At 67.6% G+C, this 55,081-nt stretch carries 55 protein-coding genes and 1 pseudogene (2 of these 56 cut by a window edge); 24 read left to right on the forward strand and 32 right to left on the reverse strand.

Annotated features, from left to right (window positions below):
* On the forward strand, positions 1–807 hold the 3' portion of the coding sequence (locus N5C18_RS07455) for a sodium:calcium antiporter (protein ID WP_279944165.1). 153 nt of this gene lie to the left of the window's left edge; only the last 807 of its 960 coding nucleotides appear in the window; its start codon lies beyond the left edge, outside the window; the stop codon is at positions 805–807.
* A 71-nt stretch (positions 808–878) separates the two neighbouring features.
* Here the strand turns inward: N5C18_RS07455 and N5C18_RS07460 are convergent, their stop codons facing one another.
* The 8 genes from N5C18_RS07460 to N5C18_RS07495 form a co-directional block, all read right to left on the reverse strand.
* Positions 879–1,268: a Na+/H+ antiporter subunit G gene (locus N5C18_RS07460; protein ID WP_279944166.1), complete on the reverse strand. Its 390-nt coding sequence runs from the start codon at positions 1,266–1,268 to the stop codon at positions 879–881.
* The gene (locus N5C18_RS07465; RefSeq protein WP_006399171.1) at positions 1,265–1,549 is read right to left on the reverse strand and encodes a K+/H+ antiporter subunit F; all 285 of its coding nucleotides are present in this window, start codon (positions 1,547–1,549) and stop codon (positions 1,265–1,267) included. Before N5C18_RS07465 ends, N5C18_RS07460 begins: the two co-directional genes overlap by 4 nt.
* Positions 1,546–2,052 carry a Na+/H+ antiporter subunit E gene (locus N5C18_RS07470; RefSeq protein WP_008268238.1) on the reverse strand — a complete coding sequence of 169 codons (507 nt, stop codon included), beginning with the start codon at positions 2,050–2,052 and terminating at the stop codon, positions 1,546–1,548. The genes N5C18_RS07465 and N5C18_RS07470 overlap by 4 nt, the downstream gene beginning before the upstream one ends.
* A complete protein-coding gene (locus tag N5C18_RS07475; RefSeq protein WP_053509125.1) occupies positions 2,049–3,584 on the reverse strand; it encodes a monovalent cation/H+ antiporter subunit D in 1,536 nt (511 codons plus the stop codon). Before N5C18_RS07475 ends, N5C18_RS07470 begins: the two co-directional genes overlap by 4 nt.
* Positions 3,581–3,973, reverse strand: coding sequence for a Na+/H+ antiporter subunit C (locus tag N5C18_RS07480; protein ID WP_180878902.1), 393 nt, complete (start codon positions 3,971–3,973; stop codon positions 3,581–3,583). Before N5C18_RS07480 ends, N5C18_RS07475 begins: the two co-directional genes overlap by 4 nt.
* The gene (locus N5C18_RS07485; protein ID WP_164241293.1) at positions 3,973–6,801 is read right to left on the reverse strand and encodes a monovalent cation/H+ antiporter subunit A; all 2,829 of its coding nucleotides are present in this window, start codon (positions 6,799–6,801) and stop codon (positions 3,973–3,975) included. The genes N5C18_RS07480 and N5C18_RS07485 overlap by 1 nt, the downstream gene beginning before the upstream one ends.
* Before the next feature lie 333 nt (positions 6,802–7,134).
* Entirely contained in the window at positions 7,135–7,620 is a 486-nt protein-coding gene (locus tag N5C18_RS07490) for an Mpo1-like protein (RefSeq protein ID WP_049456234.1), read from the reverse strand.
* 220 nt (positions 7,621–7,840) lie between these two features.
* On the reverse strand, positions 7,841–8,767 hold the full coding sequence (locus N5C18_RS07495) for a phosphoribosylaminoimidazolesuccinocarboxamide synthase (protein WP_164241292.1): 927 nt from the start codon (positions 8,765–8,767) through the stop codon (positions 7,841–7,843).
* Positions 8,768–8,911: 144 nt separating this feature from the next.
* On the opposite strand from N5C18_RS07495, the gene N5C18_RS07500 reads away from it, so the two are divergent.
* The 5 genes from N5C18_RS07500 (at position 8,912) to N5C18_RS07520 (ending at position 12,293) form a co-directional block, all read left to right on the forward strand.
* Positions 8,912–9,241: a DnaJ domain-containing protein gene (locus tag N5C18_RS07500; protein WP_005411327.1), complete on the forward strand. Its 330-nt coding sequence runs from the start codon at positions 8,912–8,914 to the stop codon at positions 9,239–9,241.
* Positions 9,242–9,271: 30 nt separating this feature from the next.
* The gene (gene rpe, locus N5C18_RS07505) at positions 9,272–9,946 is read left to right on the forward strand and encodes a ribulose-phosphate 3-epimerase (RefSeq protein ID WP_049456231.1); all 675 of its coding nucleotides are present in this window, start codon (positions 9,272–9,274) and stop codon (positions 9,944–9,946) included.
* A 59-nt stretch (positions 9,947–10,005) separates the two neighbouring features.
* Positions 10,006–10,488 carry a GNAT family N-acetyltransferase gene (locus tag N5C18_RS07510; protein WP_012481443.1) on the forward strand — a complete coding sequence of 161 codons (483 nt, stop codon included), beginning with the start codon at positions 10,006–10,008 and terminating at the stop codon, positions 10,486–10,488.
* A 215-nt stretch (positions 10,489–10,703) separates the two neighbouring features.
* Positions 10,704–11,906, forward strand: coding sequence for an ISL3 family transposase (locus N5C18_RS07515; RefSeq protein WP_279944506.1), 1,203 nt, complete (start codon positions 10,704–10,706; stop codon positions 11,904–11,906).
* A 165-nt stretch (positions 11,907–12,071) separates the two neighbouring features.
* Positions 12,072–12,293, forward strand: coding sequence for a CsbD family protein (locus N5C18_RS07520; RefSeq protein WP_004153772.1), 222 nt, complete (start codon positions 12,072–12,074; stop codon positions 12,291–12,293).
* 86 nt (positions 12,294–12,379) lie between these two features.
* Here N5C18_RS07520 and N5C18_RS07525 read toward each other — a convergent pair whose 3' ends face one another.
* Complete coding sequence (locus N5C18_RS07525; protein ID WP_164086493.1) at positions 12,380–13,174, reverse strand: hypothetical protein; 795 nt, start codon at positions 13,172–13,174, stop codon at positions 12,380–12,382.
* Positions 13,175–13,282: 108 nt separating this feature from the next.
* Here N5C18_RS07525 and N5C18_RS07530 point away from each other — a divergent pair, with 108 nt between their 5' ends.
* From N5C18_RS07530 to N5C18_RS07545, 4 genes are all read left to right on the forward strand, one after another.
* The gene (locus tag N5C18_RS07530) at positions 13,283–14,575 is read left to right on the forward strand and encodes a tryptophan--tRNA ligase (RefSeq protein ID WP_279944167.1); all 1,293 of its coding nucleotides are present in this window, start codon (positions 13,283–13,285) and stop codon (positions 14,573–14,575) included.
* Between the two features lie 166 nt (positions 14,576–14,741).
* Positions 14,742–15,044 carry a hypothetical protein gene (locus tag N5C18_RS07535; protein ID WP_008268518.1) on the forward strand — a complete coding sequence of 101 codons (303 nt, stop codon included), beginning with the start codon at positions 14,742–14,744 and terminating at the stop codon, positions 15,042–15,044.
* Positions 15,045–15,200: 156 nt separating this feature from the next.
* A complete protein-coding gene (locus tag N5C18_RS07540; RefSeq protein WP_279944168.1) occupies positions 15,201–16,133 on the forward strand; it encodes an MBL fold metallo-hydrolase in 933 nt (310 codons plus the stop codon).
* A gap of 105 nt (positions 16,134–16,238) precedes the next feature.
* Positions 16,239–17,891 carry a M28 family metallopeptidase gene (locus tag N5C18_RS07545; protein WP_279944517.1) on the forward strand — a complete coding sequence of 551 codons (1,653 nt, stop codon included), beginning with the start codon at positions 16,239–16,241 and terminating at the stop codon, positions 17,889–17,891.
* Between the two features lie 7 nt (positions 17,892–17,898).
* Here the strand turns inward: N5C18_RS07545 and N5C18_RS07550 are convergent.
* Positions 17,899–18,189 (reverse strand): annotated as a pseudogene (locus N5C18_RS07550) (hypothetical protein); the annotation flags it as partial.
* A gap of 67 nt (positions 18,190–18,256) precedes the next feature.
* A complete protein-coding gene (locus N5C18_RS07555) occupies positions 18,257–19,591 on the reverse strand; it encodes an MFS transporter (protein ID WP_008265793.1) in 1,335 nt (444 codons plus the stop codon).
* A 223-nt stretch (positions 19,592–19,814) separates the two neighbouring features.
* Here N5C18_RS07555 and yedA point away from each other — a divergent pair, with 223 nt between their 5' ends.
* Positions 19,815–20,720, forward strand: coding sequence for a drug/metabolite exporter YedA (gene yedA, locus N5C18_RS07560; protein WP_279944169.1), 906 nt, complete (start codon positions 19,815–19,817; stop codon positions 20,718–20,720).
* A complete protein-coding gene (gene rarD, locus N5C18_RS07565; protein ID WP_279944170.1) occupies positions 20,717–21,616 on the forward strand; it encodes an EamA family transporter RarD in 900 nt (299 codons plus the stop codon). The genes yedA and rarD overlap by 4 nt, the downstream gene beginning before the upstream one ends.
* 120 nt (positions 21,617–21,736) lie before the next feature.
* Here the strand turns inward: rarD and N5C18_RS07570 are convergent, their stop codons facing one another.
* Entirely contained in the window at positions 21,737–24,562 is a 2,826-nt protein-coding gene (locus N5C18_RS07570) for a TonB-dependent receptor (RefSeq protein WP_053509247.1), read from the reverse strand.
* Between the two features lie 358 nt (positions 24,563–24,920).
* Between N5C18_RS07570 and N5C18_RS07575 the strand changes: the two genes are divergently transcribed.
* Positions 24,921–25,220, forward strand: a complete 300-nt coding sequence (locus N5C18_RS07575; RefSeq protein ID WP_279944171.1) for a YrhB domain-containing protein — start codon at positions 24,921–24,923, stop codon at positions 25,218–25,220.
* A 77-nt stretch (positions 25,221–25,297) separates the two neighbouring features.
* Here the strand turns inward: N5C18_RS07575 and N5C18_RS07580 are convergent, their stop codons facing one another.
* From N5C18_RS07580 to N5C18_RS07595, 4 genes are all read right to left on the reverse strand, one after another.
* On the reverse strand, positions 25,298–26,620 hold the full coding sequence (locus N5C18_RS07580) for an ABC transporter permease (RefSeq protein ID WP_279944172.1): 1,323 nt from the start codon (positions 26,618–26,620) through the stop codon (positions 25,298–25,300).
* A 13-nt stretch (positions 26,621–26,633) separates the two neighbouring features.
* On the reverse strand, positions 26,634–27,791 hold the full coding sequence (locus N5C18_RS07585) for an ABC transporter permease (protein ID WP_004153798.1): 1,158 nt from the start codon (positions 27,789–27,791) through the stop codon (positions 26,634–26,636).
* 14 nt (positions 27,792–27,805) lie between these two features.
* On the reverse strand, positions 27,806–28,495 hold the full coding sequence (locus tag N5C18_RS07590) for an ABC transporter ATP-binding protein (protein ID WP_279944173.1): 690 nt from the start codon (positions 28,493–28,495) through the stop codon (positions 27,806–27,808).
* A 102-nt stretch (positions 28,496–28,597) separates the two neighbouring features.
* Positions 28,598–29,845 (reverse strand): efflux RND transporter periplasmic adaptor subunit, encoded by a 1,248-nt coding sequence (locus tag N5C18_RS07595; RefSeq protein ID WP_279944174.1) that lies wholly within the window; start codon positions 29,843–29,845, stop codon positions 28,598–28,600.
* Between the two features lie 202 nt (positions 29,846–30,047).
* Between N5C18_RS07595 and N5C18_RS07600 the strand changes: the two genes are divergently transcribed.
* From N5C18_RS07600 to N5C18_RS07615, 4 genes are read left to right on the forward strand one after another with little or no spacing between them, the layout of a single operon-like run.
* On the forward strand, positions 30,048–30,944 hold the full coding sequence (locus N5C18_RS07600) for an ABC transporter ATP-binding protein (RefSeq protein ID WP_164240748.1): 897 nt from the start codon (positions 30,048–30,050) through the stop codon (positions 30,942–30,944).
* A complete protein-coding gene (locus tag N5C18_RS07605) occupies positions 30,941–31,717 on the forward strand; it encodes an ABC transporter permease (protein ID WP_053448541.1) in 777 nt (258 codons plus the stop codon). Before N5C18_RS07600 ends, N5C18_RS07605 begins: the two co-directional genes overlap by 4 nt.
* 6 nt (positions 31,718–31,723) lie before the next feature.
* Positions 31,724–32,938, forward strand: a complete 1,215-nt coding sequence (locus N5C18_RS07610) for a sensor histidine kinase (protein WP_053448542.1) — start codon at positions 31,724–31,726, stop codon at positions 32,936–32,938.
* Positions 32,935–33,537, forward strand: a complete 603-nt coding sequence (locus N5C18_RS07615) for a response regulator (RefSeq protein WP_008268231.1) — start codon at positions 32,935–32,937, stop codon at positions 33,535–33,537. The genes N5C18_RS07610 and N5C18_RS07615 overlap by 4 nt, the downstream gene beginning before the upstream one ends.
* A gap of 675 nt (positions 33,538–34,212) precedes the next feature.
* On the opposite strand, the gene N5C18_RS07620 is transcribed toward N5C18_RS07615, so the two are convergent.
* The 9 genes from N5C18_RS07620 to N5C18_RS07660 form a co-directional block, all read right to left on the reverse strand.
* The gene (locus N5C18_RS07620; protein ID WP_164242826.1) at positions 34,213–34,749 is read right to left on the reverse strand and encodes a cytochrome b; all 537 of its coding nucleotides are present in this window, start codon (positions 34,747–34,749) and stop codon (positions 34,213–34,215) included.
* Positions 34,746–35,849, reverse strand: coding sequence for a catalase family peroxidase (locus N5C18_RS07625; RefSeq protein WP_279944175.1), 1,104 nt, complete (start codon positions 35,847–35,849; stop codon positions 34,746–34,748). The genes N5C18_RS07620 and N5C18_RS07625 overlap by 4 nt, the downstream gene beginning before the upstream one ends.
* Before the next feature lie 135 nt (positions 35,850–35,984).
* The gene (locus tag N5C18_RS07630) at positions 35,985–37,352 is read right to left on the reverse strand and encodes a M17 family metallopeptidase (protein WP_053448545.1); all 1,368 of its coding nucleotides are present in this window, start codon (positions 37,350–37,352) and stop codon (positions 35,985–35,987) included.
* 3 nt (positions 37,353–37,355) lie between these two features.
* Positions 37,356–38,075: an HAD-IA family hydrolase gene (locus N5C18_RS07635; RefSeq protein ID WP_004153832.1), complete on the reverse strand. Its 720-nt coding sequence runs from the start codon at positions 38,073–38,075 to the stop codon at positions 37,356–37,358.
* Positions 38,076–38,106: 31 nt separating this feature from the next.
* Complete coding sequence (locus tag N5C18_RS07640; RefSeq protein ID WP_040006610.1) at positions 38,107–39,216, reverse strand: AI-2E family transporter; 1,110 nt, start codon at positions 39,214–39,216, stop codon at positions 38,107–38,109.
* Between the two features lie 67 nt (positions 39,217–39,283).
* A complete protein-coding gene (locus N5C18_RS07645; RefSeq protein ID WP_053509538.1) occupies positions 39,284–39,739 on the reverse strand; it encodes a hypothetical protein in 456 nt (151 codons plus the stop codon).
* Entirely contained in the window at positions 39,736–40,206 is a 471-nt protein-coding gene (locus N5C18_RS07650) for a phage holin family protein (protein ID WP_004153834.1), read from the reverse strand. The genes N5C18_RS07645 and N5C18_RS07650 overlap by 4 nt, the downstream gene beginning before the upstream one ends.
* A gap of 8 nt (positions 40,207–40,214) precedes the next feature.
* Complete coding sequence (locus N5C18_RS07655) at positions 40,215–40,580, reverse strand: hypothetical protein (RefSeq protein WP_004153835.1); 366 nt, start codon at positions 40,578–40,580, stop codon at positions 40,215–40,217.
* A gap of 101 nt (positions 40,581–40,681) precedes the next feature.
* The gene (locus N5C18_RS07660) at positions 40,682–42,115 is read right to left on the reverse strand and encodes a Do family serine endopeptidase (protein WP_004153836.1); all 1,434 of its coding nucleotides are present in this window, start codon (positions 42,113–42,115) and stop codon (positions 40,682–40,684) included.
* A gap of 490 nt (positions 42,116–42,605) precedes the next feature.
* On the opposite strand from N5C18_RS07660, the gene N5C18_RS07665 reads away from it, so the two are divergent.
* Positions 42,606–43,433: a histone gene (locus N5C18_RS07665; RefSeq protein WP_279944176.1), complete on the forward strand. Its 828-nt coding sequence runs from the start codon at positions 42,606–42,608 to the stop codon at positions 43,431–43,433.
* Positions 43,434–43,540: 107 nt separating this feature from the next.
* Positions 43,541–44,215, forward strand: a complete 675-nt coding sequence (locus N5C18_RS07670) for a hypothetical protein (RefSeq protein ID WP_279944177.1) — start codon at positions 43,541–43,543, stop codon at positions 44,213–44,215.
* Between the two features lie 15 nt (positions 44,216–44,230).
* Here the strand turns inward: N5C18_RS07670 and N5C18_RS07675 are convergent, their stop codons facing one another.
* Both N5C18_RS07675 and N5C18_RS07680 read right to left on the reverse strand, forming a co-directional pair.
* Positions 44,231–44,590, reverse strand: coding sequence for a DUF1428 domain-containing protein (locus N5C18_RS07675; protein ID WP_049457348.1), 360 nt, complete (start codon positions 44,588–44,590; stop codon positions 44,231–44,233).
* Between the two features lie 91 nt (positions 44,591–44,681).
* Positions 44,682–47,084, reverse strand: coding sequence for a prolyl oligopeptidase family serine peptidase (locus tag N5C18_RS07680; RefSeq protein WP_279944179.1), 2,403 nt, complete (start codon positions 47,082–47,084; stop codon positions 44,682–44,684).
* A gap of 210 nt (positions 47,085–47,294) precedes the next feature.
* Between N5C18_RS07680 and N5C18_RS07685 the strand changes: the two genes are divergently transcribed.
* Both N5C18_RS07685 and N5C18_RS07690 read left to right on the forward strand, forming a co-directional pair.
* Entirely contained in the window at positions 47,295–47,867 is a 573-nt protein-coding gene (locus tag N5C18_RS07685; protein WP_008268412.1) for an Ax21 family protein, read from the forward strand.
* Between the two features lie 199 nt (positions 47,868–48,066).
* Complete coding sequence (locus N5C18_RS07690; protein WP_053509545.1) at positions 48,067–48,744, forward strand: response regulator transcription factor; 678 nt, start codon at positions 48,067–48,069, stop codon at positions 48,742–48,744.
* A gap of 6 nt (positions 48,745–48,750) precedes the next feature.
* Here N5C18_RS07690 and N5C18_RS07695 read toward each other — a convergent pair whose 3' ends face one another.
* On the reverse strand, positions 48,751–49,140 hold the full coding sequence (locus N5C18_RS07695) for a DUF6165 family protein (protein WP_271260284.1): 390 nt from the start codon (positions 49,138–49,140) through the stop codon (positions 48,751–48,753).
* Positions 49,141–49,319: 179 nt separating this feature from the next.
* On the opposite strand from N5C18_RS07695, the gene N5C18_RS07700 reads away from it, so the two are divergent.
* The gene (locus N5C18_RS07700) at positions 49,320–50,018 is read left to right on the forward strand and encodes a TorF family putative porin (protein ID WP_279944182.1); all 699 of its coding nucleotides are present in this window, start codon (positions 49,320–49,322) and stop codon (positions 50,016–50,018) included.
* On the opposite strand, the gene N5C18_RS07705 is transcribed toward N5C18_RS07700, so the two are convergent.
* Positions 50,015–51,163, reverse strand: a complete 1,149-nt coding sequence (locus tag N5C18_RS07705; RefSeq protein WP_345782062.1) for an MFS transporter — start codon at positions 51,161–51,163, stop codon at positions 50,015–50,017. The genes N5C18_RS07700 and N5C18_RS07705 overlap by 4 nt on opposite strands.
* A gap of 144 nt (positions 51,164–51,307) precedes the next feature.
* Between N5C18_RS07705 and N5C18_RS07710 the strand changes: the two genes are divergently transcribed.
* Positions 51,308–52,195: a LysR family transcriptional regulator gene (locus tag N5C18_RS07710; RefSeq protein WP_279944184.1), complete on the forward strand. Its 888-nt coding sequence runs from the start codon at positions 51,308–51,310 to the stop codon at positions 52,193–52,195.
* On the opposite strand, the gene N5C18_RS07715 is transcribed toward N5C18_RS07710, so the two are convergent.
* A complete protein-coding gene (locus tag N5C18_RS07715) occupies positions 52,164–52,631 on the reverse strand; it encodes a DUF1456 family protein (RefSeq protein WP_279944185.1) in 468 nt (155 codons plus the stop codon). The genes N5C18_RS07710 and N5C18_RS07715 overlap by 32 nt on opposite strands.
* A gap of 114 nt (positions 52,632–52,745) precedes the next feature.
* On the opposite strand from N5C18_RS07715, the gene N5C18_RS07720 reads away from it, so the two are divergent.
* Positions 52,746–53,498 carry an SDR family NAD(P)-dependent oxidoreductase gene (locus N5C18_RS07720; RefSeq protein WP_008265780.1) on the forward strand — a complete coding sequence of 251 codons (753 nt, stop codon included), beginning with the start codon at positions 52,746–52,748 and terminating at the stop codon, positions 53,496–53,498.
* Between the two features lie 129 nt (positions 53,499–53,627).
* Here the strand turns inward: N5C18_RS07720 and N5C18_RS07725 are convergent, their stop codons facing one another.
* Together N5C18_RS07725 and argS are read right to left on the reverse strand one after the other, a co-directional pair.
* Entirely contained in the window at positions 53,628–54,533 is a 906-nt protein-coding gene (locus tag N5C18_RS07725; protein WP_053509552.1) for an SPOR domain-containing protein, read from the reverse strand.
* Between the two features lie 21 nt (positions 54,534–54,554).
* Positions 54,555–55,081: the 3' end of an arginine--tRNA ligase gene (gene argS / locus N5C18_RS07730; RefSeq protein WP_053509554.1), read on the reverse strand. Its footprint extends 1,162 nt past the window's final position; 527 of the gene's 1,689 nt are visible here — the last part of the coding sequence; its start codon lies beyond the right edge, outside the window; its stop codon occupies positions 54,555–54,557.

Consider the following 55,081-nt stretch of genomic DNA (forward strand, 5'->3'; position numbering starts at 1 on the left):
TTGCCGGAACTGGCGGTCAACGTGCGGGCGTTGGCGGTCGGCCAACCCGAGTTGGCATTGGGTAATGCGGTGGGCAGCAGCATCGCCAACCTGGGCTTGACCCTGGCCCTGGCGGCGATCGCCGCACCGTTGCTGCTGCGCGCGCGCCTGCAGACGGTGCTGTGGTGGTCGCTGCTGGCGGCCGCTGCGCTGCTGATCCTGTTCGGCCTCGACGGCCGGCTGGTGCGCTGGGAAGGCGGCGTGCTGGTCGCCGGCTTCATCGTCATGCAGGTCGTGCTGCTGCGCCGTGGCCGCCGCGAGAGCGCCGAGGTGCAGGTGGCCATCGCCGAGTCCGCGCTGAGCCGCACCAGCCTGCCGTTGAACGTCCTGCGCGTGCTGATTGCCGCATTGACCCTCTACTGGGGCGCACGCCTGGTGGTCGGTGCGGCGGCTGATTTCGGAACCGCGCTGGGCTGGACGCCGTTGCTGGTCGGCCTGCTGCCGGTGGCCATCGGAACCGCGCTTCCGGAGGTGGCTGCCGCCATCGCCGCCGCGCGTCGCGGTCATGGCGACATGGTGCTGGGGCATGTGCTGGGGTCCAGCGCGGTCAACCTGCTGCTGGTGATCGGCGCGATGGCCATGCTGCAGCCGCTGGCGCTGCCGGCCTCGTTCGTGCGCCTGGAACTGCCGGCGCTGCTGGCGTTCGCCCTGGTGCTGTACCCGATGCTGCGTGGTGACCTGAAGATCAACCGCGGCGAAGGCGCGATCCTGCTGGTCGCGTTCGTGGGCTGGCTGGTGCTGGAAGTGCTGCTGGTGGGCGCACCCTGAGGTAGTGCCGGCCGCTGGCCGGCAACCTCGTTGCCTTACGGAACTTTGCGGTTGCCGGCCAGCGGCCGGCACTACCGGTTCTGCGTGGTCTCTTCTTCCCGCACCGGTTCCGGCGGCGGCAGCTGCTCCTCGGCGGCCGGTTCGTTGCCCGGCAGGCTGGGTCGCTTTTCCATCAGCAGTGAGAGCGCGGCCTTGGCCATCATGTGTGCGCTGATCGGCGCGGTGATGAACAGGAACACGGTGATCAGCAGCTCACGCGGCTGCGGGTCCTGGCCGAGGAAGATGTGGTAGCACACCGAACACACCAGCACGCAGCCCACGCCCAGCGTGCTGGCCTTGGTGGGAGCGTGCAGGCGCTTGAAGAACGTGGACAGCTTCACCAGGCCCAATGCCCCGACCAGGATGAAGAAGCAGCCGAACAGCAGCAGGATCGACAGGCCGATCTGGATCACAGTGATCATTCGACGATGTCCCGGCGCAGCACGAACTTGCTCAGCACCACTGTGCTGCCGAAGCCGAGCATGGCGATGACCAGCGCGGCTTCGAAGTAGATCGCGGAGTTCAGGTACATGCCGAACAGCATCAGCTCGGCGATGGCGGTCACCGACAGCGTGTCCAGCGCCAGGATGCGGTCGGGCACGGTCGGGCCGCGCAGCAGGCGCCAGGTGGCCAGCAGCATGGCCAGGCCGACCACGTGCATGCACACCACCAGCGTGGTCTGGATGATCTGGAATCCAGTCATGGGAAGATCTCCATCAACGGGGCTTCGTAACGTCGCTTGATCGTATCGATCAGGTCCTGCGGATCCTCCAGGTGCAGCACATGCACCATCAGGAACCTGCGGTCGTCGCTGAGCACGGCCGAGACCGTGCCCGGGGTCAGCGTGATCATGCTGGTCAGTGCGGCGATACCGTGGATGTTGGCGATGTCCAGCGGCAGCCAGATGAAGCCCGGGCGGATGTTCTTCTCCGGGCCCAGCACCTGGATGGCCACGCGGATGTTGGACATCAGGATGTCCCACAGGGTCACGCACAGCAGTTTCGGCAGCGGTCGCAACGTGCCGATGCGGGCGAACTCGCGGTCCAGGCGTGCGGCGAACAGGGGCACCACCACGCCCAGCACCAGCCCCAGTACGATCTGGCCGAGGGTGAAGCTGTCGGACATCAGCAGCCAGAACGCCACCACCATGATGCTGAGCATCGGCGAGGGAATGATACGGCGGAACAGGGAGCGCTGGGCGGTCATGGCTGGCGGATCTCCGGCGTGGTCGCACGCAGCTGCTGCACGTACTCGCTGGGGTGCAGCAGCTGTGCGGCAGTGGCGTCGGTGTAGCGCATCAGCGGTGCAGCGGCCAGGGTCATGCCGATGCCGTAGGCCAGCAGGATGCAGGCGGCATACAGCTCGACCCGGCGCAGGCGTGCCTTGCGTGGCGGCGGCGCTTGCGGATCGACCGGCGGCACGCGCCAGAACAGGCGGATGCCGCCGCGGGTCAGGCCCATGATCACCAGCAGGCTGCTGACCAGCACCGCCGTCCACACCGGGCCGGTGTACTGCGCCGGCATGCCGGCCAGCAGCGCGGCCTTGGCCAGGAAGCCGGACAGTGGCGGCAGGCCGGCCACCGACACCGCGCCAATCAGGAACAGCACCGCCGGCGTTTCCTTGCCCGGCATCGGTGCGACCACTTCCTTGCGGTCGCTGGCGCCACCGCGGCGGCGGCGGATCAGGTCGGCAATCAGGAACAGCGCGGCGGCCACGAAGCTGCTGTGCGGCAGGTAGTACAGGCCAGCGGAGAGCACCTGTGGCGTACCCACGGCGAAGGCGATGAACAGCGTGGCCGCCGAGACGATCACCAGGTACGAGATCAGCACGCGCAGGCGGGTCGCGGCCAATGCACCGAGGCCTCCGAGCACCAGCGTCGCCACGCCGGCCCACAGCAGCCAGTCGCGGCCGTAGCCGGCCATCGCACCGGCGTCGTCGCCGAACCACAGCATCTGGATGCGCAGCACCGCGTACAGGCCGACCTTGGTCATGATCGCGAACAGCGCGGCCACCGCCGCTGGTGCACGCGAATAGGCTTCCGGCAGCCACAGATAGAGCGGCATCAGCGCGGCCTTGGCGCAGAACACCAGCAGCAACAGGCCCATCGTCGCCTTGACCAGGGTCAGCTGGGCTGGCGGCACCTCGGCGATGCGCTGCGACAGCTCGGCCATGTTCAGCGAGCCCAGCGAGGCATACAGCAGGCCCAGCGCGATCAGGAACAGGGTCGAGGCGGTGACGTTGAACACCACGTAGTGCAGGCCGATGCGCATGCGCAGGCCGCGGCCGCCGCTGAGCAGCAGGCCATAGGAGGCGATCAGCATCACCTCGAAGAACACGAACAGGTTGAAGATGTCGCCGGTCAGGAAGGCGCCGTTGAGGCCGACCAGCTGGAACTGGAACAGCGCATGGAAGTGCGGCGCGCGGCGGTCCCAGCCCGAGCAGGCATGCAGCAGGCAGGGGATGGCCAGCAGCAGGGTGGTCAACAGCATCCACGCCGACAGCCGGTCGGCCACCAGCGCGATGCCCAGCCGCGACGGCCAGTCGCCCAGCAGGTAGACGTTGATCTCACCGCTGGCGGTGGTGGCGAACAGCAGCCCCACCGCCAGGGCCAGCGCCGACAGCGAGGTCCAGGCCACCGCGCGCTGCACCCTGGGGCCATAGCGGCGGTGTTCGACGAACAGCGACAACGCAGCACCCAACAGCGGAATCAGGATCGGCAGGATCACCAGATGGTTCATGCGCGGTCCTCACCCTGGCGCGGCGGCATGCTCTCGTCCTGCAGGTCGTCATCCGGCTCGTGGGCGTCCACGTGGTCGCTGTGGTTGTCGCTGCGGCTGCGCATGGCCAGCACGATGCTCACCGCGGTCATCGCAAACGCGATGACGATGGCAGTGAGCACCAGTGCCTGCGGCAGCGGGTCGGTGTAGTTGCCGAGGTGGCTGTCCACGCCCTCCTGCAGTACCGGCGCCTTGCCCAGCACCACGCGGCCACCGGCGAAGATCAGCAGGTTGGTCGCGTAGGACAGGAAGGTCATGCCGAGAATCACATCGAAGCTGCGCGCACGCAGCAGCAGGTAGATGCCGATCGCGGTCAGCACGCCGATCGCGGTAGCCAGGGCCAGTTCCATCAGTGCATCTCCCCGGTGCGTGCCGAACGGCGTTGCAGGTCGATCTCGCCCTTGCGGGCGGTACGGGTGCGCGACGGCTTGATCGTGCCCATCATCGACAGCATCAGCATGGCGCCGCCGAACACCACCAGATAGACGCCGATGTCGAAGCCGATCGCGCTGGCCAGCGGCACGTCGCCGATCAGCGGCAGGTGCAGATCGAGGTGGCCGCTGGTCAGGAACGGCACGCCGAACAGCATCGAGGCACTGCCGCTGAGCAGGGCGATCAGCAGGCCCATGCCGATGCAGCGGATGTAGTCGAAGCCAAAGCGCGATTCCACCGACGCGGTGCCCTGGATCACGTACTGGATCAGCAGCGGCACCGCCAGCACCAGGCCGGCAATGAAGCCACCGCCCGGCGCGTTGTGGCCGCGCAGGAACAGGAAGATCGACACGGTCAGGGTCAGCGGGAACATGATCTGGGCCAGGTCGGCCGGCACCGGCAGCTTGATCGGCGGGCCGGGCATGATCTGCTCCGGTGCCATCCGCGTGCGCCGCAGCAGCGCATGCACCACCAGCGCTGCGATGCCGAACACGGTGATCTCGCCGAAGGTATCGAAGCCGCGGAAGTCGACCAGGATCACGTTGACCACGTTCTGCCCATACGCCTCGGGCAGCGCCCGGCCCAGCAGTTCGCCGGCCATGGTGTTGGGCGGCAGGGTCATCGCCGAATAGGCCAGCGCGCCGAGGCCGCCACCGGCGAGGATCGCGATCACCGCATCGCGGCGCTTGCGCCAGCGCGGCCGCTCCGGCCCGGATTGCGCGGGCAGGTAGTTCATGCCCAGCAGCATCAGCACCAGGGTGACCATCTCCACCAGCAGCTGGGTCAGGGCCAGGTCGGGCGCGGACAGGAACACGAAGGTCAGCGCCACCATCAGGCCGACGCCGCCGACCAGCAGCACCGCCAGCAGGCGCTGCTTGTAGACGCGCAGGGTGGCCACTGCACAGGCCATCATCACCAGCCACAGCGCCCAGCCCAGCAGCGGGATCGGCTGCGGTGCGGTCCAGTTCGGCGAGGCCGGATTGGCCACGAACGGCGCCGCAGCGACCACGATCGCCACCAGCACCAGGCCCAGCAGCATGCGCTGCAGGCTGCCGTTGGCGATGCCGTTGGTCAGGCGCATGGCCAGCGCGGACACCGCATCCAGCTGTGCATGGAACACGTTGCGACCGGTGCTGACGTTGGTCACGCCGTGCAGGTTGATCAGCTTGCGCAGCCCGAAGTAAAGCGCCACGCCACCGACCACGCCGATCGCGCTCATCGCCAGCGGCAGGTTGAAGCCGTGCCACACGGCCAGGCTGTACTCGGGCATGGCCGGGCCGAGGATCGACGCGGCGGCGGCATGCAGCACCGGTGCCACGGTCAGCGCCGGGGCCACGCCTACCGCGATGCAGATCACCACCAGCAGTTCCACCGGCACCTTCATCCAGCGCGGCGGCTCGTGCGGCACGCGGTCCAGGTCGTGCGGGCCGGGGCCGAAGAAGGTGTCGTGCACGAAGCGCAGGCTGTAGGCCACGCCGAACACGCCGGCCAGCAGCGCGGCGATCGACACCGCCGTACGCATGATGCCCGGGCCACCCGCGGTGATCGCTTCGGCGAACAGCATTTCCTTGGACAGGAAGCCGTTGAGCAGCGGAATGCCGGCCATCGCCAGCGAGGCGATGATCGCCAGCGCACTGGTGAACGGCATCAGCCTGCGCAGTCCGCCCAGCTTGCGCATGTCACGGGTGCCGGTCTCGTGGTCGATGATGCCGGCGGCCATGAACAGCGAGGCCTTGAAGGTGGCGTGGTTGAGGATGTGGAACACGCCGGCGACCACCGCCATCGGCGTGGACAGGCCGAACAGCAGGGTGATCAGGCCCAGGTGCGAGATCGTCGAATAGGCCAGCAGGCCCTTCAGGTCGTGCTGGAAGATCGCGTTCCAGGCGCCGATCAGCAGGGTCAGTGCGCCGATGCCGCTGACCGTGTAGAAGAACAGGTCGCTGCCGGCCAGCGCCGGGTGCAGGCGCGCCAGCAGGAACACGCCGGCCTTCACCATGGTGGCCGAGTGCAGGTAGGCCGAGACCGGGGTCGGTGCCGCCATCGCGTGCGGCAGCCAGAAGTGGAACGGGAACTGCGCACTCTTGGTGAAGATGCCGGCCAGCACCAGGAACAGCGCGTACGGGTACAGCGCGCTGGCGCGGATCTGCTCGCCGGCAGCCAGTACCACGTCCAGGTCGAAGCTGCCGACGATGCGGCCGATCAGCAGCACGCCACCGAGCAGGGCCAGGCCACCGCCGCCGGTGATCACCAGCGCCATGCGCGCGCCCTCGCGGGCGTCCTGGCGGTGCGACCAGAAGCCGATCAGCAGGAACGAGCTGATGCTGGTCATTTCCCAGAAGATCATCAGCAACAGCAGGTTGCCCGACAGCACCATGCCCAGCATGGCGCCCATGAACAGCAGCAGGTAGCAGTAGAAGCGGTGCGCGCTGTCCTGCTGGCTCAGGTAGTAGCGCGCATACAGCACCACCAGCGCGCCGATGCCCAGCACCAGCCCGGCGAACATCCAGGCCAGCCCGTCCAGGCGCAGGGTGAAGTCCAGGCCGATCTGCGGCAGCCAGGGCACCATCGTGCGCACCACCTGGCCATCGAGCACGGACGGGGTCAGCCAGCCGAGGATGGCCAGCCCGCCCAACGGCGCCAGCGCCGCCAGCCAGGCAGCAGTCGAGCGCGAACTACGGGGGAAGGCCGCAACGGCCGCTGCCATCAGGAAGGGCAGGGCCAGCAGCAGGGGCAGGCTGGGGAGCATGCAGGGAATCCATGATTCACGAGCAGGTCAGGGAGGATAACAGGCTGCGAAATGTCGCCGAAACCCATCGAACAGCGATCAATTGCATGTAACGTCCGCTGATTCATCTTTTTTGCGGCGCAGCATCACGTTCCTGCATCACCTCCCCGGTTGCCCTCGGGGGACACCCTACGCCCGCGCAGGGAGACCGCAGGCCCTGTCGCACAGGGGCTGCCGTCGACGGGCGGGACGTGGGGAGCGGTTCACCGGCGCAGGCTGGCAGGGCCGCCGTCGAGTGCGGGTGACGGAACCCGCCCGTTCAGGAAACGACGGCCGCTGTCGGCCGCCGGCACCTCAGTAGCGCCAGTCGAGCTTGCGGTAAGCCTTGGCCATCACCCAGGCCGGGCCGATCAGCAGGTAGGTCAGGTCGGTCAGGAAGCTGGGCTTGCGGCCCTCGAACTTGTGGCCGATGAACTGCGCGACCCACGCCACCACGAACACGCCCACCGCCAGCCAGAACAGGTTGTGCAGGCCGATCTCGGCCTCCAGCAGGCGGCACAGGCAGCCGAACACGAAGAACTGGATGAGCATGCCGATGCCCAGCGGGCGCGACAGCTTGTTGTAGAAGCACCAGGCGCTGAACATCGCGAACGCCGACCAGATGCCGTACTGGAACCAGGTAATCAGTGGCGGCAGGCACCACAGCAGGGCCACTACCGACCAGAGGATGGCCGGCACCGCCACCACATGGATGCGCTGGTTGATCACATTGCGGTGGTCGTCGGAGTAGCTGGCGAAGTAGCGGTCGATCGGCCGCGCAAGCTGGGTGGTGGTCTGCATGCTGCGTTGCTTCCTCGGACAACGGTAGTGCCGGCCGCTGGCCGGCAATCCAGAGCATAGCCGAGTTCGCGAGGTTGCCGGCCAGCGGCCAGCACTACCCCAGGCAACCGGCAGTAGAGCCAGGCCATGCCTGGCTGCAGGCTTGCGAGGTTGCCGGCCAGCGGCCGGCACTACCGCCTTCAGAACGCCCCCAGCCAGGCCGGCCGGGGGCGCAGGGGGATCAGTCGACGCTGATCCCGGCCAGGCGCTGCAGCGCCTCGGCGTACTTGGCGCGGGTGCGCTCGATGATCCCGGCCGGGATGCTCGGGCCCGGGGCGGTCTTGCCCCAGTCCAGCGTCTCCAGGTAATCACGCACGAACTGCTTGTCGTAGCTCGGCGGGCTGGTGCCCACTTCGTACTCGTCGGCCGGCCAGTAACGCGAGGAATCCGGGGTCAGCATCTCGTCCATGATGTACAGGCGGCCATCGGCATCGGTGCCGAATTCGAACTTGGTGTCGGCCAGGATGATGCCGCGCTCGCGGGCGTAATCGGCGGCGAACTTGTAGATGCGCAGGGTGGCATCACGCACGCGCTCGGCCAGGTCCGCACCCACCTGTTTCACCATCGCATCGAAATCGATGTTCTCGTCATGGTCGCCGACGGCGGCCTTGGTCGAGGGGGTGAAGATCGGCTCGGGCAGCTGCTCGGCCTGGCGCAGGCCGTCGGGCAGGTCGATGCCGCTGACCTTGCCGGTGCGCTGGTAGTCCTTCCAGCCGCTGCCGATCAGGTAGCCGCGGGCGATGGCTTCCACCGGCACCGGCTTCAGCTTGCGGGTGACCACCGCGCGCTTGGCATACAGGGCCGGGTCCACGCCCTCGGGCAGCACGCTGGCCACGTCGATGCCGGTCAGGTGGTTGGGCATCAGGTGCGCGGTCTTGGCGAACCAGAAGTTGGAGACCTGGCAGAGCATCTCGCCCTTGCCCGGGATCGGGTCGGGCAGCACCACGTCGAACGCCGACAGGCGATCGGTGGCCACCATCAGCAGGTACTCGCCCGGCGGGGTTCCGGCTGGCAGCCGCTCGCGCGGGATATCGAACACATCACGCACCTTGCCGCGATGGCGCAAGGGCAGGCCGGGGAGATCGGATTGCAACAGCGTGGTTGGCACGGGCACTCCTGGGGCGTTGTCGATACGGCTGCTGCCCAACGGACCCGGCGGGCCCGCTGACCAGCGGGCGGCCTAGTGTAAAGCGGTCCGGGCCCGCTGTGACGTAAAATGAGCGTCCATTTCGTCGGTCGACCCCGGAGCGCCATGCGCTGGTACGGAAAACTGCTCGGATTCATCGCCGGCGCCCTGCTGTTCCGGCCCAATCCGCTGTTTGGCGCGGTGGTCGGCCTGTTGATCGGCCACGCCTTCGATTCGGACTGGTTCCGCCTGAACAAGGAGAACCCGTACCGGGAGCTGGGGCTGACCTCGGAGGCCACCGATGCAGAGGTCGAGCGCGCCTATCGCAAGCTGATCTCCCAGTACCACCCCGACAAGCTTGGCGGCGCCGCCCCCGAGCTGCAGCAGCAGGCCGAGCAGAAGTCGCGGCGGATCAATGCCGCGTACGACCGCATCAAGACCCTGCGCAAGCGCTGACCCTCTTTCCCCTCGTTGCAAGGCCCGGCCATGTCCAACTGCCTCATTGCCCCGTCCATCCTGTCCGCCAACTTCGCTCGCCTCGGCGAGGAAGTCGACAACGTCCTCGCCGCCGGCGCCGACTGGGTCCACTTCGACGTGATGGACAACCACTACGTGCCGAACCTGACCATCGGCCCGATGGTCTGCCAGGCCCTGCGCAAGCACGGCGTGACCGCGCCGATCGACGTGCACCTGATGGTCGAGCCGGTGGACCGCATCATTCCGGATTTCGCCGAGGCCGGTGCCACCTACATCAGCTTCCATCCGGAGGCCAGCCGCCACGTGCATCGCACCATCCAGCTGATCCGCTCGCTGGGCTGCAAGCCGGGCATCGTGCTCAATCCGGCCACGCCGGTGGACATCCTCGACTGGGTGCTGGATGACCTGGACCTGGTGCTGCTGATGTCGGTCAACCCGGGCTTCGGCGGCCAGGCCTTCATCCCCTCGGCGCTGGACAAGCTGCGCGTGGTGCGCAGGATGATCGATGCCAGTGGCAAGGACATCCGCCTGGAGATCGACGGCGGCGTGAAGGCCGACAACATCGGCGAGATCGCCGCCGCCGGCGCCGACACCTTCGTCGCCGGTTCGGCCATCTTCAATGCCAAGACCAGTTACCAGGATGTGATCGCGCAGATGCGCGCGAATGTCGCTGCAGCGCGCTGACAAAAAGGGGACGGAGGGGATTAAGCTCGCTTAATTCCCTCCGTCCCCTTTTTCCGCTCATGGCACTGTTGAACATCCGCCCGGCCACCGTGGCCGATGCCGGCCTGATCCTGCATTTCATCCGCGAACTGGCGATCTACGAGAAGGCCGAGCATTCGGTGCAGACCGATGAGATCGGCATCGCCGAGAGCCTGTTCGGTGCCGACGCTACGGCACGCGCGCTGATCTGCGAAGCCGACGGCGAAGCGATCGGCTACGCGGTGTATTTCTACAATTACTCCACCTGGCTGGGCCGCAAGGGCATCTACCTGGAAGACCTGTACGTCAGCCAGGAAAAGCGCGGCGTCGGCGCCGGCAAGGCGCTGCTGAAGTACATCGCGCGCCAGGCGGTGGCCGAAGGCTGCGGGCGCTTCGAATGGTCGGTGCTGGACTGGAACACCCCGGCCATCGAGTTCTATACCGCTGCCGGCGCCAAGCCACAGGACGAGTGGACCGTGTACCGGCTGCAGGGCCAGGCGCTGCACGATTTCGCCAACGGTTGAGGCTCGTGGAGGCAAACCCCAGTTGGGTGGGTGCGGACCCCAGTTGGGTGGGTGCGAACCGCAACCCGGTGGGTGCGAACCTTGGTTCGCACTCCCTGTGAACTCCCAAAAAAAAAGGTTCTTCTCCCATCTGAGGGGAGAGGCTCACGGCCGACCCGCTAGATTGTGGTTGTCGAGACTACAAACTGGGGCCGGCCGTGGCCAAGCTGGATTGTATGCCGTTGTTGGGGGCCTGGGCGGGGTATCGCCTGGATGATTGGCGACGCGAAGTCCGTGATGGAGTCTCGTGGCTGGTGCTTTCGCTGTTCCCCGATGGACGCCGTAGGCGCCGCTGCAGCGGCTGCTCCAAGTGGGTCACCTCCATCCACGACCAGGTGATCCGGCGTGTCCGTGATCTGCCTGTGTTCGATGAGCCGGTCGAGCTGGAGGTGCAGCGGCAGCGCGTGGCCTGCCCTCGTTGTGGGCCGAGGCTGGAGCATCTGGACTGGCTGGATCGGCACAGCCGGGTCACGCAACGACTGGCAAAGAGCGTTGCACGGATGTGTGCTACTACCTCGATCCATGCCACGGCAAAGTGGCATGGTCTGAACTGGAAAACCGTCAAGGCGCTTGATTTCAGGCACTTGCAGCAGACGCTGGGACCGGTGGACCTTTCCGGAGTCCGTATTCTTGCAATGGACGAATTTGCGATCCAGAAGGGCCATCGCTACGCCACGGTGATAGTAGAGCCGTCCCGCAAACGCGTGCTGTGGGTTGGGCGAGGTCGTAGCCGGGCTGATATCCGCCCCTTTTTCGAGTTGCTGGGCCAGGAGGGCTGCGAGCGCATCCAAGCGGTCGCCATGGACATGAACTCGGCATTCGATCTGGAAGTGAAGGCCCAATGCCCGAACGCCGAAGTGGTCTATGACCTGTTCCATGTGGTGGCCAAATACGGGCGGGAGGTCATTGACCGGATCCGCGTGAATGAGGCCAACAGGCTGCGCCACGACAAGCCTGCCCGGCGCGTGGTGAAGACCTCGCGCTGGCTCCTGCTACGTAACCGACAGAATGTCCCGGGCGATCAGCGCATCAAGCTCAAGGAATTGCTGGAGGCAAACAAAGCCCTGCTGACGACCTATCTGCTCAAAGACGACTTGAAGCAGCTCTGGCGCTACCGCAGCCAAGCGTGGGCAGAAAAAGCATGGAAGAGCTGGCGACAGCGCGCTCTGCGCAGTCGCCTTGAGCCCCTGAGGGCCTTTGTCCATCGCCTGCAGCCCTATCTGCCAGGCATTATGGCCCACTGCCGATGGCCGCTGGGGACGAACCTGGTCGAGGGGGTCAACAACAAGATCAAGGTCATCAAGCGCGTAGCCTACGGATACCGGGACGATGCCTACTTCTTCCTCAAGATCCGCGCAGCCTTCCCCGGAGTTGGGTGAAGAACCTTTTTTTTGTGCGTGCTTTCTGCTGCACGGCTGTGCAAGCGGAGTGAACCATTCAAGCAGGTGAGCATGTATTTCATTGCGGGTTGACCGGCATTCAACAGCCGATGCGCGAAGCTGGAGCCACGGTAAGAACGCCGTTGCAACCAAGGACTCCCAGCAATGAACAAAGACATCATTTCCGGCAAGTGGTCGCAGCTGAAGGGCAAGGCCCAGGCCAAGTGGGGCGATCTGACCAACGACGATTTCGATGTGGCCGAGGGCAATGCCGAATACCTGGCGGGCCGCCTGCAGGAACGTTATGGCTGGGCCAAGGACCGCGCTGAGAAGGAAGTCCGTGAGTTCCAGGATGCGGTGAGCAAGGACTATCCGGACTACAAGTAAGCACCACGGTTTCCCCCACACGTTTCCCCCACAACACGACGCCCGCACCGTGAGGTTGCGGGCGTTGTGCTATCTGGACGTGGCGATCAGCGTGCCGGCGGGTCCGGCACGTAGCGGTTGGGGAAGGCCTGCGGTTCACGCGGCAGGCGCGAGGGCGAATCCACCAGGATGCCGCGTGCACGCAGGTTGCGCGCGCTGTCGTAGCGCAGCTGCAGCACCTGGGCCGGGCTGCGGCTGGCGCGTTCGAAGTCGGTGTCGCGCACCGACGACTGTTCGCGTGCGCCGTGGCCGGTGCCCAGTGCCGGCGCCTGCGACTTGCTGGCATAACCCTCGATGCGGCTGGCGCTGGCATCGGCGGCGGCTTCGGCCGCCGGGGCCGGTGCGGGCAGGCTGCGGCGCAGGATCGGCTCGGGGCGCCAGCGACGCGCTTCCTCGAACACGGCCACGCCCACCACGCCGATGTTGTCCGGGCGGCCGGTGCGGCTGGCATAACTGCCGCTGGGGCTGCTGAACACGAACTGCGCCACTTCATCCTGGCTCTTGCGCCAGCCGGTGATGTCGGCGCGCTGGCCGGGGTTGAGCACGTAGCCGGTCTGCGAGGGATCGGCATCTTCGCCGGAAATGGCGTTGATGCCGTCCACCGACAGCACCACCAGCACCCGCCGCGGACTGTCGTTGTACAGGCGCACGGCGTAGCGATGGCCACGCTCGCCGGCCACCCAGCGCTGGCCTTCGGCGGGGTAGCTGCGCAGTTCGGTGCCGCGGTCGCGGTCAACCAGGGCCATGCGCACCGGGCCGCCCTGGTAGGCCGGCGGCGGGGGCGGGGCCGGGCGGAAGCCGGCCAGGGGCAGGATCAGCAGCAGGGGCAGCAGGCGTTTCATCGGGCGTCTCCAGCGGGGTTGCGTGAATGAACGCGCCGCGGGCCCTGACGGGGTTGGCGGCGTGCAAGGTAAACTGGCCCCGTTCATCGAAGATTACCCCACGCAGTCATGACGACCCGAGTCCTTACCGGCATCACCCCCTCCGGCACGCCCCATCTGGGCAACTACGTTGGCGCCATCCGTCCGGCGATCGCCGCCAGCCGTGCCCCGGGGATCGAGAGCTTCTTCTTCCTGGCCGACCTGCACAGCCTGATCAAGTCGCAGGACCCGCAGCGCACCCAGCGCGCGACCCTGGAGATCGCGGCCAGCTGGCTGGCCTGCGGCCTAGACCCGGAACACGTGTGGTTCTACCGCCAGAGCGACATCCGCGAGACCACCGAGCTGATGTGGTTCCTGACCGCCATCGCCAGCAAGGGCATCCTCAACCGCGCGCATGCCTACAAGGCGGCGGTGGACAAGAACCGCGAGGAAGGCGTGGACGAGGATGCAGGCGTCAGCGCCGGCCTGTTCATGTACCCGGTGCTGATGGCTGCCGACATCCTGATCTTCAAGGCCAACCAGGTGCCGGTGGGCCGCGACCAGATCCAGCACATCGAAATGGCGCGCGACTTCGCCCAGCGCTTCAACCACGTGTACGGCAAGGAGTACTTCCCGCTGCCGGACGTGGTGATCGACGAGCAGGTGGCAACGCTGGCCGGCCTCGACGGCCGCAAGATGAGCAAGAGCTACCACAACACCATTCCGCTGTTCGTGCCGCGCGAGGAGCTGAAGAAGCTGGTGTTCTCGATCCTGACCGACTCGCGCGCACCGGGCGAGCCGAAGGACACCGAGGGCTCTGCGCTGTTCCAGATGTACCAGGCGTTCGCCACCCCGGAGCAGACCGCCAAATTCGCCAAGGCGTTCGCCGCCGGCATCAGCTGGGGCGATGCCAAGCAGCAGCTGTTCGAGCGCATCGACAGCGAGCTTTCGCCGCTGCGCGAGCGCTACAACGCGCTGATGGCCGAGCCGGAAAAGATTGAAGCGCTGCTCAAGCGCCGTGGCCAGCAGCTGCGCGAGCAGCTGGCAGCGCCGCTGCTGGACGAGCTGCGCCATGCGGTGGGCCTGCGCGACCTGTCCAGCGCCGGCGACATCGCCAGCGAAGATGCCGGCGTGGCCCGCGTGGCACCGCCGCTGTTCAAGCAGTACCGCGAGAAGGACGGCCGCTTCTACTTCAAGCTGACGGCCGGTGACGGCACGCTGCTGATCCAGAGCGAAGGCTTCGATTCGCCGCGCGATGCGGGCCAGCTGATCGCGGTGATCAAGCAGGCCGAGCAGGGCGACCAGCTGCAGAGCGAGCTGTTCAAGCTGGAAGCCGAGGTGGATGCGGTGCTGGCTGCCCTGGCGGCGCTGCGCGAAGAATAAGGGTAGTGCCGGCCGCTGGCCGGCAACTGCATAGGACACGCCGGCCAGCGGCCGGCACTACCACGGCGTTTGCATAGGCAATGCCGGCCAGCGGCCGGCACTACCGTGGCACAGCGCCCATGGCATGATGTCCGCGCGCCTCCGGCGCGATGACATGGAGTCTGCAATGGCCTGGTTGTCGCTGCTGCTGTTCCTGCCCTGGTTCCTGCTGCTGGGCAGCCTGTACTGGCTGTTCCCGCGCCAGCCGCGTACCCCGCGGCGGCGCCTGTTCGATGGCATCACCCTGCTGCTGGCCTTCGCGCTGAGCATCCTGTCGATGCTGTGGGGCTATCGCATTGGCATGGCACAGCCCGGCGCCGGCCCGATCTGGCCGCAGGTGCTGGCGGTGCTGTACGCCTACGGCGCGTTCCTGGCGGTGCTGGTAATGGCCCTGTTGCTGCGGCCGCGGTTCGCATTGCGCTGCGGCTGATCGGTAGTGCCGGCCGCTGGCCGGCACCTGCATTCACCAGGCTACCCCGAGGTTGCCGGCCAGCGGCCGGCACTACCCGACCAAAGCCGCATCGAACCCGGGCCGCGTGAGCGCCTACCATGGGATTCTGTTCCCGTTCCTGCCAGGTGCGTGCCGATGACCGCCGACCCCAGCATCCACACCATCGATACCGGCTTCCAGCGTCCGGATTTCGACGCGGCCTATCTGATCGTTGAAAACGGCCGCGCCGCGTTCGTCGACTGCGGCACCGGCCTGTCGGTGCCGGCGATGCTGCAGGCGCTGGCGGACGCCGGCCTGGGCGTGGAAGCGGTGGACTGGCTGCTGCTCACCCACGTGCATCTTGACCACGCCGGAGGCGCCGGCCTGCTGATGCAGCAGCTGCCGAACGCCAGGGCGGTACTGCACCCGCGTGGTGCGCCGCACATGATCGACCCGACCCGGCTGATTGCCGGTGCCACGGCGGTGTACGGTGCCGAGGAAATCGCGCGCAGCTACGGCCGCATCGAGGCGATTCCGGAGACGCGCGTGGTGCTGGCCGAAGACGGGCACCGCATCGATCTGGCCGGGCGTGAGCTGCTGCTGTTGCATACGCCCGGGCATGCGCTGCACCACTACTGCGTGTGGGACGCGCGCAGCCGCAGCTGGTTCACCGGTGATACGTTCGGCATCTCCTACCGCGAGCTGGACAGCGCGCAGGGCGCTTTCATCTTCCCCACCTCGTCGCCGGTGCAGTTCGATCCGGAGGCGATGAAGGCCTCGATCCGGCGCATGCTCGACTACGCGCCGCAGGCGATGTACCTGACCCACTATGGTCGCGTCGAGCAGGTGCAGAAGCTGGCCGACGACCTGTTCGAACAGATCGATGCGATGGCCACCATCGGCCGCCAGTGCGATGGCCGGCCCGATCGCCATCGCTGCCTGCTGGCCGCGCTGCAGGCGCTGTACCTGGAGCGCGCGCAGCAGCATGGTTGCGCGCTGGACGAGGCCGCGGTGACGGCCGTGCTGGCGATGGACATCGAGCTCAACGCACAGGGCCTGGCCTGCTGGCTGGACCGCGTCCGCAGGTAGATCCACGCCACGCGTGGATGAGGCGAGCCGACGCTGCACCGCGACGTCATGACCACGTTACACTCTGGTGACTTCCAAGCCTGCCGTGGTATTGCCGTGAATCCGATGCGCGTGTTGCTGCTGTCGTCCTGCCTGTTCGTGGGTGGCCTGGCCCAGGCGGCCAATGACCTGCCCGGCGGCGGCATCGATCCGCAGGCACTGTCGCGCCATGTGCGCGTGCTGGCATCGGATGAATTCGAGGGCCGCGCGCCGGCCACCGAAGGCGAAGAGCGCACGGTGCAGTACCTGATCGAGCAGTTCCGCAGCTACGGCCTGCAGCCGGGCGGCGTGGACGGCAGCTGGGTGCAGCCGGTGCCGCTGGTCCGTGCGCAGCTGGACGGCGCTGCCAAGGCCAGCCTGTCGCTGAAGGGTGGCACGCGTGCACTGGTGAACGGCGAGGACGTGACCCTGCAGAGCCTGCAGCCGCGCAAGCGCGTGCAGATCAAGGATGCGCCGCTGGTGTTCGTCGGCTATGGCATCGACGCGCCGGAACGCCACTGGAACGACTACAAGGACGTGGACCTGCACGGCAAGATCGCCGTGGTGCTGATCAACGATGCCGATTTCGAGGCCGATGCGCCGGGTGCGTTCGATGGCAAGGCGGTGACCTACTACGGCCGCTGGACCTACAAGTTCGAGGAAGCTGCACGCCGTGGCGCCGAAGGCGTGCTGATCGTGCACGAGACCGCGCCGGCCGCCTACGGCTGGGCCACGGTGAAGAGCTCGGGCACCTCGCCGCTGTTCGACATCGAGCGCGGCCAGGCCGAGGCGATGGCCCAGCACACGCCGCTGCGTGGCTGGATGCAGCGCGAACTGGCCGAGGCGATCTTCGCCGACGCCGGTCTCGATTTCGATGCCGAGAAGCGCAAGGCGATGCGCGCCGACTTCCGCCCGGTGGCGCTGGACAACGCAACGCTGAGCGTGGATTTCGCGCTCAAGCGCGAGCAGGTGGTGACCCGCAACGTGGTGGCCAAGCTGCCCGGCGGCGAGCACGGCGACGAGGCGGTGATCTTCTCGGCGCATTGGGATGCCTTCGGCATCGGCCAGCCCGATGCCAAGGGCGACCGCATCCGCCGCGGTGCGATCGACAACGCCACGGGTGTGGCCACGGTGCTGGAACTGGGCCGCGTGTTCGCCGCCGGCCCGCAGCCGCAGCGCACGCTGTACTTCGTGGCGCTGACTGCCGAAGAGAAGGGCCTGCTGGGCGCCAGCTACTACGCCGCGCATCCGCTGGCGCCGCTGGACAAGACCGCCGCGGTGCTGAACATCGAGATGTTCAGCCCGGACGGCCCGACCCGTGACATCGCCTCGTGGGGCAAGGGCCGGGTGTCGCTGGAAGGCGACCTGGAGCGCGTGGCCAAGGCCCGCGGCCGCAGTTACAGCCCGGACCCGAACCTGGAGGCGGGCTTCTTCTACCGCGCCGACCACTTCGCCTTCGCCCGCCTGGGCGTGCCGGCAATCACCATCGGCCCGGGCCTGGACAAGCTGGACGGTGGAGTGGAAGCCGGCCGCGCGCTGCGCGAGAAGTACTTCGCCGACTGCTACCACCAGGCCTGCGATGCCTGGACCCCGAGCTGGGACCCGAGTGGCCACGCCGCCGATACCCTGTTGGTCTACGACCTGGGCGCCGAGCTGGCCAACAGCCGCCGTTGGCCGACCTGGGAAAAGGAATCGGAGTTCCGCGGCGCGCGCGACAAGAGCGAAGCCGCCCGCCGCTGAGGTAGTGCCGGCGCAGCAGCTTCCATGCGCCCCAGCCACTGACGGCGAGTGCGGCCAGATAACACGCCACCATCGTGCGCAAACCAACCGGCGACCCTGCATTGATGCCGCGATGCAGGCGCAGCTGCAGTGAGCTGTGGCCGCTGCCCAGGTCTACCGCCAGCTGCAACGCCAGCGCGGCACAGAACACCAGCAGGGCAATCCCGAAGCCGATGCGCGGCCACGCTGCCTGCGCGCCGGGACGGCGCAGCAGCCAGGCCACTGCCGTGGCTGCGGCCAGCGCCGCCGCGATCCACATCAGTGGCGAGGCGGCAGACGCAGCGGCCACCGGCATTGCACCGGTGGCCGCGATCACTACAGCACCCTTACTTGCGGGTGCCGTCGAGCCAGTTCGGGCCCTTGTTGGTGAGGAAGAACACATAGACCACCAACGATACCGCGATCGTCGCGGTGACATAGATGGCGAACCAGTCGACGTGGCCGGTCTTCAGCGCGCCCTGGTACAGCAGCGGGGCGGTACCGCCGAACAGCGAGTTGGCCAGTGCATAGCCCAGGCCCACGCCCAGTGCACGCACGTGGGTGGGGAACAGTTCGGCCTTCACCACCGCGTTGATCGAGGTGTAGCCGGTGAGGATGACGAAGGCCATGGCCAGGGTCAGGAAGGCCAGGGTGGCGTCATGCTGGTGCGGCAGCTGGGTGATCAGGTACCAGCTGTACAGCACGCCGCCCACGCCGAAGAACACCAGCAGGGTCTTGCGGCCGATGATGTCCGACAGCCAGCCACCGACCGGCTGCAGCACCATCAGGAACGTCAGCACACCCAGGTTGATCAGGGTGCCGGTCATCGGGTCGTTGCCGGCGAATGCGCTCTGGATCATCTTCGGGCCGTTCACCGAGTAGGTGTAGAAGGCCACGGTGCCACCGGCGGTGATCAGGAAGCACAGCAGCAGCGGCCGCCACTGGTGCACGAACAGTTCGTACATCGAGCCGGACTTCTGTGCCTTGCCTTCGCGTGCGGCCTCGATGGACGACTCCGACAGCGACTCGTCCATGCCCCGGCGCAGCCAGAACACCACCACCGCGGCGATGCCGCCGATGCCGAAGGCGATGCGCCAGCCCCACTCGGAGATTTCCGGCTTGCCCCAGAAGGTCAGCATCAGCAGCAGGGTCAGCTGGGCCAGCACATGGCCACCGACCAGGGTGACGTAGTGGAACGAGGACAGGAAACCGCGGCGGCCGGGAATGGCGGCCTCGGACATGTAGGTGGCACTGGCACCGTACTCGCCGCCGGTAGCGAAGCCCTGCAGCAGGCGCGCGAACAGCAGGATGACCGCCGCCCAGATGCCGATGCTGGCCGCGGTGGGCGTGATGGCGATGAGGAAGGAACAGACGGCCATCAGGGTGACCGACACGGTCAACGCCAGGCGGCGGCCGTGGCGGTCGGCGAAGCGGCCGAAGAACCAGGCGCCGATCGGGCGCATCAGGAACGTGGCGGCGAAGATCGCCCACACGTACATGGTGGAGTTCTTGTCGTCCGGCGAGAAGAACTGCGATTCGAAGTACACGGCGAACACCGAGTACACGTAGACGTCGTACCACTCCACCAGGTTGCCGGCAGAGCCTTTGAGGGTGTTGGAGATCGACCGCCGCAGGGCGGCGCGGTCGTTCGCGGGAACAGCAGGTTGGGACGTGGTGCTCATCTGGGTGGGAATCCTCGATGCGGCGCGTCCGTGCGCAGGGAAAACGGCGCCCGGCCTTGGGGCGGCGCGGCCGGGCAGCCCTCTTGGTACTGCATCGACCGTCAACACGGGGTAGCAGACCAGAGCAGGGTGCATGGATGGATGACAGCGTGCCATCGTCCGGGGTCCCGGACCATACTCAAAACGTCCTAGAATCCGCCTTCCCCCGGCTCCCTGGTGCGTCATGTCGGCTCCCCCCTCTCCGTCTGCGGCTGCCCCCCGGGGTGGCCTTGTCGCGCTGGCACTGCTGCTGGTCTACGTGGTCTGGGGCTCGACCTACCTGGGCATCGCCAAGGCCCTGCACGGCGGCGCGCTGCCGCTGACGATGGTCTCCGGCAGCCGCTTCATCATTGCCGGCGGGGTGATGTACCTGGCGCTGCGCCTGTTCTGGAAGCTGCCCAAGCCGACCCTGCGGCAGTGGCGCAACCTGGTCATCATGGGCGTGACCATGCTGGTGCTGGGCAATGGCATGGTGGTGCTGGCCGAGCGCGAGGTGTCCTCGGGCCTGGCGGCCACGGCGGTGGCCTCGGTGCCGCTGTGGATGGCGCTGTTCTCGGCGCTGCGCGGCCAGCATGCCAGCCGCGGCGAGTGGCTGGGTATCGCCATCGGCTTCCTGGGCGTGGTCTGGCTCAATGCCGGCAGCAGCCTGACCGCATCGCCAACCGGGCTGGTGCTGCTGCTGATCGCACCGGTCGGCTGGGCGTTCGGTTCGGTGTGGGCGCGCGGCCTGGACCTGCCGGGCCCGTTCATGACCGCGGCCGGGCAGATGATCTGCGGCGGCGTGCTGCTGGTGCTGATCGGCCTGGCGGTGGGCGAGCGCCCGACCACCTTGCCCGACACCAGCGGCCTGCTGGCGATGGCCTACCTGTGCGTGTTCGGTTCCATCGTCGCGTTCACCGCCTACGTATGGCTGCTGCAGAACGTGCGCCCGGCGCTCGCCGGCAGCTATGCGTACGTCAATCCGGTGATCGCGGTGCTGCTGGGCGCGCTGCTCAACGGTGAACGGTTCGGCTGGCGTGACCTGCTCGCCATGGCGGTGATTCTTCTGGGTGTGGTGGTGTTGACGATGGCAAGGACGCGAAAGCAATGAGCATGGACGAGAAAGAACAACGCCGGGGCCTGCTGGTCACCGCGTCCACCTTCGTGGTCTGGGGCCTGGTGCCGGTGTACTGGCACCTGCTCAACGAAGTGCCTTCGTTCCAGATCATTGCCCACCGCATCATCTGGAGCACGGTGATGGTGCTGGGCTGGCTGCTGATCAGCTCGCGCCTGGGCTGGTGGAAGAAGATTGCGGCGCAGCCACGCGCGCTGCCGATCCTGCTGGTATCGAGCCTGACCATCGCCTTCAACTGGGGCCTGTACATCTGGGCGGTCAATGCCGGGCATGTGATCGAGACCAGCCTGGGCTACTTCATCAATCCGCTGGTGAACGTGCTGCTGGGCGTGCTGGTACTGAAGGAACGCCTGCGCCGCCTGCAGTGGGTGGCGGTGGCGATGGCGGCAGTGGGCGTGGCATGGCTGACCATCGATGCCGGCACGCCGCCGTGGATCGCGCTGGGCCTGGCCTGTTCGTTCGGGCTGTACGGGCTGTTGCGCAAGCTGGTCTCGGTCGACCCGGTGGCTGGCCTGGGCGTGGAGAGCCTGTACCTGTTCCTGCCGGCGCTGGCGTTCGCGATCTGGGCCGAGAACGGTCATGGCGGTGCCTTCTTCCATGGCTGGGGCTGGCGCAACGACCTGCTGCTGATCTTCGGCGGCGCGGTCACCGCGGTACCGCTGATCGGCTTTGCCTACGGCGTGAAGCGCATCCCGCTGTCGCTGGTCGGCATCCTGCAGTACATCGCGCCGAGCCTGCAGCTGCTGCTGGGCGTGTTCTTCTTCCACGAAGGATTCGATACCGGCAAGGCGATCGGTTTTGCGGCGATCTGGGCCGGCCTGGTGCTGTTTGTCGGCGACAACATCCGCACGATGCGCGCTGCGAAACGATAACGCCGGGCCAGGCCCGGCGAACACGATGCAGGAAAAAGAACGGCGCCCCGAAGGGCGCCGTTCTGCTTCCATCCACCGCCAGGAGAGAGAGATGGCGGTGGCGGGAACGCGGTTGCAGGCTTAGAAGCGCTGCTGGTACTTCATGTACATGAAGCGGCCGATGTCGAAGCCACCGTAGTAGGTGAAGCTGCTGTTCGGCTGGCTGTACATGGTCGGACCCTGGTGGTTGAACACGTTGTTCACGCCCAGCGACACGGTGCCATCCCACGGCAGGCTGTAACGCACCTGCAGGTCGTGGAAGGTGTTGGAGCCCACCTTGTTGGTCGGCGAGGTGCTGGTGTACGGCGAGTTGAAGTCCGGCAGGTTGCACTCGTCCATGTACGAGCACTTCTCCTTCATGCTGGAGTAGTAGCGCGCGGTCCAGCCGATGCCGAAGTCGCCGTACTGCCAATCCAGGTTGAAGGTGGAGCGCACGCGGAAGTCGCCGCCCCAACCCGTACGCTGTTCCACCGGAGTGGTGACGGCGTTGTCGTTGCGCTGCTCCAGGTAGTCGGTGTAGGTGGTGTTCCAGTTGATGGCGAACTTGCCAAACGTGGTGTCCGGCAGGCGGTAGCGCAGGTTGATGTCATAGCCGGCGGTCTCGCGGAAACCGGCGTTGACCAGCGAGCGGTCCAGGCTGTTGACCTGGCCGTTGCTGCCACGGGTGAAGCGGCCGCAGGCGGCGTCCGAACCCTGCACGTAGCACTGTTCCAGCAGGTTGGTGGCCGACTCGCCGACGATGGCGTTGTTGATGCGGATCTTCCACCAGTCCAGGCTGACGTCCAGGCCTGGCACGAAGTCCGGGCTGTACACCAGGCCCACGGTCCAGGTCTTGGCGGTTTCCGGCTTCAGTTCCGGGTTGGAACCGGAGCTGAAATCGGTGGTGGCCTGCTGGCCGGGCTTGGTGGCCACGCTGCCATCGCTGTTGAGCTGGCGGAAGTTGGCCGGCACCTTCAGCGCCTGGCAGCGGGCGGCGACGGCGGCGCTGGTGGCGGCGGTACCGAAGGAGGTATCGCACGGATCGGTGAACGCGTCACGGCTGCTGACGGTGCCACCGTACAGGTCGTCCACGGTCGGCGCACGGAAGCCGGTGCCGTAGGTGGCGCGCACCAGCAGGCTGTCGATCGGCTTCCACTTCAGCCCGAACTTGCTGTTGGTGGTCGAACCGAAGTTGTTGTAATCCGAGTAGCGACCAGCCACGTCCAGCGACAGTTCACGCGCGAACGGCAGGTCGGCCAGCAGCGGCACCTGCAGCTCCAGGTAGACCTCGTTGAGCGAGTAGTTGCCACGGGTCGGCTGGCCACTGGTGCCGGCGATCTCGCCCTTCTGCACCTTCGCATCCGGGGTGTAGCTGGCTTCTTCGCTGCGGTGTTCGACGCCCAGCGCGGCCAGGATGTCGCCGGCCGGCAGGGTGAACAGCGAGCCGGAGATGTTGCCGCTGGCGACCTTGGTGGTGCTCTGCATCTTGTCGACGAAGCGGGTGAACAGGTAGTCCTGCACGTCCTGGTTGCTCAGCGAGCCCGGGCCGGTGTAGCCCATCGGCGCTGCCGGGTTCCACGGCACGCAGCCGGCGATCACCGCGCCCGGCGTACCGCAGCGGGCCACGTCGCCATCCATGAAGGACGGGCCGACGGCCAGGTTGACGTGCGGCTGGTACATGCTGCCGGTACCGATGCGCTCGCCTTCATTGCGGTTGTACATGTAGCTGACGTTCCAGTCCCAGTACCGCGAACCGGTTTCGAAGCTGCCTTCCAGGCCGATGCTGGCGCGCTTGGTTTCCAGATTGTTCTCGGTGCCGCGCGGCAGTTCCTCGGTGCGGTGTGCGAACAGCACATCCTGGCCCCACAGGTTGAATGCGCTGTCCTTGGACAGCGCGGCGCGGCTGCCGCTGCGTGCCTGCGCGGCGCTCACCGAGTACGGGTAACCGGCCAGGTGCTTGATCGACTCGCGCTTGCTGTACAGGGCGTCGGCGACGATGCGCAGGTCGTCGGTGATGGAGAAGCCACCGTTGGCGAACACCGAGGTGCGCTCCAGGCCGGTCTGCAGGCTCATGTTCGACTTGGTGTTGGCACCGTCGGCCGGGTCCGGCGCGTGGAAGTTGCCCGCCTTGCTGGGGTCGCCGCCCGGGCCCACGGTCAGGTTCTTGCCACCCACGGTGACGTAGCCCCACGGGGTGTTGCCGTTCAGGCCATCATTGGGGTGGCGCGGGCCGTTCGGGTAACGGCTGAACTCGCGATCCTTGCCCAGCACCTCGTCTTCCTTGGTGCGCTCGGCGCCGACGCTGAACCAGCCGCGGTCGAAGGTCTTGCCGAAGGTGGCGCTGTAGGAGCGCTTCTGGCCGTCGCCTTCGCCGTACTGGCCGACGTAGGCACTGGCCTGGCCGCCATCGAAGTTCCTGCGGGTAATGATGTTGACCACACCGGCGATGGCATCGGAGCCGTACAGTGCGGAGGCACCGTCGGTCAGCACTTCAACGCGCTCGACAATCGCCGACGGGATCGAGGCCAGGTCGGAATAACCGCCGGCGCTGACGCCCATGCGGCGGCCGTCGATCAGCACCAGGCTGCGTTCCGGGCCCAGGTTGCGCAGGCTGACATACATGCCGCCGAAGTCGCGCGAGGAGGTCAGCGACGAGGCGCGGCTCATGCTGGGCGCGCCTGCTGCAGGAATGTCCTGCAGGATGTCGGCGACGTTGACGTAGCCCTTCTTGTCGATCTCGGCGCGGCTGAGCGCGATCACCGGCTGTGCGGTTTCGACACTGGCCTGGCGGATGCGCGAGCCGGTGATTTCGATGCGGTCGAGGTTGGTGGTGGTATCGCCGGCGCTCTGCGCAAAGGCGGGGGTGGTGCAGCTGGCGGCCAGCGCGATCACGATCGCGTTGCGCAGCGGAGTGGTTTTCAGGGACATCCGTGACATCTCGTGTTTCAGGAAAAACAAGCGCCCGTTCTGTGGGCGCGTGGGGTGCTGCAAACCAACGTGGGGGGCCGGATTCTAGAGTGTTTCCATCCGTAACTGTTTGCCTCTGCGCTGCTGCATGCGTGCGAAAATGAATCGCAACCAACAATCCACAGATGCACTGTGCGCAACGTCACGTGCGCTGCGTTTGCAATGGGCAGAGGCATCGATAGCGGCACGAACCCGGCACGCTTGAGGGGTTGCGACAACACGCCGCAGCGCGCGCTTGTACGCAGGCGCGCATCCGTTGCGATGCATCTACCTGCATGAAATGCTCTTCGCGCCGTCGTCGAAAGTGGGAGATGAAGGAATGATCCAGCTCGAAGAAGCTCGCCGTCGCGTCGAGGCTGTACTTGCCAGCGACGAAGAGCCGGTTGCCATCACGCATGAGCATGAAGTGGTCGAAGGCTGGCTGTTCTGCTTCCAGTCGCTGCGCTACCTGCAATCCGGCGAAATCTCGGATGCGTTGGCCGGCAATGGCCCGATCTTCGTCGACCGGCATACGGGCGAGCAGCACGCGCTGGGCACGGCGTATCCGCCGGAGGACGCCCTTCGCCAGCACCTGGCCTCGCGCGCCCCGCCGTCTGATGCCGCAGCGGCAGATTTCTGAGTTCGGCAACAGAAAAAAAGGGACGGAGCCTTCGCTCCGTCCCCCTGCGTGATGCGCGTTGTATCGCTGCGTGATGCTCAGGTTTCGCGCAGTGCCGTGGTGATCGGCAATCGCGCCGCGCGCAGCGCCGGGAACAGTCCGCCGACCAGGCCGATGCCCAATGCCCATTTCAGGCCCGTCCACAGCAGTTCCGGCGACACATGGAACTTGAACACCACCGCGCTGAAATTGCTGCCGATGGTGGACACGCTGTAGCCGTTGAACAGCAGCCACGCCACCGCGCAACCCAGCAGCCCACCGAGCAGGGCCAGCAGCATCGTCTCCAGCATCACCGCGGTCACCACCGGCAGGCCACGGAAACCGATCGCACGCATGGTGGCGATCTCGCGCGCACGCGTGGCCACGGCGGCATACATGGTGTTGAGTGCACCGAACACCGCACCCACCGCCATGATCGTGCCGATCACCTTGCCGAGGATGTCGATCAGCTTGGTCAGCCCACCGCCCTGCTTGCTGTAGTAGACGCGGGTGGTTTCCACGTCCAGCTTCAGCCGCGGGTCGGCGGCGACGGCGGCCTTGAACTGCTCGAAGCCGGCCTTGCCATCGGTACGCACGCTGATCGACTGCCAGGCACTGCGCTGATAGGTGGTGGCCAGCGTATCGGCATCGGTCCACAGTTCCGAATCATGCGCATCGCCGGTGGCGAACACGCCGACCACGGTCCAGGTCTGGTTGCCCAGCGTCAGCGTCTTGCCGACATCCATATCGCGGAACTGGCCGCGCGCGCCCTGGCCGACCACGATCTCGCGCAGGCCGGCGGCGAACCGGCGCCCTTCGATGATCTTGACCTTGTCATGCACGGCCCACGCCTGTGGGCCGACACCACGGAACTGCGCGTTGACGTCGGTGCCATCGGCCTTCGACACCAGGTTGACCACCTGCGACAGCTCCGGCGACAGCATTGGCCGGCCCTGCGCATCACGGCTGATGCCGGGCAGCGTGGACAGCGTGGGTACCTGCTCGCGGGTGATCACCGAGTTGGTCTCGGCCTGCGAACCGCCGCGCAGCACGATGGCAGTGGTGTCATCGCCGGTGTTGTTGAGCGTGGCCTGGAAGCCTTCGCCCATCGCCAGCATCGCCACCAGCACGCCGACCACGCCGGCGATGCCGACCACGATCACCGAGGAGGCGCCCCAGCGCTGCGGCAGGCTGGCCACACCGATGCGGGTGGCGGCCAGCGCCAGCCGTCCGCCGCGGGTCAGCAGCAGCCACAGCGCCACCAGTACCGCCACGGCCAGTACGCCGATCCACGGCAGACTGATCCACAGCACCAGGCCGATCACCAGCAGCAGCACGGTCAGCGCGTTGCCCAGCCACTTCTTGAGTTTGCTCTTGAACATGTCGGTGTCCTCCTCAGCGGCCGGCCAGTGCGTCGACGATCTTCAGGCGCTTGGCACGCAGCGCCGGCAACAAGCCGACGATGATGCCGATCACCACGATCAGGCCCAGCCCCATCAGCCAGGTCGGCGTCGGCACGTGCGGCGGCAGCATGCCCATGCTCTTCGGGCTGATCGCGGGCAGCACCAGTGCGGCCAGGCCCATGCCGATCAGGCCGCCGAGGCCGATCAGCAGCACCGACTCCACCATCACCAGGGTCAGCACGGTGCTGTCCCTGAAGCCCAGCGTCTTCAGCGTGGCCAGTTCGGGCACGCGCTCGCGCACCGCCTGCGCCATGGTGTTGCCGGTCAGCAGCAGCAGGGTGAAGAACACCGCGCCCATGATCGAGGTGACGATCATGCCGATGTCGGCGAACTGCTTGACGAAGGCCTGCTGGAACGCCGACTCGGTCTGGGTCTTGGTCTCGTGGTCGGAGTTGGCCGAGATCGCATCGATGGCCTGCGCCACGCGCGAGGAGTGGTCGGGATTGTCCAGCGTCACCGTGTACCAGCTCACCTGGTTCTTGATGTAGTCGTTGGATTCATCGAAGTACTTCCAGTTCATCATCAACTGGCGTTCTTCGTTGGCGGCCAATGCGCGGTCCTTGGAGCGGTAGATGCCCTTCAGTTCCAGCGGCCAGTCGTTGCTGCCGCCGCGCGGGAAGATCGTGGCCTGCAGCGGGATAGTGTCACCGATCTTCCAGCCGAACTGCTTGGCCAGGGTTTCGCCGACGATGGCGCCGGTGCGGGTCTGCTTCCAGTCTTCCAGCTGCGCCGGGTCGATCTGCAGTTCGCGGTACACGTCGAAGTAGTTGGGCGACACCGAGAAGTTCGGGAAGAAGTTCTTCGGGTCCTGGTAGATGCCGCCGAACCACATGCCGTAGGCCACATCACGCACGCCAGCCACCTGGCGGATCTGGGTTTCAAGGCGGATCGGCAGCGACTGGGTGATCGACAGCCGCGAGGCCACCACCAGCCGGTTGGCCCCTTCCACGCTGCCGCCGGAATTGAAGGCCACGCGCACCGAGTCGAGCATGCCGAACAGCAGGAACGCAGCCACCACCGAGAGCAGGGTCAGCAAGGTACGTGTGCGGCTGCGGAACAGCTGCGCCCACACCAATGAAAAGTATTTCATCGCGGTGGCCTCCGTCAGTGGGCCAGCGGGGCGTCGGCCAGCTCGCCCTTGTCCAGGTGCACGGTGTGCGTGGCGTACTCGGCCGCCTTCGGGTCATGGGTGACCATGATGATGGTCTTGCCGTGCTCGCGGTTGAGCTGCTGCAGCAGGCCCAGGATCTCTTCGGCGGACTGGCGGTCGAGGTCGCCGGTGGGTTCGTCGCAGATCAGGAAGGTGGGGTCGGAGACGATCGCGCGGGCAATCGCCACGCGCTGCTGCTGGCCGCCGGACAGTTCATTCGGGCGGTGGCTGCGGCGGTCGGCCAGGCCGACCAGGGTCAGCGCGATCTCCGCATTGCGCTTGCGCTGCGCGGCGTTGAGGTGGGTCAGCAGCAGCGGCAGCTCGACGTTCTTCTGCGCGGTCAGCATCGGCATCAGGTTGTAGAACTGGAACACGAAGCCGACGTGGTGGCTGCGCCAGGTCGACAGCTGGCCGCCGCTCATCTGGTCGATGCGCTCGCCTTCGATGCTGATCTCGCCGCCGCTGGGGTTGTCCAGGCCGCCGATCAGGTTGAGCAGGGTGGTCTTGCCCGAACCGGAGGGGCCCATCAGCGCGACGAAGTCGCCGCGCGCGATGTCCAGGTCGATGCCGTGCAGCACCTGCACTTTCTCGGGGCCACGCTGGTAGGTCTTGGTGATGTTGCGCAGTGAAACCAGGGTCGACATGGGTGGTTCTCCACGGAAGGCGGGAAACGGGGCAATGCGCCCGCGGTGGCTGCGGGCGTGCGTCGAGCGGTGCTGCCGGCGGCGCGCGGGGGCGCCAGGCCGTTACTGCGCTTGTTTCTGTTGCACCTTGGCGCCCTCGCGCAGGGTCTCCGGCGGATTGACCACCACCGACTCACCCGCGCTGACGCCCTTGAGGATCTGGCGGTCCTTGCCCATCGCCTGGCCGGCCTCGACCGTGCGCTGCTGCACGCGGCTGTCATCGCCCAGCACGAAGGCGACCGTGCTGCTTTCACGCTGCACCACCGCGCCGGCCGGCACGCGCACACCCTGCGGCGTGCTGGCGGCCTGCGGCTGTGCCTGTTCCAGGAAGCTGACCCGCACGCCCATCTCCGGCACGATGCGCGGGTCCTTCACCTTCAGCGCGACGCGCACCTTCACCGTGGCCTTGCCGCGGTCAGCGGTGGGAATGATGGCGATCACCTCGCCCGGAATCTTCCATTCCGGGTAGGCGTTGAGCGTGGCTTCCACCGGCATCTTCGGCTGCACGCGGCCGATGAAGGCCTCGCCGACCTCGACCTCGATCTCCAGCGAGTCCATGTCGACGATGGTGCCGATGCCGGTACGGGTGAAGCCACCGCCGGCCGACAGCGGCGAGACGATTTCGCCCGGTTGCGCCGCCTTGGCGGTGACCACGCCGGAGAACGGCGCGCGTACCACGTTGTTGTCCACGCCGAGGTCGGCGATGGCCAGCTGGTCGTGGGCGACCTTGACGTTGCGCTGCGCGGTGTCGAGCTGGGCGCGCAGGCTGTCACGCTGGGCCACGGCCTGGTCGTACTGCGAGCGCGAGACCAGCTGCTGGCCGACCAGCGCCTGCAGGCGGCTGGCTTCGGCCGCGGCCTGCTTCTGCTGCGCTTCCAGCCCGGCGACCTGGCTGCGCGCGGCCTGCAGCTGCGAGGCATACAGGCTGCGCTGCGCGTCGGCATCGATCGGGTCCAGCGTGGCCATGATCTGGCCCTGCTCCACGCGCATGCCTTCCTCGATCATCACCTCGCGCACCTTGCCGGTGATCTTGGCCGAGACCGTGGCCATGCGCCGGGCCACCACGTAGCCGCTGGCGTCGAGCACCGAACTGCTGGCGCTGCCCTGCTGGATGGCCACGGCAGGCGCGGTTTCCACTTCCACGGCCGGCGTGCGGCCGAACAGGAAGGCGATGGCGGCGGCGATCAGCAGCACGCCCACGATGATTGCGATCCACAGCCAGCGGCGGCCACCGCCACTGCCGCCGGAGGCAGTCGGCGGCGATTTGCGGTCGATACGGAGTTCCTTCAACAGCTCGGCAGAAGCGTTCATTCGTTCCATCACAGGCGTTCGGGCGGGTGTGGCCGGAAGCGCGGACGGCGGCGGTTCCGGCAAGGGAGCGTGCGGCACAGCATGAAGGCAGGTACGGCGATGATGGCAGTGACAGCTGTCATCCGATGACACTGACGGCGGCAACTGCGAAACGTGACCACGGCGGCACAGGATGGCAACGTCCCCGCTACCGGTACCGCCCATGGATCCGATCGCCCCGTCGCTGGCCCGCCTGCAGCAGGTGCAGGTGCGCTATCGCGACCATACCGCCCTGCATGGCATCGACCTGCAGGTCCGCGTTGGCCAGGTGCTGGCATTGCTGGGCCGCAACGGTGCCGGCAAGAGTACCGCGATCAGCGTGTTGTTGGGCCTGCGCCGGGCCGATGCCGGCGAGGTCGAGCTGCTCGGCGGCGACCCGCAGCAGCGCGCCAGCCGCCTGGGCCTGGGCGTGATGCTGCAGAGCACCAGCCTGCCACCGATGCTGCAGGTGGACGAGCTGGTGGCGCAGGCCAGCGCCTGCTATCCCGACCCAATGCCCTTGCCGGAGGTGCTGCAGCGCGCCGGCCTGCAGGCGCTGGCGCGGCGCCGCTACGGCCAGCTGTCCGGTGGCCAGCAACGCGCCGTGCAGTTCGCCATCGCGATCTGCGGCCGCCCGCGCGTCCTGTTCCTGGACGAGCCGACCACCGGCCTGGACATCCAGGCGCGGCAGGGGATGTGGCAGGCGATCCGGCAGCACGTGGCCGAGGGCTGCGGCGTGCTGCTGACCACCCATTACCTGGAGGAGGCCGAAGCGCTGGCGCAGCAGGTGGTGGTGCTGGAGCAGGGCCGGGTGCTGGCCGACGCGCCGCTGGCCGAACTGCGCCTGGCCGACCGGCCGCGCCGCATCCGCTGCCGCAGTGCGCTGGCCGTCGATGTGCTGCGGCAGTGGCCCGGCGTGCAGCAGGTGCAGCGCGAGGGCGAGCACCTGCAGCTGCTGGCCAGCCCGGCCGAGCCGGTGGTGGCGCGCCTGCTGGCCGCCGACGCACAGCTGTGCGAGCTGGAAGTACAGGGCGCGGCGCTGGCCGACGCGTTCCTCGACATGACCCGGGAGGCCGCATGAACACCGTGATCCGTACGCCTGCAGCCGCGCGCCCGGGTTGGCGCCGCGCCCTGCGCCCCTACGCCGCTGAACTGCAGGCCGAGCTGCGCCGCGCCTGGCGCACGCCCGCGTTCGCGGTGCCGTCGCTGCTGTTCCCGGTGCTGTTCTACCTGCTGTTCGGCGTGCTGCTGGGGCGGGGCCATGCGCCGCTGTACCTGCTGGCCACCTACTGCGTGTTCGGCGCGATGGCGCCGGCCCTGTTCGGCTTCGGCGTGCAGCTCGCGCTGGACCGCGAAGGCGGCCTGCTGACCCTCAAGCGCGCGCTGCCGATGCCGGCGGCGGCACCGCTGCTGGCACGGCTGGCGATGGCGGTGATGTTCGCGCTGCTGGTGGCCGCGTTGCTGATCGGCGTGGCGCGCGTGCTGGGCGGCGTGCACCTGCAACCCGCGCAGATGCTGCAGCTGCTGGCGGTGGCCGGCCTGGCCGCACTGCCGCTGGGGGCGATCGGCCTGCTGATCGGCAGCCATGTCAGCGCCAGTGCGGCGCCGGCGATGGTCAACCTGGTCTACCTGCCGCTGGCCCTGCTGTCGGGGCTGTGGCTGCCGCTGTCGGCACTGCCTGCGCTGTTCTCGACGATGGCACCGCTGTGGCCGACCTGGCATCTGGCGCAGCTGGCGCTGCCGGTGGTCGGGCTGCCGTCGGCGGGCAGCATCGGCGGCCATCTGCTGGTGCTGCTGGCGGTGACCGTGGTGGCGTTGCTGCTGGCACGCCGCCGCCTGCGCCGGATCGGCTGAACTGGCATGATCGGCAACGTTCGTCCCCGCCTGGATCCTCCCGTGTCGTCGAGCTGGCTTGCGTCCCTGCTGCGCCCTGCGCCGGATTCGGCCGTGGCCGAACTGCTGCGACGTGGCAAGTCGCCCTGGAGCGGCGCGATCCACCTGCTGTGGTCGGTATGGATCTTCCTCACCCCGGTGCTGGGCAATGGCTTCACGCTGCGCTGGCTGCTGCTGACCCTGGTCAGCTATCCGCTGTTCCTGCTGCTCTACGCCAGGGTGATGCTGGCGCCACGGCACCATGGGTGGCGCTATGCGCTGGGCATGATCGTGCTGGCGCTGGTACTGCTGCCCTGGTACCCCTCGGGCTTGAGCTACTTCGTGTTCGGCTGCGTGATGATCCGCATGAGCGGGCGCAGCAGCTGGTGGGCGTACCTGCTGCAGCTGACCGGGCTGAACCTGCTGTTCTGTGGCACCGCGTTGTACTTCGGCTATCCGTGGCAGGCCATGGTGTGGATGCCAGCGGTGTCGTTCATTGTCGGGCTGGTGGTGAACGTGGAGGCCCTGAGCCAGCAGCGCGACGTTGCCCTGCAGCTGTCGCAGGACGAAGTCCGGCGGCTGGCGACCACCGCCGAGCGCGAACGCATCGGCCGTGACCTGCATGACCTGCTCGGCCACACCCTGTCGCTGATCACGTTGAAGCTGGAGCTGGCGCGCAAGCTGCACGACCGTGGCGACGCGCGCGCGCGGCAGGAGATCGGCGAGGCCGAAGCGATCGCCCGCGAGGCGCTGGCACAGGTCCGCAGTGCGGTGACCGGCATCCGCGCCAGTGACCTGGCCGGTGAGCTTGCCTCGGCACGCCTGCTGCTGGAATGCCAGCAGGTGCACCTGCAGTACACGACGCCGCCACCGATGCCGGTGGACGTGGAACGTGGACTGGCTCTGGTGCTGCGCGAAGCAGCCACCAATATCGTGCGCCATGCGCAGGCGACCCGGGTGCAGGTGGATTTCATGCTTGAGGAACGACAGTTGGCGATGCAGATACGCGATGACGGGCGCGGTGGCGTGCAGGCCGAGGGCAATGGACTGTGTGGCATGCGCGAACGGGCGGCGGCGCTGGGTGGCCAGTTGACGCTTCAGTCTCCGCGCGGAGAAGGCACGGTGCTGACCGTGCGCGTGCCGCTGGTGGCCGCCAGTACGCCGTTGCCGCCGGCGTCATTGGCACCGGGCGGTGCGGCATGATCCGCATCCTGCTGGCCGAAGACCAAGCGATGGTACGGGGTGCGTTGTCGGCGCTGCTGGGCCTGGAGCCTGATATCGAGGTACTGGGCAGCGCCGCCGACGGCGAAGCCGCATGGCGGATGCTGCAGCAGCTGAAGCCGGACATCCTGGTGACCGACATCGAGATGCCTGGCCTGTCCGGGCTGGAACTGGCGCAGCGCATCGCCCGCCATGAGCTGCCGATCAAGGTGGTGATCGTGACCACCTTCGCCCGTGCCGGCTTCCTGCGTCGCGCGTTGGAAGCCGGCGTGCTGGGGTACCTGTTGAAGGACGCACCGGCCGAGAACCTGGCCGACGCACTGCGCAAGGTGAACCAGGGTATCCGCGCGATCGACCCGCAACTGGCGCTGGATGCATGGTCGCAGGCCGACCCGCTGACCGACCGCGAGCGCCGGGTGCTGCGGCTGGCGGGCGAGGGCCGCACGGCCAGCGAGATCGCCGAGCAGCTGGGGTTGTCGCACGGTACGGTGCGCAATTACCTGTCCGAGTGCATCGGCAAGCTGGGTGTGGCCAATCGCATCGAGGCGTATCGGCTGGCGCGGCAGAAGGGGTGGTTGTAGGGGATCATTTCCGCGACCGCGGTGGGGTGTCACTTTCTTTGCTCGTGCACCGCGCTGCAGGAGCAGCGCGGAACGGCGCAGCCGGCCCGTAGGGTGGCGCACATGGATGTGCGCCATCAAGAAAGTAACCAAAGAAACACGCCGCCGGCCGCGAGCCGGCGCGCTTCGCACGCCGGTGCCCTGTGCTCCTCGGCCCGTCGAGGGGCGGTGCGGGAACTCGCTGCGCTCAGACACCCGCACCTCTTCGCCCTCGCCGGACCTGCGGTGCTCGGCTCGCTTGAAGGCGGACTGGAAGGTCAAGATCAACGGCAACGGCAATCACGCATGGCGTGGATCTACTGGGTGCAGCTGTGCCCTTTGACGTTGGGTCCGCCTTATAGCGAGCCGAGCATCGCAGGGGAATCAGGGGCGAAGAGGCGCCGGTGTTTGAGCGCAGCGAGTTCGGCGCCGTCCCCTGTTTCCCCGGGAAGCGCAGGGCACCGGTGCGTAGCACCGGCTCGCGACCTTGCGGCGTGTTTCTTTGGTTACTTTCTTGATGGCGCACATCCATGTGCGCCACCCTACGGGCCGGCTGCGCCGTTCCGCGCTGCTCCTGCAGCGCGGTGCACGAGCAAAGAAAGTGACACCTCCCCGCAGGCGCGGAAACGATCCGCCGGGAACTCCCGGCGAACCCGATCAATCCTTCCCGCGCGCCATCGCCTGGAACACCCCGTCACGCCGCACCCACAGGTGGAACAGCGCCGCCCCCACGTGCATCAGCACCGTGGCGAACAATACATAGGCCAGCAGGCTGTGCGCGTTGCGCAGCGCGGCATACAGCGCCGGGGTGTGCGGCACGATCGGCGGCAGGTGCAGGCCACCCCACAGCACGATCGGGTAACCCCCGGCCGACAGCATCGCCCAGCCGATCAGCGGCATCGCCAGCATCAGCGCGTACAGCATCCAATGCGACGCCTTGGCCGCCATCGCCTGCCACACCGGCAGATCGGCCGGCAGCGGCGGCGGGCGATGGCGCAGCCGGTTATACAGGCGCAGCAGCACCAGCAGCAGGATCGCGATGCCCAGTGGACGGTGCAGGTCGATCAGCACGGGGCGCAGGTGCAGCGAGGCGACCATGGTCACGCCGATGAACAGCATGGCGATGATCATCAGCGCCATGGACCAGTGCAGTACCCGCGCCAGCAGGTTGAAGTGGCCATTGCCGGTGCTCATCGTGCGGCCTCCTTCGGTTGCTCCACATGGCCGCTGGCGCGCTCGCGTTCGCGGCGGTTGAACGACTGCGAATACACCGCCGAGCGTGCGGCCAGGATCGGATCGTCGCTGCCGCGCACGCCGCTGGGCAGGATCAGCGGATCGAAGTTGATCTGTCCGCAGGCGCCTTCTTCCTGCGACTGCATGCGCTCCAGGCTGAGCACGCCAGCCACCACCTGTTCACGCGACTCGGGCCACGCTACCGATGGATCATCGATGGCGTCGCCGGGCTCGGCGGTGCTGACGACCAGGTTCCAGCGCACCGGACCACTGGCCAGGCGCTGCCGCAGTTCCTGGCTGAGGAAATCGACGCTGGCCTGCTTGCGCGTTTCGGCATCCATTTCCACCACCGGCGCCTGCGGCTGCCAGCGCCAGCGCACCGCGCGCTTCTGGCCCTGCGCGTTGGTGAACCAGAAGCTGTTGACGCTGTTGAAGGTAGTGTCGGCCCAGCTGCTGGTCCACGGCGCCGTCTTGGCCCATTGCTGGAAGGCCTGTGCACTGGGGTACTTCGCCAGCACGGCCGCCATCTTCTGCGGGTCGGGCTTGCCGGTGGCCGGGTCGGGAATGGAGGCGCGGGTCTGCTCGAAGAACGCCTCGGCATCGGGAACGGCGAAGAACGGGAAGCTGTTCATCGCCATCCGCCACTCCTGGCCGTCATCGCTGACCATCTGCACCGCCAGGCTGCGCACGCGCGCGGTGTTGTCGGCGCCGTAGGGATCGCCGCCGCCGATCGACAGCCGCCCCATCACCGGCACGCGCGGTTGCGAGAACACCCGTGCGCTGGACAGCGTCGGCGCCTGCGCGCTGGGTTCGAACCAGCCGCTCACGCAGATGCCCTTGCTGTGCGCACGGCGGAAGCCGGGATGCGCCGGGCCGGTGGCTTCGATGGTGTCGGTGAAGCGCTGCGCGGTCAGGCGGTTGCCGATCCAGCCGGCCAGCCAGGCGAAGGTCAGTGCGACGGCACCCAGGATGAGCGCGATCAGGGCGATCCAGAGCAGCGGCGAATGCCTGCGCGGTGCGCCTGGCGCCTGGCCGGCGCGGGTATAGCGGAAGAGCGACATGGTCGGGTTCCTGCCTTCACGGAGCGTGTGGGTGGTCGACCCGCACATCCTCGCAGAACCCTTCCAGGCCCGGTATTCAAATTTTCGTCAAGTTTGCCGGGGACGGCGTGCCGACCAAGGTCGGCACCCACCCGATCAGCTGTAGCGCGCCTTCAGCATCGCCCAGGCCGAACGCAGCGCCAGCGCTTCGCCACCGGCCGGACGGCCCGGTCGCTCGCCGTCGTTCCAGGCATAGACGTCCAGATGCGCCCAGCGCTGGCCGTCTTCCAGGAAACGTTCCAGGTACAGCGCGGCCGTGACCGAGCCGGCCATGCGCGAACCGGCATTGGCCAGGTCCGCGATGCCACTGGTCAGGTAACGCAGGTAGGGGCGCCACAGCGGCATGCGCCAGACCGGGTCGCGGGTCGCGTCGCCGGCCTGCAGCCACTGCTGGGCCACGCTGTCATCGTTGCTGAACAGTGCCGGCAGGTCCGGGCCCAGCGCGATGCGTGCGGCACCGGTGAGGGTGGCGAAGTCCAGCACCAGGTCGGGCTTCTGCTCGCTGGCGAAGGTCAGCGCGTCGCACAGGATCACGCGGCCTTCGGCGTCGGTGTTGTCGATCTCCACGCTCAGGCCCTTGCGCGTGGCGATGACTTCGCCCGGGCGGAAGGCATCCGGGCCGATCGCGTTTTCCACCGCCGGCACCAGCAGGGTCAGCCGCACCGGCAGCCCGCGGGCCATCACCAGGCCGGCCAGGGCCAGCGCGTGCGCGGCGCCGCCCATGTCCTTCTTCATGTTGCGCATGCCGTCGGCCGGCTTGATGTCCAGGCCGCCGGTGTCGAAGCACACGCCCTTGCCGACCAGCACCAGTGCCGGGTCGGTGTCCTTGCCCCAGCGCAGCACGACCAGGCGCGGAGCGCGGTGCGAGGCGCGGCCCACGGCGTGGATGGCCGGGAAGTTCTGCTTCAGCAGCGCATCGCCGGTGATCGCCTCGACCTCGGCGCCATGCGCGTCGGCCAGCGCACGTGCGGCGTCTTCCAGCTGCTGCGGACCCATGTCCTCGGTCGGGGTGTTGACCCAGTCACGCACGCGCAGGCTGGCGGTGATCAGGTCGGCCGCTTCGCCGGTGGGGGCGGCCACCAGCTGCGCCGGCGCACGGTGGCGCTTGCGGTAGCGGTCGAAGCGGTAGCTGCCCAGGCCCCAGCCCAGCTGCATCAGCGCCTGTTCGGCGGCCGGCAGTTCGCTGGCCAGCTGCCACACGCTGCCTTCCGGCAGGGCGTGCGGAGCGTGCGAGTAGCTGTAGGCGTCGGCGCGATCACCGACGCCGATCACCGCACCGGCCAGGCCGTCGGCGCCGGGCAGCAGCGCAGTGCTGAAGGCGCCGGCAGTAAAGCCCTGCGATGCCAGCCAGGCCTGGGTGGCGGCCGGCTGGCCGTCCTTCCAGGCCGCGAACTGCTCGCGGTCCAGCACGTACAGCGGCAGCGCCGCGGTGGCGTCGGTGGTGAAACCAGTGATCTCGCTCATGCGTCAGATACTCCGGGGTGCGGCAGCGTCGAGGTTGGCATCCAACCAGTCGGCCAGGCCGGTGAGGGTGTCGAACTGCAGGTCCGGCTGCAGCTGCGGATGGGTCCAGGTGGCGGCTTCACGGTTGATCCAGCATCCGCGCAGGCCTGCGGCGATTGCTCCGGCCACATCCATCTCGGCATGGTCGCCGACATGCAGCACCTGTGCCGGTGCCACACCCAGGCGGGTGCAGGCGGCGTGGAAGATGCTGGCCTCGGGCTTGGCCGCGCCGTGTTCGCGCGCGCCCAGCTGGAAGGCGAAATGATGGGCCAGGCCGATCCGTTCCAGATCGGCGTTGCCATTGCTCAGCGCCGCCACCGGCACCCGCGCGGCAATCCGAGCCAGTGCCTCGATCGCATCGGGGTAGCACTCCACCTGGTTGCGCGCGGCGTAGAACACTTCATACGCCGGCTCCAGCAGGTCGAGGCTGGCGCCGCTGCCGTGCAGGGCTTCGTGCAGGGTCAGCCGGCGCAGTGCGCTCAGGTCGTGATGGAGATGCGGATGGGCGTGGTACAGGCGCTCGCGCAGTTCGCGCATCGCTGCCACCGGATACATCGCGGCGGTGGCCGGGCTGTGTTCACGCATCCACTCGTGCAGGACCAGGTCGATGCGGGCGCCGATCGGAGCGAACGGCCACAGCGTGTCGTCAAGGTCGAGAGTGATGGCTTGGACGGGGAAATTCACCCCACCATTCTACGCCTGCCCGCGCGGGCTTTCATTCCAGCAGGCGCGCCCAGCCCTGCATGCCGTCCAGCCGTGCCAGCACCAGCTTGATGCACACCAGCAGCGGCACTGCCAGCAGCAGCCCGATCATGCCCCAGGCCCAGCCGAACACCATCAGTGCCAGGATCAGCACCAGTGGCGACAGCTTCATGCGCCGCCCCAGCACGATCGGGGTCACCACCTGGCCCTCCACGGTATGCAGGGCCAGGTAGGCGGCCGCCGGCAGCAGCGCCTGCAGCGGGTCGCTGAATTCCACGAAGCCCATCAGCAGCATCAGCGCCACGCCGATCAGCGGGCCCACGTAGGGCGCGAAATTCAGCAGCGCCGCCACCGTGCCCCACAGCAGTGCGTCCTGCAGGCTGATGCCGAACAGCATCAGGACGCCGGCAAACACCAGCCCGACCAGGGTATTGATCACGCTGATGGTCAGCACGTAGCGCGAGACCTCGCGCTCGATCGAACGCAGGATGTCGCTGGTAAAGCGTTGTTGCTGGCGGTTCGGGAACAGCGCGATCGCCGCGCGCTGCAGGTTCTGCCCGTAGATCATGAAGAACAGGGTCAGCAGCACCACCGCCAGCACCGAGGCGGCCAGCCGTGGTGCACGGGTCAGCATGCGGTACGGGTCGTCGAGCTGGGTGCGGATCACCTGCACCTTGCGGTTGCTGTCACCGCCGGCGACGCGCGCGAAGTTCTCTGCGGCCTGGTTGGCCTGCTGCACCGGCTTGGTCAGGTCCTGAACCTGGCGCGCGACCTTGCGCAGCTGCTGCGGGGCTTCCTGTGCCCACTCCATCGCCGGGCCGATCAGCTGCACCGCCAGCGCACCGGTCACGCCGAGACCGGCGCCGAGCACCAGCAGTGCGCCCAGCGCACGTGGAATCCACAGCTTCTGCAACAGGCGCAGGATCGGGTTGCCGACCAGCGCGAAGAACATCGCCAGCAGCACCGGCAGGATGATGTCCTGTGCGGCCCACAGGGTGTAGCCCACCGCCAGCGTGGCCAGCACCACCAGCGACATCGGCCCGCGCGGGCGCGACGGTGGCGGCAGCGGCGCCTCGGGCAGTTCGGGGCCGGCCGCTGACGGGGACAGGAGGGGCTCGCTCATCGACGCATCAACCGGGAAGGGAAGCGCATTATCCGCCGGCCGCGATCGGCGCGGCGGATTCCATCCATCAACGTTCTGACAGCTCAGTGGCTGCTTCGGCCGGACGCGGCTCGCGCAGTTCCGGTTCCGCCGCCGGCTGTGCTACCGGTGCCGGGCGTGCGGCGGATGCCGATGCGGCCGCCTGTGCCTGTTCGCTGGCATCGTCGGCTTCTTCGGCGGCATCGTCGGCGGTGGCTGCGGCCTGTGCCGCCATGGCCGTAGCGAACGCCGCCTGCGCGCTGGCGAACAGGTTCGAGACCGAGCCCACCATCTGCAGCCAGCGGGCGCCGTTGACCTTGCCCGGCACTTCCAGCTTGCCGGCGATGAAGCCGCCGGCCAGGCCGACCACCACGATGCGCAGCGGCGACCAGCCCTGGCGCCAGACCTGGCTGAGCGTGGACCAGTGGTCCTGGGTCTCGACAAGTCGCACCGTCACCACCTGTTCGCAGCGTTTCACCCGCCGCTGCAGCGCACCGAACTTCATGGCTTGCCCTCCGGCAGCTGCACATCGGCATCCGGGTCATCTTCGCTGGGCTCGTCGAACAGGCCCAGGCGTGACAGCTGGCGTCGGGTGGCGTGCATGCCGGTGTGGTGGAAGAAGTAGGACACCCGCCAGATCGCATAGCCGGTCACGGCCAGGCTCAGCAGCGAGGTGATCAGCAGGGCCTGCAGCCAGCTCAGGCCCCAGCTCTGCAGCAGGGCGATGAGGGTGGCCGCCATCAGCAGCCAGGCCGACGCACCGAACACGATCGCCACGCCGGCCCAGGCCAGCGCGCGGCCGAACGCACTCCGCGCCAGTGCGAAGTCGGCCGAAGCCAACCGGCGCAACGAGCGCAGCGAGTGCTTGGCCGAATCGGCGGCGGCACGGCCGGCCGCACCGACCTGGCGGATGCTCTCATCCAGCGGCGGGGTGGCCGCCGGATCAGGCGCTTGCGCGTTGTCTTCGCTCACGCTGCGGCTTACTTGTCGCTGCTGCCGCGGGCCAGCTTGGCGATGATCCAGCCGGCGGCGAAGGCGACGCCGAACGAGGCCAGCGGACGTTCGCGGATCAGCTCAGCGGCGCTGTCGATCAGATCCTTGCCCTTGTCCATCAGTGCATCGACCTGTTCCTTGGCGGCGGCACCACCGAACTCGGCGGCGGCCAGGCCGGACAGCGCGCTGTCGGACAGTTCGGCCTTGACGTTGGCCTTGCCGATGCGCAGTTCATCGGTCGCAGCACCGGTTGCGCCCTTGATCGCACCGCCGGCGGCCGTGGCGGCCTGCTTCAGGTGGGAACCGGCTTCACCCAGGTGTTCCTTCAGGTTCTCGGTATTGGTGGGGCTCATCGAATCACTCCTGTTGCGATGGGGGAACGGGTGTCGGCGGTGCCGACCTGGACTGACAGCAATAGCATTGCCGGGGTATAGGGGGTGTTACGGCGGGGCGATCAGCGCATCACGAGCTGGCCCTGCTGCTGGCCGTTGTTGCGCAGCACGCGCAGCACCAGTGTCGGCGGGCGCTGCTGGAAGTTGGCACGCCAGCTGGCCAGGTCGGCGAATTCACCCACCGTGGCGTCGGTGATGATGTCGCCCTGCTGCAGGCCGTTGCTGGCCGCGCGACTGCCGCGCTTGACCTCGCTGACCAGTACGCCGCCAACGCCCGACTGGCGCAGCGATTCGGGCAGGTCGACGAAGGTGGCGCCGCCCAGGCGTGGGTCCAGGCTGTCGCCGGTCACTGCACGTGCCTGCTCCTTCAGCGTCGCCTTGATCTGCAACGGCTTGCCTTCGCGGCGCACGTCCAGCGTCAGCGGGCTGCCGACCGCGGCCAGGCCTTCCACGTTGTGCAGCGCCTCTGCGCTGTCCACGCGCTGGCCATTGGCCGAGACCACCACGTCGCCCGGCTTCAGGCCAGCGGTCGCGGCGGCCGAACCGGCCAGCACGCGGGTGATCAGCGCGCCCCGGCTTTCGCCCAGGCCCAGGCCCTGCGCGATCTGCGCGGTCAGGTTCTGGCTCTCCACGCCCAGCGTGCCGCGCACCACCACGCCATGCTTGACCAGCTGGTCGACCACGCTGCGCGCCAGGTTGGAGGGAATCGCCAGGCCCAGGCCGATGTTGCCGGCCATGCTGCCCTGCGGATTGAAGCTGGCGGTATTGATGCCGACCAGCTGGCCCTGCAGGTCGACCAGCGCGCCACCGGAATTGCCCGGGTTGATCGACGCATCGGTCTGGATGAAGTTCTGGTAGCCCAGGCCGCGGATGCCGCTGCGACCCACGGCCGAGACGATGCCGGAGGTGACCGTCTGGCTGAAGCCGAACGGATTGCCGATGGCCACCACGAAGTCGCCCACCCGCAGCTGGTCGCTGTTGCCGAGCTTGATGTCGGTCAGGTTCTGCGCCGGGATGCGGATCAGCGCGATGTCGGTATCGCGGTCCGAACCGAGGAATTCGGCCTTGACCGTGCGCCCGTCGGCCAGCGTCACCTGCACGTCATCGGCATTGTCGATGACATGGTGGTTGGTCAGCACCAGGCCTTCCTTGGCGTCGATGATCACGCCCGAGCCCAGCGATTCATTGATGCGTTCCTGCGGGATGTCCGGGAACAGGCGGCGGAAGAACGGGTCGTTGAAGAAGGGGTTGCGCACGCGCACCACCTGCTTGGTGTTGACGCTGACCACTGCCGGCATCGCCTTCTCCAGCATCGGCGCCAGCGAGGGCACCGCCTGTCCGGCGACCGAGGCCGGCAATGCTGCGGTGGTCGGCAACACCGTCGGCAGCGGTGCGGCATCGGCGCGGTTGTCCAGGTGTGCATTGAGGCCGGTGGCAACGAAGCCACCAAAGGCAGCGGCGATTGCGAGCGTGAGCAGGGTGGGGAGCGGTCGCATGGGCGTCGGTTCGCAGGCGTGGGTGGGGGCGGTTCGGCCCTACGGTAAAACAAGCTGAATGAGTGTGTCGCGATCTGGATAAATGCGCCATGAAAACCGCGTGCCCGGCCGGCGTGTCCATGGGGCGGCGACGCGGCCAAAGCGACCGTCATGGCCGCGATGCGTGCACTGCCGAAGGTGGCCGACCGCGATGTGGACACAGACGGATACCTGCGCAGTTCCGCGCAACCGGGTGCCGCAATGCGCCACAACCTGCGCGGATCAGCGCATCGGTGCCGGCCACTGCGGTGCTGCCCATCCTGCGTGTGGCGTGTGTGGCGCAGTCCTTAAAAAAAGGGGTTTGCTGCAAAGCAGTCGTGCTGGCGACCGTGCCTGGCTACACCATTGCCGTCGCAGCAGATGCGATTGGTGGCGCATGCCCCGTTCCACGATCGTCAATGTCGGTATAGCATCGCCCCGTTTTGATACTAAAGGCCCGCAGGAGGGCAACATGAGCAACGGTAATGGTGTGTCGGTCGTGACCGACGCCGTCGAGAACGTCAAAGAAACCGCCACCAATGTTGGCGAGACCATCGCCCACGCCGCCGAAGACGCCGTGAAGTCGGTCAAGAAGACCGTCAAGCGCGCCACCAAGGCTGCCGGTACCCGCGTTGCCAAGGCCAAGAAGGCCGTGGCCAAGGTCGAGAAGACCGTTGCCAAGAAGGCCGAGAAGGCTGCCAAGTCGGTCGGCAAGACCGTTGCCAAGGCCAAGCAGAAGCTGGAAGCGGCCAAGAAGAACGCCAAGGCCGAAGCCGCTGCCCTGAAGAAGGAAGTGGCCAAGAAGAAGGCTGCTGCGGGCAAGGCTGTGACCAAGAAGGCCGCTGCCGCCAAGAAGACCACCAAGGCCGCCACCAAGGCTGCCGGCAAGAAGGTCGCCACCGTGAAGAAGGCCGCCACCAAGAAGGCTGCCGTGGCCAAGAAGACCGTTGCCAAGAAGGCCGCGGCCGCCAAGAAGGTGGTCGGCAAGAAGGCCGCCACCGCCAAGAAGGCTGTGGCCAAGAAGACCGTCGCCGCCAAGAAGGTCGCCGGCAAGAAGGCCGTGGCTGCGAAGAAGGTTGTCGGCAAGAAGGTTGCCGCCACCAAGAAGGTCGCCACCAAGAAGACCGCTGCGGCCAAGAAGGTCGTCGGCAAGAAGACCGCCGTCGCCAAGAAGGCGGTTGGCAAGAAGGTTGCCGCCACCCGCAAGACGGTCGCCAAGAAGGCTGCACCGCTGAAGAAGGTCGCCGCCAAGAAGGCTCCGGCCAAGAAGGCCGTGCGCAAGGTCGCCAAGCGCAAGTAATCGCGCCGTGATCGAAGGCCCTGCCACCCTCCGGGTGGTGGGGCCTTTCGCGTTTCTGGGACATGGCCTGGGGCAAGATGCAGGCTCTTCCCGCCGGAGTGCCGAGCATGCGCGGTATCGACTTCAGTTCCTGGCAGGGCGTGCTGTCCACCCTGGCCGGCCTGGTCCTGATCACCCTGCTCGGCGTGGGCATCCGCCTGCTGGTGATGCAGACCCTGCAGCAGCGTCGCGAGCGCGAGAACCGGCAGATCAATGAGCGGCTGCGCACGCTGATGGCCGCCTACAAGACCCTGGGCGGTTCGTTCACCGGCGAACTGGGGGTGGACCCCAGCCATCGCCGCGACCTGCGCCAGCGCGAAGATGCCGAAGGCATCGCCGAACCGCGTTCGGACCGCGCCCGCCGCATCCGCGATGCGGTCGAGGCGGCACTGTCGGACATCCTGCTGCTGGGCACCGACGAACAGGTGCGGCTGGCCGCGCGCGCCGCCAACGAACTGGCACAGGGTCGGCCGGTGCACACCCACGACCTGGTGGTCTCGCTGCGTGACTTCGTGCGCGAAGCGCTGGACCTGGCGCCGATCCCGGCCGGCCTGCAGATTCCGCCGCAGGGGCCGACCCGGCCCGGCGCCAGCGGCAAGGGCCGCAATGACGGCGATGCCAAGGGCGGTCGTTCCGGTGGAGGCGGCGGTGGCGGTGGAATGGGGGCCGGCATGGGCATGGGTGCCGGCGCCGCACTGGGCGCCGGCCATGCCGCTGCCAGCGATGACACGGACGCGCGCTGAGCGCGCCCGCACGCATCAGGGCGTCAGTTCGTAGATCGGCACGAAGCCGCCGTAGATCATCCGCGCGCCGTCGAACGGCATCGGATTCTTCGCCGGATCCAGCCGCGGATCTTCCATCATCTTCTGCATGCCGGCGTCGCGGGTCGCCTTGTCCGGCCATTCGATCCAGGAAAACACCACTGTCTCATCCGGCGTGGCTTTCACCGCGCCGAAGAAGTCGGTGGTCTTGCCGCGTGGTACGTCGTCACCCCAGCACTCGACCACGCGCAGCGCGCCGTATTCGATGAAAACGGGATCACCCGCGCGCGCGTGGGCGAGGAACTTCTCCTTGTTGGCGGTGGGCACCGCCAGGACGAAACCATCGATGTAGCTCATTGCCTGCCTCCGGATGGACCGTGCCGCATGCACGGCCTTCAAGTACCCGACGAACCAGGGCGGCGTGGATCGACACCCTGGCGATGGCTGTTCAGCCCGGGCCACCGGGCAGTGGCGCCAGTGCTGTATCCGGCGGTTGCCGGCCGGCCAGGTGGCGCACGAAGTAGTCCCACATGCGGTGCGTGTAGGTAGCGTCGTTGCGGAACAACTCATGGTCCTGGCGGGCCAGGTACAGCAGGTCATACTCGCGCTGGGCCTTGTTCAGGGCGGCGGCCAGCTGCAGGGTCAGCGCAGGTGGCGCGTTCTCGTCCAGTTCGCCATAGACCAGCAGCAGATGCCCGCGCAGGTTGCCGGCCAGCGCGGCATTGTCGAGTCCGGCAAACGGCGCCGGCACGCCATCGGCCATGGCCGTAGCCGGCAGCACGCCGCCGAACAGCCGGTCCATGCCGTGCAGGGCGCCACCATACATGCCCTGGAAATTGTGGCTGCCGGCCGAGGCCACGCCCACCTTGTAGAACGCCGGGTAGCGCAGCAGGGCGCGCGCCGCGCTGTAGCCACCGAACGAATGCCCATAGATGCCGACCCGCTGCAGGTCGATGCCCGGGTAGCGTTCGCCCAGCTGGCGCAGCGCCGCCACATGGTCATCCAGCTGCACATCGGCGGCGCGCAGGAAGCTGGCGTCATGGAATGCCTTGTCGCGGCCGCCGGTACCGCGCGCATCGATGCTGACCACCACGAAGCCAAGCTCGGCCAGGCTGGCGCGTGACACCGGATTCAATGCGGACACCGCTTCGGCGTAGGTCACCGGCGCATTGCTGATGAAGGCGCCGCCGTACATCGCGTCGATCACCGGGAAGCTGCCATCATCGCGATAGTCACGGGGCAGGTAGACGGTGGCGAAGACCGGCGTGCGCCCGTCGGCGGCGAGCAGCCGTTCGCGCCGTGGTGGTCGCCAGCCTGCCGCAACGATCGCGCTGTCATCGGCTGTTTCCAGCACCATCACTTCACGGCCATCATCGCTGGCCCGCAGCACGGTGCGTGGTGGCTGGTCGAGACGGGAAACGGTATCCACCAGATAGCCAGCGCCAGGCGACAGCGCCTGCGGCGCGCGTCCGCCGAACAGCGCGCCGGTTCCGGCATCGGCCAGGTGGTCGTTGCCATCGGCGGCCAGGCGCTGGATCGGCCCGCCCTGCAGCGATACCCGGTACAGGCCGCGCACGTAAGGGTCGCCACCGTCCACGCCGCCGGCACTGAAGTAGGCCCAACCGCCTGCGCCGTCCACGCCCAGCAGGTCGCGTACCACCCAGGGGCCACGGGTCAGCTGGCGCAGCACCTTGCCGTCGGACAGGCGCACCCGGTACAGATGGCCCCGGCCGTCGCGCTGCGAGAACCACACGGCGGTGTCCTGCCCGGGCAGGATCGCCACGGCCGGTCGGTTGTACGAGTACACGTTGAGCTGCAGGCGGGTGTCGCTGGCTTCCTCCAGTACGGTGCGCACTGCACCGCTGCCGGCTTCGATCTCCACCAGGCGCAGGCGCCGTGGCGTCCCGAAGTGCGCGATCACCGCGTACAACCGGCCGCCCTCCCAGCCCAGCACGCCGGCTTCGCTGAGCGTGTTCCAGCCCTCGGGCAGCGCGATGTCGTGCTGTTGACCGCTGCGGGTATCCACCACGTACAGGCTGTCGCGCACCTGCTGGGCATCACCCAGCACGCCCAGTTTCACCGCATGCACGCGTGGGCGCGCGCTGTCGGCGGGCGTGCTTTCCAGATAGGGATAGTCCAGCAGGGCACGCTCGTCATAGCGGATGCCGGCCACGTAGCGGCCATCCGGTGACCAGGCGACCGCGAACGGTCGCATCGGCATCCGGCCCTGCCGGCGCGGAATGCCACGCAGGGCGAAGTCCGGCAGCACGCCATAACCATGGCCGGGTTCACCGCCGGCTGTCAGCGCGCGTGCCACGGTTCCTGGCGAGTGCAGCCATAGATCGTGGCCGCGCACCTGCAGCCACGCATCGCCAACGGGTGAAGGCAGTGCGTCGGCCGGCGGCAACGGATCCTGCGCGCGCGCGCATTGCCAGCGTGGCCACTGGCAATCGATCGGCACCTCACCGTTGAAACGCAGGCGCAGGCCAGCGTCGACCATCTGCACGCTGGCCAGGCGCAGGCGTGGCCCGCTGGCAGCGAAGGGGGCCACCGCCGTGTCCAGCGCGGTGGGCTCGAACAGGATCTGGCGACGGGCCGTTGCCGGATCGACCAGCACGGCCTGGCGCCGGCCCTGTGCGTCTTCGCGCTCGTACCAGAAGCGCCCGTCGGGCAGCCAGTTCGGCAGCACCGACGCATTGCGCAGTGCACCGCGCAGATGACTGTCGTGCACGCGTTCGGCGCGTTGGTAGTCGCTGGCCTGCAGTGCATGTGCAGGCGTGGAAGAAAACAGCGCAGCGCTGGCCAGGACGGTCGCGCGGATCATCTTCTGAAGCGGGTCGGGCAGGTGCAAGGCAACCTCCTGTTGCAATCGTCGATGGATCACAAATGCACGCGCGGCGCGCGCGTATGCCAGAGAGAGCCTGAATCAAGGCAAAAAATTCAGCAATGCGAAGACCGCTGTTTTCAGGGAGCGTTGTGGCGAATAACGGAGAATTTACATTCCCGATGCGATGGCGCCCTGGCGCTGCTGCACACCATAAGAAAGTAAAGGTGTACCCCCATGAAGAATTCGCTGATTGCTCTGGCCCTGGCCGCTGCCCTGCCGTTCACCGCTTCGGCCGCTGAGAACCTGTCCTACAACTACGCCGAAGCCAACTACGCCAAGACCGACAACGATGCGTTCAAGTCCGACGGTTGGGGCGTGAAGGGTTCCTACGGCTTCCTGCCGAACTTCCACGCCTTCGGTGAGTACAGCCGCCAGGAGTTCGACCACACCAACATCAAGCTGGACCAGTGGAAGATCGGTGCCGGCTACAACGTTGAAATCGCTCCGTCGACCGACTTCGTTGCCCGCGTTGCCTACCAGAAGCTCGACCAGAAGCACGGTCTGGACTTCAACGGCTACAGCGCTGAAGCCGGTGTCCGCACTGCCTTCGGCGCCCACGCCGAAGTCTACGGCCTGGTCGGCTACGAAGATTACGCCAAGAAGCACGGCGTCAATCCGGATGGCCAGTGGTACGGCCGCCTGGGTGGTCAGGTCAAGCTGAACCAGAACTGGGGCCTGAACGGCGAGCTGAAGATGAACCGTCACGGCGACAAGGAATACACCGTCGGCCCGCGCTTCAGCTGGTAATTGCTGCCCCGGCGCGATCGCGCGCTGGAAAAGCTCCGACAGGCCCGGCTTCTGCCGGGCCTGTTGCGTTTGCGAAGGCGCAAAACCGAATGCCATCTGACTGATGGGTCAGGCAGGCCTGGCATTGCAAGGAATTGGATTCCGCCGCTGCGGTCTCCGTTCTACCGTGGCTGTCCCATGTTGCTGGACATGCCCCCCCATGCCGCCCGCACTTCCACCCCTGCTTCCCGACCGGCCCCAACGCCTGGCATTGCTGGACCCGCATCCGGTATTGCGATTGGGCGTGGAAGTGCTGTTGCGACAGCAGAGTGGCGTGCAGGTCCGGGTGAGCCTGTCCAGCGAGGCGCATCTGCTGCAGCTGCTGGAGCGCAGCCCGACCTGTGTGGACCTGCTGCTGATCGACGCGCTGCCGATGGGCGATCTGGGCGATGGATTGGCCCTGCTGCGCCGCTTGTCGCAACGCTGGCCGGCGCTGCCGGTGCTGGTGTTGTCGGCACACTGCAACGCCAGCACGGTGACCACCAGCATGCGTGCCGGCGCGCGTGGCTTCCTGTCCAAGTCGACCGCGCCGGATGTGTTGCTGCACGCGATCGACGTGGTGGCCCGCGGAGGATGCTTCGTGCCACCCGAGCTGCGTGCGGAACTGAACGCATCGCGGGCGCGCAGCACGCCGGCGCCGGTGCTGGCGCCGTTGAGCCGACGCGAGCGCGAAGTGCTTGGCCTGGTGCTCAAAGGGGTCAGCACCAGTGAAATGGCCCTGCGATCGGGGCGTTCGGCCAGCACGATCAGCTCGCAGAAAACCTCGGCCTACCGCAAGCTCGGCATCCGCGGCGACGGCGACCTGTTCCGCTTCCGCCACCTGCTCGATTGCGGATGAGCGGGCTTATTCGCCCTGGTACTGCTTCTCTTCCACCAGCGCCGAGCCGGCCACGCGGTTGATTTCGTTCTTCACCTGCACGCGTTCGCCGTTGGTGCCATAGACGCCACGCGCCAGCTGGATGAACGCATCGTCGAACACCTGGGCCGCTTCCTTGTCGCGCAGCTGGTCCTGGATGTCCCACATGCGCTCGTTGATCACCTTCAGCTGCTGCTTCAGCGCGGCCAGCGCCGGCTGTGCCTGCAGCTGCTGCTGCAGCAGCGGCAGAAGGCCGTCCAGCTCGGTGCGCACATTGGCCAGCTTGGCGGCATCGCCGATGCGCTCGGCCTTGATCTCGAGAATGGTGATCTTGTCGATCAGCTCGCCGATCGATACCGGGGTCAGGATGGCGTCCACGTGGTTGGTTCCTGGAAACAGGCCAGCATGATAACGCGCCCATGTCGATGCGCCGCCCCTCCACGGGATTTACGCCGAATTTGCGCTGCGGGCCGGGCAACGCCCTCGATCCGTTACGGCCCGGCCCTCGACACTGCCGTCCCGGCGGCAGGACCGCCTTCGACGAGGAAAACAGTGCAGTGAACAGCAAGGGGACGATGGCGGCCATTGTGGCCGCCCTGGCAGGGCTGCTCGCAATCGGCAGTGCGCAGGCCCAGGTACAGGTCAGTGGCAGCGCGGCGTTGACCAGCGACTACGTGTGGCGTGGCAGCTCGCAGAGCGACGGTGACCCGGCGGTGCAGGCCGGTGCGAAAGCAGCCATCGCATCGGGCTGGTACGCCAGCGTGTGGGGCTCGAACGTATCGTTCAGGCCGGACAACGGCGCGCGCAGCGAGTTCGACCTGGTGGCGGGCTGGTCGGGCACGCTCGCGCCGGACTGGGCGCTGGATGCCAACCTGACCCGCTATGTGTACCCGGGCACCGGTCGCGCGCTGGACTGGACCGAACTCAATACCACCGTGACCTGGAAGCAGCGCGCCTGGCTGCAGCTCGCGCATTCCAACGACGCGCTGGCCGGGGGTCATCGCGGCACCTATGCCCAGCTGGGCGTGCGTGTGCCGCTGCACGAGCGGCTCCGCCTGGAAGCGGCGGTGGGCCAGTACTGGCTGGCCACCGCGCAGGGGCCGGATTACCTGCATGGCCAGCTCAGTGCGGTTGCCACGCTGGCGCCGGCATGGGAGCTACGCGCCACCGTGCACGACACCGACAGTGCGGCCAAGCGCCTGTTCCCGGGCAATGCCGGTGGACGCTGGGAGCTGGCGCTGCAGGGCAGCTTCTAGTTCGACGCCGCAGCCTGGCGCGCGCGCAGCGCGCCGGGCAGCCACAGCAGCAGGGCCAGCACCGCCACCGCGGCACCAGCCACGCACACGCCGGTCCAGCCGAAGCGCTGGTAGACCTGCGCCGACAGCAGCGAGCCCAGCGAACCGCCGATGAAGTAGCCGGTCATGTAGCCGGCATTGAGCCGGTTGCGTGCGGCAGGCTGCAATGCATAGATCAGGTTCTGGTTGCTGACGTGCAGCAACTGCGCGGCCAGGTCCAGCACCACCACGCCGACCAGCAGCGCCAGCAGCGAATGTGCAGACAGCCCTAGCGGCAGCCATGACAGCAGCAGCAGCACCAGTGCGATGGCGGTGGCGCGGCCAGTCTGCCCGCGATCGGACATGCGCCCGGCCAGGCCCGCGGCCAGCGTACCGGCGGCACCGACCAGTCCGAACAGGCCGATGGTGGCATCGCTGTACTCATACGGCGGTTGTGCCAGCAGGAAGGCGAGCGGGGTCCAGAAGATCGCGAACATGGCGAAGCTGCAGGCACCGAGCAGGGTGCGCTGGCGAAGCACCGGTTCCTGCACGAACAGCACGCCGATCGAGCGCAGCAGCGCGAAGTAGCCCAGGCCGGCGCTGTGATGGAAACGCGGCAGCCCGCGCTGCAGCGCCAGCGCGGTCAGCACCAGCGTGCCGGCGGCGATCGCATACACCAGGCGCCAGTCGCCCAGGCTGGAAAGCAGGCCGGCCACGGTGCGTGCCAGCAGGATGCCCAGCAGCAGGCCACTCATCAGCGTGCCGACCACCCTGCCCCGATGCTCCGGCGCGGCCAGCGTGGCGGCGAACGGCACCAGCACCTGCGCCACCACCGAGAACAGGCCGGTGATCGCGGTGCCCACCAGCAGCCAGGTCAGCGACGGTGCGCAGGCGCTGATCACCAGGCCGCCCGCCGACAGCAGGCTCATCACCACGATCAGGCGGCGGCGTTCGAACAGGTCTCCCAGCGGCACCAGCAGGATCAGCCCGGCGGCATAACTCAGCTGCGCTGCGGTGACCACCATGCCGACCTGGCCGAACGGCATGCCGAAGGCATCGGCGATGGTGTGCAGCAGTGGCTGCGCGTAGTAGTTGCTGGCCACCGCGACACCGGTGGCGACCGACATCAGCAGCACCTGCCAGCGATGCAGTGGGGGGAGAGTGGGGCTCACGCGATGTTCCAGAAAGCGGGGGTGCACAGTGTCCGCCTGCTGCAGCCATGATGGAAATGAATCATCATCATCCCTGTCATCTGGAATTGAGATGGTTGCGTGAATCTCAAGCAGCTCGAATTCGCCGTGGCCCTGGCCGAGGAGGGCAACTTCACCCGTGCCGCCGAGCGCTGCCACGTGGTGCAGTCCGCGCTCAGCCACCAGATTGCCTACCTGGAGCAGGAACTGGGCACGCCGCTGTTCGAGCGCCTGCCGCGCCAGGTACGCCCGACCACCGCGGGTGAGGCGCTGCTGGTGCATGCGCGCCAGGTGCTGGCCAGCCTGCGCCACCTGCGCGCCGACGTGGCCGCCGTCAGTGGTGAAGTACGCGGGCTGCTGGCGATCGGTCAGATTTCGTCGCTCACCGACATCGACGTGGTGGCGATGCTGGCCGCCTTCCAGCAGGCGCACCCGCAGGTGGAGTTCCAGCTGCGGGTAGAGAAAAGTGAAGTGCTGATCGCGCAGGTACAGTCGCGCGAGCTGGATGTGGCACTGGTCGGGTTGGCGCCGTCGGCGGCGCTGGACGGCGTCTGCCACCGCATGCTGCAGGAGGAGGATCTGGTGGCGGTGCTGGCGCCGTCGCACCGGTTGGCCAGGCGCAAGCGGCTGCCCCTGGCCGAACTGCAGGATGAGGCACTGGTCGACTTCCCGCGCGGTACCGGCGCGCGCCGGCAGACCGATGAGGCGTTCGCTGCTGCGGGACTGCCGCACACGGTGCGCTTCGAGGTCAACCTGATGGAACTGGTCGAGCGTTTCGTCCGCCACGGGTTGGCGGTCGGCATCGTGCCGGCGTTGATCGCCGACGGTTTCGAGGGCGTGGTGCAGATTCCGCTGCAACCCACCCCGACCCGCCGCGTACATCTGGTCTGGCAGCGGGTGCCGACGCCGGCCGCGCGCGCGTTCGTCGAGGCCGTGCTCAGCCGCGCAGGCGCAGGCTCAGGCCCTTGAGGAAATTGCGCAGCATCTGGTCCAGGCAGCGCCGGTAGTTGGCATGGCCGGGCTGGCGGAACAGTGCGCCGACTTCCGACTTGGATGCCTTGAAACCGGCGCTGGCGAAGATCTCCATCAGGTCCACGTCACGCAGCTGGAAGGCCACCCGCAGCTTCTTCAGCACCAGGTTGTTGTCGATGCGGGTTTCCACCGCACGCTGCGGCTGGCTCTCGTCGCGGCCGCGCAGGTGCACGATCAGGCCATCGAGGAAGTGCGCCAGCGCGCTGTCGCTCATTGCTTCGAAGCCGGCTTCGTCCTCGCGGCGCAACCAGGCCTTGACCTGCTCGTTATCCACGGCGAACGCCGGATCGGCCATCTGGCACAGGGTCACCACGTGGTGGTCGCCCAGGTCCAGGGAGTAGCGCACGCTGCGCAGGACATCGTTGTTGATCATGGCGCAATTGTACCGGTCACCCCGACAGGTGGGGCCGGATCTGGCCGATCCGGCAACGCAAGCCCCGGCCGACGGTGCCAGAATGGGGGTCTGGTTCCCCACGGAGTTGCCTGCATGACCCGCACCGTCCTGATTACCGGCGCCACCTCCGGCTTCGGCGCCGCCGCCGTCCACCGCTTCGCGCAGGCTGGCTGGAAGGTGATCGCCACCGGCCGTCGCAGCGAGCGCCTGCAGCCGCTGGTCGAGCGCTATGGCAAGGACGTGGTGCATGCCGCCGCCTTCGACATCCGCGATCCGGTGGCGATGGAAGCGGCCCTGCTGGCGTTGCCGCCCGCGTTCGGCGAGATCGATCTGCTGGTCAACAACGCCGGCCTGGCGCAGGGCACCGCGCCGGCGCAGGGCGCCAAGCTGTCGGACTGGACCACGATGATCGACACCAACATCACCGCACTGGTGACCCTGACCCATCGCCTGCTGCCGCAGCTGGTGGAGCGCAAGGGCGCGATCATCAACATCTCGTCGGTGGCCGGCGTCTATCCGTATCCCGGTGGCAATGCCTACGGCGGTACCAAGGCCTTCGTCAGCCAGTTCTCGCTGGGCTTGCGCTCGGACCTGCACGGCACCGGCGTGCGGGTGACCACGATCGAACCGGGCATGGCCGAAACCGAGTTCACCGTGGTGCGTACCCATGGCGACCAGAACGCGTCGGACAAGCTGTACAGCGGCGCGAACCCGATGACCGCCGAGGACATCGCCGAACAGATCTTCTGGGTGGCCACGCTGCCGCCGCACCTGAACATCAATCGCCTGGAACTGATGCCGGTCAGCCAGTCGTTCGCCGGTTTCCAGGTCGCCCGCGAAGGCTGAAGCCCTTGTAGAGTCGAGCTTGCTCGACTGCTCTTCTGTTGTTGAACGACAGTCGAGCATGGCTCGACGCTACGCAAGCAAAAAAAAAAGCCGGGCAATGCCCGGCTTTTTCCGTTCAGGCCCGAAGGTTCATTGCGCCTTGATCGCCATCGCCTGCAGACCGGTGCCATCCAGCTTCTGCTTGGCCTCGGACAGCTCGCCGGCGCTGCCATACGGCCCCATGCGCACGCGGTACACGGTCTTGCCGTTGATCTGCGCCGACTCCACGCGTGCGGCCAGGCCCATCATCGCCAGCTTGGCCTTGGTCGCTTCGGCATCGCCGGAAGCACCGAACGCGCCGGCCTGCAGGATGTAGCGGGCGTTGTCCACGGCGGCCGGTGCGGCAGCGGCCGGGGTGCTGGCTGCTGCCGGTGCGGTTTCCGCGCGCGCGGCCGGCGTGGCAGCGGCGGTGCTGGTCGATGCCGGCGGCGTGCTGGCCGGCGGCGTTGCGGCGGCCGGACGCTCGCTCAGCGGAGCCGGCAGCGGACGGTTGGTGGCGGTCACCTGCGCGGTGCTGGCGACGCTGGCGGTCGTTGCCGGTGCAGCTGCGGTGGCCGCAGCCGGCGGTACCGGCTTGCCTTCCAGTGCGGCCTGCGCGCGCTGCGCCTCGGCCTTGGCCCGGCGCTGGTCTTCGGCGCGCGCGCTGGCGGCCAGTTCGGCGTCGGACATTTCAACTTCCTTGCCCGGCAGCAGGGTGTAGAAGTCGTACTGGGTGGCGGCCGGCTTTTCCGCTTCGGCCGGCTTCGGCGTGGCCGGCTGCGCGGCCGGCTGGGTACCGACATCGCTGTCGGCATCGGCGACCGGGGCCGGCTGCGCGTTCGGGTTCGGCTGTGGGCCGGCGCGAAGGAAACCATCGCCTTCGCCCTTGAACAGGTTCGGCGCCGCCAGGAACACCACCGCAGCAATGGCCACACCGGCGACCAGCCACACCCATCCGGGTGTGCCCTGGCTGCCGCTGTTGCGTCGTGCCTGGCTTTTGCCGCGTCGTGCTGCCATGAGTACTGCGTCTCCTGATGCTTACATTTTTTCCGGGGCGCTGACGCCCAGGAGGTCGAGGCCGTTGGCCAGCACCTGGCGCGCCGCGCAGGCCAGGGTCAGCTTGGCATTGCGATCAGCGGCGTCATCCACCAGTACCGGCGTCCCGTGATACCACGTGTGGAACGCATGCGCCAATTCACGCAGGTACTGCGCCACCAGATGCGGTTCCAGCGCCACGCCGGCCGCTTCCACCACTTCCGGATACCGCGAGATCTCGTTCATCAGCAGCAGCGAGGCGTCGTCGGCCAGGCGGCCGAGATTGGCCAGGCCGTTGCCCTGCTCGTACACCAGGCCCTTCTCCTGCGCCTGGCGCAGCAGGCTGCAGACGCGGGCATGCGCGTACTGCACGTAGAACACCGGGTTGTCGTTGCTCTGCTGGCGGGCCAGGTCGATGTCGAAGGTCAGCTGCGAATCGGGCTTGCGCGCAATCAGGAACCAGCGGGTCGCGTCGCGGCCGGCTTCTTCGATCAGGTCGCGCAGGGTGAAGTAGCTGCCGGCACGCTTGG

This window comes from Stenotrophomonas sp. GD03930, assembly GCF_029839665.1.
GTDB lineage: Bacteria > Pseudomonadota > Gammaproteobacteria > Xanthomonadales > Xanthomonadaceae > Stenotrophomonas > Stenotrophomonas forensis.

Bases quoted from the DNA above. Each gene is read 5' to 3' on its own strand.
- N5C18_RS07670 (WP_279944177.1), top strand. From the start codon at position 43,541: ATGCGCGGTATCGACTTCAGTTCCTGGCAGGGCGTGCTGTCCACCCTG.
- N5C18_RS07465 (WP_006399171.1), bottom strand. From the start codon at position 1,549: ATGACTGGATTCCAGATCATCCAGACCACGCTGGTGGTGTGCATGCAC.
- N5C18_RS07510 (WP_012481443.1), top strand. From the start codon at position 10,006: ATGGCACTGTTGAACATCCGCCCGGCCACCGTGGCCGATGCCGGCCTG.
- N5C18_RS07580 (WP_279944172.1), bottom strand. From the start codon at position 26,620: ATGTTCAAGAGCAAACTCAAGAAGTGGCTGGGCAACGCGCTGACCGTG.
- N5C18_RS07665 (WP_279944176.1), top strand. From the start codon at position 42,606: ATGAGCAACGGTAATGGTGTGTCGGTCGTGACCGACGCCGTCGAGAAC.
- N5C18_RS07540 (WP_279944168.1), top strand. From the start codon at position 15,201: ATGACCGCCGACCCCAGCATCCACACCATCGATACCGGCTTCCAGCGT.
- N5C18_RS07615 (WP_008268231.1), top strand. From the start codon at position 32,935: ATGATCCGCATCCTGCTGGCCGAAGACCAAGCGATGGTACGGGGTGCG.
- N5C18_RS07660 (WP_004153836.1), bottom strand. From the start codon at position 42,115: ATGCGACCGCTCCCCACCCTGCTCACGCTCGCAATCGCCGCTGCCTTT.
- N5C18_RS07600 (WP_164240748.1), top strand. From the start codon at position 30,048: ATGGATCCGATCGCCCCGTCGCTGGCCCGCCTGCAGCAGGTGCAGGTG.
- N5C18_RS07555 (WP_008265793.1), bottom strand. From the start codon at position 19,591: ATGAGCACCACGTCCCAACCTGCTGTTCCCGCGAACGACCGCGCCGCC.
- N5C18_RS07520 (WP_004153772.1), top strand. From the start codon at position 12,072: ATGAACAAAGACATCATTTCCGGCAAGTGGTCGCAGCTGAAGGGCAAG.
- N5C18_RS07480 (WP_180878902.1), bottom strand. From the start codon at position 3,973: ATGGAACTGGCCCTGGCTACCGCGATCGGCGTGCTGACCGCGATCGGC.
- N5C18_RS07535 (WP_008268518.1), top strand. From the start codon at position 14,742: ATGGCCTGGTTGTCGCTGCTGCTGTTCCTGCCCTGGTTCCTGCTGCTG.
- N5C18_RS07715 (WP_279944185.1), bottom strand. From the start codon at position 52,631: ATGATCAACAACGATGTCCTGCGCAGCGTGCGCTACTCCCTGGACCTG.
- N5C18_RS07675 (WP_049457348.1), bottom strand. From the start codon at position 44,590: ATGAGCTACATCGATGGTTTCGTCCTGGCGGTGCCCACCGCCAACAAG.
- N5C18_RS07500 (WP_005411327.1), top strand. From the start codon at position 8,912: ATGCGCTGGTACGGAAAACTGCTCGGATTCATCGCCGGCGCCCTGCTG.
- N5C18_RS07605 (WP_053448541.1), top strand. From the start codon at position 30,941: ATGAACACCGTGATCCGTACGCCTGCAGCCGCGCGCCCGGGTTGGCGC.
- N5C18_RS07515 (WP_279944506.1), top strand. From the start codon at position 10,704: ATGCCGTTGTTGGGGGCCTGGGCGGGGTATCGCCTGGATGATTGGCGA.
- rpe (WP_049456231.1), top strand. From the start codon at position 9,272: ATGTCCAACTGCCTCATTGCCCCGTCCATCCTGTCCGCCAACTTCGCT.
- N5C18_RS07725 (WP_053509552.1), bottom strand. From the start codon at position 54,533: ATGGCAGCACGACGCGGCAAAAGCCAGGCACGACGCAACAGCGGCAGC.
- N5C18_RS07545 (WP_279944517.1), top strand. From the start codon at position 16,239: ATGCGCGTGTTGCTGCTGTCGTCCTGCCTGTTCGTGGGTGGCCTGGCC.
- N5C18_RS07630 (WP_053448545.1), bottom strand. From the start codon at position 37,352: ATGAGCGAGATCACTGGTTTCACCACCGACGCCACCGCGGCGCTGCCG.
- N5C18_RS07570 (WP_053509247.1), bottom strand. From the start codon at position 24,562: ATGTCCCTGAAAACCACTCCGCTGCGCAACGCGATCGTGATCGCGCTG.
- N5C18_RS07720 (WP_008265780.1), top strand. From the start codon at position 52,746: ATGACCCGCACCGTCCTGATTACCGGCGCCACCTCCGGCTTCGGCGCC.
- N5C18_RS07475 (WP_053509125.1), bottom strand. From the start codon at position 3,584: ATGAACCATCTGGTGATCCTGCCGATCCTGATTCCGCTGTTGGGTGCT.
- N5C18_RS07585 (WP_004153798.1), bottom strand. From the start codon at position 27,791: ATGAAATACTTTTCATTGGTGTGGGCGCAGCTGTTCCGCAGCCGCACA.
- N5C18_RS07705 (WP_345782062.1), bottom strand. From the start codon at position 51,163: ATGTCGGTCGCCACCGGTGTCGCGGTGGCCAGCAACTACTACGCGCAG.
- N5C18_RS07690 (WP_053509545.1), top strand. From the start codon at position 48,067: ATGCCGCCCGCACTTCCACCCCTGCTTCCCGACCGGCCCCAACGCCTG.
- yedA (WP_279944169.1), top strand. From the start codon at position 19,815: ATGTCGGCTCCCCCCTCTCCGTCTGCGGCTGCCCCCCGGGGTGGCCTT.
- N5C18_RS07645 (WP_053509538.1), bottom strand. From the start codon at position 39,739: ATGAAGTTCGGTGCGCTGCAGCGGCGGGTGAAACGCTGCGAACAGGTG.
- N5C18_RS07490 (WP_049456234.1), bottom strand. From the start codon at position 7,620: ATGCAGACCACCACCCAGCTTGCGCGGCCGATCGACCGCTACTTCGCC.
- N5C18_RS07525 (WP_164086493.1), bottom strand. From the start codon at position 13,174: ATGAAACGCCTGCTGCCCCTGCTGCTGATCCTGCCCCTGGCCGGCTTC.
- N5C18_RS07655 (WP_004153835.1), bottom strand. From the start codon at position 40,580: ATGAGCCCCACCAATACCGAGAACCTGAAGGAACACCTGGGTGAAGCC.
- N5C18_RS07610 (WP_053448542.1), top strand. From the start codon at position 31,724: ATGATCGGCAACGTTCGTCCCCGCCTGGATCCTCCCGTGTCGTCGAGC.
- N5C18_RS07575 (WP_279944171.1), top strand. From the start codon at position 24,921: ATGATCCAGCTCGAAGAAGCTCGCCGTCGCGTCGAGGCTGTACTTGCC.
- N5C18_RS07485 (WP_164241293.1), bottom strand. From the start codon at position 6,801: ATGCTCCCCAGCCTGCCCCTGCTGCTGGCCCTGCCCTTCCTGATGGCA.
- N5C18_RS07620 (WP_164242826.1), bottom strand. From the start codon at position 34,749: ATGAGCACCGGCAATGGCCACTTCAACCTGCTGGCGCGGGTACTGCAC.
- rarD (WP_279944170.1), top strand. From the start codon at position 20,717: ATGAGCATGGACGAGAAAGAACAACGCCGGGGCCTGCTGGTCACCGCG.
- N5C18_RS07460 (WP_279944166.1), bottom strand. From the start codon at position 1,268: ATGATCACTGTGATCCAGATCGGCCTGTCGATCCTGCTGCTGTTCGGC.
- N5C18_RS07625 (WP_279944175.1), bottom strand. From the start codon at position 35,849: ATGTCGCTCTTCCGCTATACCCGCGCCGGCCAGGCGCCAGGCGCACCG.
- N5C18_RS07685 (WP_008268412.1), top strand. From the start codon at position 47,295: ATGAAGAATTCGCTGATTGCTCTGGCCCTGGCCGCTGCCCTGCCGTTC.
- N5C18_RS07640 (WP_040006610.1), bottom strand. From the start codon at position 39,216: ATGAGCGAGCCCCTCCTGTCCCCGTCAGCGGCCGGCCCCGAACTGCCC.
- N5C18_RS07590 (WP_279944173.1), bottom strand. From the start codon at position 28,495: ATGTCGACCCTGGTTTCACTGCGCAACATCACCAAGACCTACCAGCGT.
- N5C18_RS07470 (WP_008268238.1), bottom strand. From the start codon at position 2,052: ATGACCGCCCAGCGCTCCCTGTTCCGCCGTATCATTCCCTCGCCGATG.
- N5C18_RS07595 (WP_279944174.1), bottom strand. From the start codon at position 29,845: ATGAACGCTTCTGCCGAGCTGTTGAAGGAACTCCGTATCGACCGCAAA.
- N5C18_RS07530 (WP_279944167.1), top strand. From the start codon at position 13,283: ATGACGACCCGAGTCCTTACCGGCATCACCCCCTCCGGCACGCCCCAT.